Below are 57671 nucleotides of genomic sequence, written 5' to 3'. Positions count from 1 at the left end.
GAGTCGGCGCTCTCGGGCGAGGGCACCGCCCCGGCCGCCTCGAACTCGACACCCTTGTGCACGAGCAGGGTGGCGTCACCGCCGTCGTCGAGGATCATGTTCGGGCCCTCGCCGCCGGGCCACTGCAGGATCTGCTCGGTGCACCACCAGTACTCCTCGAGCGTCTCGCCCTTCCAGGCGAAGACGGGCACGCCCGCGGGAGCCTCGACGGTGCCCTCGCGGCCGACCGCGATCGCGGCGGCGGCGTGATCCTGCGTGGAGAAGATGTTGCAGCTGGCCCAGCGCACGTCGGCGCCCAGGTCGACCAGCGTCTCGATCAGCACCGCGGTCTGCACGGTCATGTGCAGCGAGCCGGCGATGCGTGCCCCCGCCAGCGGCTGGGCGGCGGCGTACTCACGGCGTACCGCCATCAGGCCGGGCATCTCGTGCTCGGCGAGCTGGATCTCCTTGCGGCCGAACGCCGCGAGAGAAAGATCGGCGACCTTGAAGTCGCCGGGGGCAAGGGTGCGGGCCATAGATGAACTCCCAATCGGTCGGCTGACCAGTGCGAGGTACAGCCTACTTCTCCCCGTCCCAGGGACCGAGAACCGGCCGGGACGGTGCGTCGGTCCGGGGCAATACGTGTGGCCCGGTCTCCGGACGGACCCTCCGCCTCAAAGACCGGGCCACACTCCCCCCGGTTTGGTTCCCCCGCGCGTGGCTCGGACTGAATGATCCCGATAACGCTGCGTGAGTAAAAGGCTACACTCCGCTTTTCTGGTGTCAAGCAGAACCCTCAAGTCGTACGCGTCGCCGTGTCGCGCCGGTCCCCGTGTACGCGAAAAGGCCTGCCCGGTTGAGAAATGGGGTTCATTTTCAACCGGTCAGGCCAACGTCTGTTGTGGAGCAGGGCGGCACTCAGAGCGAGGCCAGGTACGCCTCTCCGGTGCCCGAGAAGATCATCTTTCCGCCGCCCGCGGCGCCGAACGCGGCCTCGCCGCCGCTCAGCCGGGCCGAGCCCGCGCTGTCGCCGACCGTCACCGCCCCCGCCAGGCACAGCGTGGTACGCGGCCCCGCCGGGTCCAGCGCCGCCTCGCCGCCGTCCAGCCGGATGCGGTGCAGCCGGAAGTCGTCCACCGGCACGGACCAGGTGTCCACGCCCGGCGCCACCGGCTCGGGGTCGCGCACCGGGTCGGGCAGCGGCTCGAAGCGCAGCACCCGCAGCAGCTCCGGGACGTTCACGTGTTTGGGGGTCAGCCCGCCGCGCAGCACGTTGTCGCTGGCCGCCATGATCTCGACCCCGGCCCCGCGCAGGTAGCCGTGCAGGTTGCCCGCCGGCATCCAGATGCCCTGGCCCGGGGCCAGCACCACGTGGTTGAGCAGCAGCGCGACCAGCACCCCGACGTCACCCGGGTAGTCGTGCGCCAGCAGCCGCACCAGGCCGCGCGGGCCGCCGCCGGCCGGTCCGTCCGGCAGGTTCCCGGACGCCGTCACGGCCTGGTCGACGAGGTCAGCCCGGCCGGCCGCGGGCCAACTGAGCAGTGCGCGTACGGCCTCCCGCAGGTCGCCCACGGCCAGCGCGCCGACCACCGGCTTGAGCGCCATGACGCCGAGCGCGTCGAGCAGCTCCGCCGACTCGGCCGCCGGCCGGAACCCGCAGAGCGCCTCGAACTCGGTGTACGCCACCAGCAGCTCGGGCTTGTGGTTGCCGTCGACGTAGCTGCGGTGGGCGGCCCCGTGGGGCACCCCCGCAGCGTTCTCGGCCGCGTAGCCGTCGGCCGCCTGCCGCGCGTCGGGATGCGCCTGCAGGGACAGCGAGCGCTCCGCGGCCAGCAGCTTGAGCAGGTACGGCAGCCGTACGCCGAACCGGTCGAGCGCGTCGGCGCCGAGCAGGTCGCCCGGCGCCGACGCGATCACGTCGACCAGCGGGACGTCGCCCACCAGGGAGGAGCAGTCGGGATGTGCGCCGACCCACAGCTCGGCCTCGGGCCCGTCACTGGGCACGGGCCGCCCCTGCACACGCGCGATCACGTCGTGCGAGCCCCACGCATAGGGCCGGATGCGGTTGTGGAGGCGGCGCACTCGCTCAGCCCTTCTGGTGGTAGATGTCCGGCTCTAGGTAGATCAGCTTGGCGATCGGCACCGCCTCGCGGATCCGCCGCTCGGTGGCGTCGATGCCCCTGGCCACCTCGTCGGCCGACTCGTCGTGCCGTACCGCGATCTTGGCGGCGACGAGCAGCTCCTCCGGACCGAGGTGCATGGTGCGCATGTGGATCAAGCGCTCCACCTCGGGGCCGGCCTCGATCGCCACGGCGATCGCCTTGACGTGCTCGTCGGTGGCCGACTCGCCGAGCAGCAGGCTCTTCGTCTCGATCGCCAGCACCACGGCGATGACGACGAGCAGGAGACCGATCATCATAGTGCCGACGGCATCCCAGATGCCGTTACCGGTGATCAGCGTCATGCAGACGCCGAACAGGGCGAAGACCAGACCCACCAGCGCGCCGAGGTCCTCCAGCAGGATCACCGGGAGTTCCGGCGCCTTGGCCCGCCGGATGAAGTCCTTCCAGGAGGCGTTGCCGCGTACCAGGTTGGATTCGACGATCGCGGTGCGGAAGGAGAACGACTCCAGGACGATCGCGACGAGCAGCACCGTGACCGGCAGCCACTGCCAGCTGGTGATGGCGCCCTTGTCCGCGCTGTGCGTTGCCTCGTGGAACTTGTGGTACGCCTCATACAGGGCGAACAGGCCACCCACGCTGAACAGGACGATCGACACGATGAACGCGTAGATGTACCGCTCCCGGCCGAAACCGAACGGGTGCAGCGGCGTCGCCTGCCGCTGGGCCCGGCGGCCGCCGAACAGCAGCAGCACCTGGTTGCCCGAGTCGGCCACCGAGTGGATCGCCTCCGCCAGCATCGACGACGACCCGGACAGGGCCCACGCGATGAACTTGGTGATCGCGATACCCACGTTCGCCAGCAGCGCCGCGACGATCGCCTTGGTGCCGCCTCCGGCGCTCACGCCGCCACCCCGGCACGCCCACAGGCGGACGGCGCCATGCCGCGCCGCCCGCTCGTTCCGCCCATGTAGTTGTTGAGCCCGCTTCGCTCGCTCACTTGCGCAACTGCTCCTTCAGCTCCGTGACGGCCGGCACCGCCATCGGATCCAGGCCATGCCCGAGGCCGAGGTAGACCGAGGCGAAGTCCGTCGCCGCGACCAGTGAGGCGAACCGCTCCAGCGCCGATCCGCCTTCGGCGGTGAGCACGTCCACCTCGATCCCGCGCCTCGCCGCGATGTCCTGCACCACCTCGGCTCGCCGGTCCGTCGTCTGCGCCGCGCTGTTCTCGTCGGCGAGCCCACCGTCGCACAGCAGCACCACCCGCAGACGCGGGGGGTCCACCGTCGCGTCGTCAAGCTCGGGATCAGCGAAGATGTCCCGCTCCAGCGCGGCGAGCGCGCCGAACACGCCGTCGAGCAGGCCCACCCGGCCGCGGCCGGCCTCGCCGAGCGCGTCGGTGACGACCGGGTAGCGGGCGTTCGCCGACAGCATGTCGCCGTAGCGCACCGCGGCCACCGCCGCCAGCGGCGAATCGCCCCAGATGACCGGCACCGAGCCGGCCATGTTCAGGGCCAGCGTCTTGGCGCGGTTGACGAACGTCTCCGCGGTGGGCCGGCAGCGGTCGGCGTCCTGGTCCAGGCGGACCGCCGTCTCGGCGAGATCCGCTTCGTTGACCTTGACCAGGCCCAGCGCGCGGGCGGCCATCAGCACCGGCACCGTCAGACCCCACAGGTTGGCCCGCGCCGCACCGCGGCGCGGCACCGGGATGAACGGGGCGCGGTAGCGCTCGGCCACCGACTGCAGCGGCGAACCCGGCGCGCCGATGCCCACCAGCCGCGCGCCGCGGCGGCCCGCCGCCTCGGCCACGGCCAGCGCCTCGGGCGAGCGGCCCGACGCCGACACGGCGATCACCACGTCGGCCGCGCCGATCCAGCCCGGCACCTCCACGCTGCGGTGGGTCAGCACCGGCACGAGGCAGCGCGGCCCCGCGATGGTCGTCAGGATGTCACCGGTGCGCGCGGCCGTGCCCGCGCCGACCACCACGACCGCCCGCGGCCGGCCCTCGTCGGCGAGGTGGCTCAGGTCGGTCTCGGCGGTCAGCGTGGTGGCCTCGCGCACCTGCGCGCCAGCCGACGCGATCGCCCGGAGCATGCCGCCCGGGTCCCGCGCGGCCAGCGCCGGTGCGTTGTCCAGCAGCGCCTCGTCGAAGAAGCGGTTGCCGCGAACCCCCGCGGCGCCGTCGATCGGGCTGCCCATCACTCACCCGCCGGGGCGGTGAGCACCTCGTCGAGGAGCAGCACCGGCAGCCCGTCCCGCACCGGGTAGACCCGGCTGCAGGAGGTGCAGGTGAGCGTCTGCGCCTCGGGGTCGTGGGTCAGCGGCGCGTGGTCCTCCGCCGGGCAGGCGAGGACTTCTAGCAGTTGCGGGGCGAGCGACACGTCCGGCTCCTTCAGATCGCTACTGAGCTGTCAGCAGCCTACCCACGGACCAGCTTCAGCACCTCGTCGCGCAGCTCCGACATCCGCTCCGCGGTCGGGGCCTCGACGTTGAGCCGCAGCAGCGGCTCGGTGTTGGACGCGCGCAGGTTCACCCAGCTGCCGTCGGCGAAGGCAACGGTCAGACCGTCCAGCTCGTCCTGCTGCTCGCCGGAGAAGTGGGCTCGCACCTGCGACAGCTTCGCGCCCTGGTCCGCCACCACCGAGTTGATCTCACCGGAGGCGGTGTACCGCTCGAACTGCGCGCCCAGCACCGACAGCGGGCCGTCCTGCTCACCCAGGGCCGCCAGCACGTGCATCGCGGCCAGCATGCCGGTGTCGGCGCCCCAGAAGTCGCGGAAGTAGTAGTGCGCCGAGTGCTCGCCGCCGAACACCGCGCCGGTGGTCGCCATCTCCGCCTTGATGAAGGAGTGGCCCACCCGGGTGCGCACCGGGATGCCGCCGTGCTCGCGCACGATCTCCGGCACCGCCGCCGAGGTGATCAGGTTGTGGATGATCGTCGCCCCGGGGTGCTTGGCCAGCTCCCGGGTCGCGACCAGGGCGGTCACCGCGGACGGGGACACCGGCGCGCCGTCGGCGTCGACCACGAAGCAGCGGTCGGCGTCGCCGTCGAAGGCCAGGCCCAGGTCGGCCCCGTGCTCGCGTACCGCGGCCTGCAGGTCCACCAGGTTCGCCGGCTCCAGCGGGTTGGCCTCGTGGTTCGGGAACGAGCCGTCCAGCTCGAAGTACAGCGGCACGATGTCCAGGGGCAGCGCCGGCAGCACCGCGTCGCCGAGCACGGCCGGGACGGTGTACCCGCCCATGCCGTTGCCCGCGTCGACGACCACCTTCAGCGGCCGGATCCCGCTCAGGTCCACCAGCGTGCGCAGGTGCGCCGCGTAGTCGGCCAGCATCTCGCGGGTCTCGATGTCGCCCGACGGGGCGGGCATCTCGGCCCGGGTGTCCAGCAGCTCCTGCGCCCGCTCCCGGATCGCGGACAGCCCGCTGGCCTGGCCGACCGGCTTGGCCCCGGCGAAGCACAGCTTGATGCCGTTGTACTGGGCCGGGTTGTGGCTCGCGGTGAACATGGCACCGGGCAGGTCGAGGATGCCGGAGGCGTAGTACAGCAGGTCGGTCGAGCCGAGACCCGCGTTGATCACGTTGATGCCCTCGGCGCGTACGCCGTCGGTGAAGGCCTTGACCAGCGACGGCCCGGAGTCGCGCATGTCGTGGGCGACCACGATGGTGCCGCGGTCCTCCCCCAGCGCCCGCAGCGTCTGCGCGAACGCCCGGCCGAGCGCACCGGCCACCGGCTCGTTCAGCTGCTCGGGCACGGTGCCGCGAACGTCGTACGCCTTGACGATCTGGGACAGGTCAGACACAACATCTCCTTAAGCCTCAGCTATCTGCTTCACCCTAACCACCGCACGTTACGTACCCCGCTCGGGCGGACACCGACCCTTTGGATCTTGTGCACTTCGTGTCGTCCTGGCAACACGAACTGCACAAGATTCACTCAGTCCACCCGGCGGCACCCAGCGCGGCCCGTAATTGAGTAACGACGCGGGCGGGATCGGAGCGCAACAACCAGGCAGGAAACCGCAGCACCCGATCCCCCTGCAGCCAGACCTCGTTCTGTCGCAGCATGTCCGCGGCCCAGTGCCGCTCGTCCATGTGGTGCGCCCCGTCGACCTCGACGTGCAGTTGGAATCGACGCCAGTAAGCGTCCAGGTAACGGTTGCGACCGGCCGCGTCCTTCCGGCGTTCCTGCAGGTCCGGTGTCGGCAGCCCGTGCCGCGCGCACAACTTGACCAGGTCGATCTCGCTCAGCGCGGTCGCACCTCCCCCGGCCAGCCGAGCGGTCTCCAGCACCAGCGACCGCCGCCGGAACCGCGGCAGCCGCAGCGCCACCTCGGTGACCTCCTCCGGCAGCACCCGGCGCTGCTGGCAGGCGGCCGCAACCAGTGACCGCGCCTCGTCGTCCTCCAGCGCCCACGCCGCGGCGTCGACGACCGACCTCGCCATCGAGGTGCGCCGCGGACGGCCCGCCTGGACGTCCTGCTCCGGCAGCAGCGTGGTGCGGTGCACCCGCACCACGGGCAGGTCGATCGGCCCAGTCCGGGGCAGCTCCACCGCACGGCGCCCCGCTGGGATCAGCACGTCGGTCACCGCCCGCCGGAATCTGCCGCGCAGTCCGCCGCACCTGGCGGCGGCCAGTCCCGCGAGCACTGCGCCCGGCCCGGCGGCCAGCACCGCCATCCAGTTCGCCTGGTCCTCGGTCACCTCGGACCCGCTCGCCAGCAGTACGCCCCGGCTCAGCCGACGCCACCTGCCGGTGGCGAGCAGATGCCGGACTTTTGAAGGCGTGAGCAGCTCACGTGCCTGAGCGGTGGTGAGCACCCCACGCTGCTCGAAGAGGATCCACTCGATCTCGCCCGCATCGCGTCTCGGCACCACGTCCGGCGTGACGCGATCCTGGGCCCGCAGGCCACCGAAGCGCCCACCGGCGTCGGAACGTGAAGACGGCATCCGCCGACCCCATCACGGATCTTGTGCAGTTGGTGTCGCTGGAGCGACACCAACTGCACAAGATTCACGACTAGAGCTGCAATCCGGTGAGGACGAGGACGCGGGGGTCGGTGTAGTCGTCCATGGCGCTGCGCAGGCCCTCGCGGCCGGTGCCGGAGCCCTTGACCCCGCCGTACGGCATCTGATCGGCCCGGAACGACGGCACGTCGCCGACGATCACGCCCCCGACCTGCAACGTCGCGTGCGCGGTGAACGCCGTCTGCAGGTTGCTCGTGAACACCCCCGCCTGCAGGCCGAACGCCGAGTCGTTGACGGCGGCGAACGCGGCCTCGTCGGAGTCCACCGTGGAGACCACCAGCACCGGCCCGAACACCTCGTCGCAGGCGACCTTGGCGTCCGCGGGCACGTCGGCCAGCACGGTCGGGGCGTAGCTCGCGCCGTCGCGCGTACCTCCGACCAGCACCTTCGCACCCCCCGCCACGGCCTCGTCCACCCAGGCCTGCACCCGGTCCGCGGCCGCCTCATTGATCATCGGGCCGACCTGCGTGTCGGCCGAGGCCGGGTCACCGGTCTTGAGGGCCTGCACCGCCGCGACCAGTTGCGGCACGAACGCGGAGGCCCGGTCGCGGTGCACGATCACGCGCTGCACCGCGATGCAGCTCTGTCCGGCCTGGTAGTTGCTGAACAGGGCGATGCGCTGGGCCGCCCAGGCCAGGTCGGCGTAGTCGCCGCAGACCACCGCCGCGGCGTTGCCGCCCAGCTCCAGCGTCACGTGCTTGTGCGGCACCGCGGCCTGGATCGACGCGCCGACCGGGCCGGACCCGGTGAACGACACCACCGGCAGCCGCGGGTCGGCGACCAGCGCCGCGGCGCGCTCGTTGGGGATCGGCACCACGGAGAACATGCCCGCGGGAAGCTCCGTCTCGGCCAGCAGCTCGCCGAGCAGCAGCGCGGACAGCGGGGTGGCCGGGGCGGGCTTGACGACGATCGGGGCGCCGACCGCGATCGCCGGGGCGACCTTGTGCGCGACCAGGTTCAGCGGGAAGTTGAACGGGCTGATGCCCAGCACCGGGCCCTTGGGGAAGCGGCGTACGACGGCCATCCGCCCGGCCGCGGCGGGGTCGGTGTCCAGGCGCATCAGCTCGCCGGAGAAGCGGCGCGCCTCCTCGGCGGCCCAGCGGAACGTGGAGACCGCGCGGCCGAGTTCGGCCTTGGCCCACATCAGCGGTTTGCCGTTTTCGGCGCTGATGAGCGCGGCGACCTCGTCGCCCCGTTCGGCCAGCCGCCGGCTCACGTGGTCGAGGGCGGCGGCGCGGGCGGCAGCGGGCAGCCGGGCCGCGTCAGGCGCGACCTTCGCGGCGGCCGCTACCGCGTTTTCGACCTGCTCAGGCGTAGCGTTGGCGGTCTGACCGACCACGCGCCCGTCGTAGGGGTTGCGAACAATAACGAGATCATCACTGGTCTCCGGGGAACCGGCGATCCAGTACGGGGTCCGATCGGCCATATGCCCACCCTAACGCACGGAAACAGTTGCTCAAGACCCTTGCTCGACACGGATTTCGTCGCGAAGATAGCCGTATGCCACCGATGACAGAGAAATTGGCGAACTTTATCAACGGCAAGTACGTAGCTCCGGTCGACGGCGGCTACGCGGATCTGATCGACCCGTGTACCGGTGAGATTCTCGCCCAGACCCCGGTCTCCGGGAAGCAGGACGTCGAGGACGCCATGGCCGCCGCGGCCGCCGCGTTCGAGACCTGGCGCGACACCACGCCCAGCGAGCGCCAGAAGGCCCTGCTGAAGATCGCGGACGCGGTCGAGGCGCGGGCCGACGAGCTGGTCGCCCTGGAGAGCCGCAACACCGGCAAGCCGCTGCACCTGACCGCGAGCGAGGAGCTGCCGCCCGCGATCGACCAGATCCGCTTCTTCGCCGGCGCCGCCCGGCTGCTGGAGGGCCGCTCGGCCGGCGAGTACATGGCGAACATGACCAGCTACGTGCGCCGCGAGCCGATCGGCGTCTGCGCGCAGGTCACGCCGTGGAACTACCCGCTGCTGATGGCAGTGTGGAAGTTCGCGCCGGCGATCGCCGCGGGCAACACCGTCGTGCTCAAGCCGTCCGACACCACGCCGATGTCGACCCTGCTGCTGGCCGAGATCGCCGCGGAGTTCCTGCCGCCGGGCGTGCTCAACGTGGTCTGTGGCGACCGCGACACCGGCCGCGCCCTGGTCGCGCACCCGATCCCGGCGATGGTCTCCATCACCGGCTCCACCCGGGCCGGCTCCGAGGTCGCCGCGTCGGCCGCGCCCGCACTCAAGCGAACCCACCTGGAACTGGGCGGCAAGGCCCCGGTCATGGTGTTCGACGACGCCGACATCGACGCGGCCGCCGAGGGCATCGCGATCGCGGGGTTCTTCAACGCCGGGCAGGACTGCACCGCGGCCACCCGGGTGCTGGTCACCGAGGGGGCGTACGACGCGTTCGTGGCGGCGCTCACCGAGCAGGCCCGCAGCCTCAAGACCGGCGCGCCGGACGACGAGGACGTGCTCTACGGCCCGCTCAACAACGCCAACCAGCTCGCCAAGGTCACCGGCTTCATCGAGCGGCTGCCCGCGCACGCCCGCGTCACCGCGGGCGGCGAGCGCGTCGGCGACCGCGGCTACTTCTACGCGCCGACCGTCGTCGCCGACCTGGTCCAGGGCGACGAGATCGTCACCGACGAGGTGTTCGGCCCGGTCATCACCGTGCAGAAGGTCGCCGACGAGGCCGAGGCGCTGCGCTACGCCAACGACTGCCGCTACGGGCTGGCCTCCAGCGTGTGGACCGCCGACCACGGGCGGGCGATGCGGCTGAGCAGGCGGCTCGACTTCGGCTGCGTGTGGATCAACACCCACATCCCGCTGGTCGCGGAGATGCCGCACGGCGGCTTCAAGCAGTCCGGGTACGGCAAGGACCTGTCCGCGTACGGCCTGGAGGACTACACCCGGGTCAAGCACGTCATGCACAACATCGGAGAATGACCTTGAGCTCCTCCTCAGAGATCCACGCCCGCCGCGTGGGCGCGGTGGCCCGCGGCGTCGGCTCGGTGCTGCCCTCCTACGTGGACCACGCGAGCGGCGGCACGCTGACCGACGTCGACGGGCGGGGGTGGATCGACTTCGCGGCCGGCATCGCCGTCACCAACGTCGGCAACAGCGCCCCGGCTGTCGTCGCGGCGGTGCGCGAGCAGGTCGAACGCTTCACCCACACCTGCTTCATGGTCACCCCGTACGAGTCGTACGTGTCGGTGTGCGAGCAGCTCAACGAGCTGACACCGGGCGGCTTCGAGAAGCGCTCGGCGCTGTTCAACTCCGGCGCGGAGGCGGTGGAGAACGCGGTGAAGATCGCCCGGTACGCCACCGGGCGGTCCGCGGTGATCGTGTTCGAGCACGGCTACCACGGCCGGACGAACCTCACCATGGCGCTGACCGCGAAGAACATGCCGTACAAGCACGGGTTCGGGCCGTTCGCGCCGGAGGTCTACCGGGCGCCGATGTCGTACCCGCTGCGCGACGGCCTGACCGGCGAGCAGGCCGCGGCCCGCGCCATCGACGTCATCACGACGCAGGTCGGGGCGCAGAACGTGGCCGCGATCGTGATCGAGCCGATCCAGGGCGAGGGCGGCTTCGTGGTGCCCGCACCCGGCTTCCTGCCCGCCCTGGCCTCCTGGGCCTCGGCCAACGGCGCCCTGTTCGTCGCCGACGAGATCCAGACCGGCTTCTGCCGTACCGGCGACTGGTTCGCCTCGTCGCACGAGCAGGTGGTCCCGGACCTGATCACGACCGCCAAGGGCATCGCCGGCGGCCTGCCACTGGCCGCCGTCACGGGCCGCGCGGAGATCATGGACGCGGTGCACGCCGGCGGCCTCGGCGGCACGTACGGCGGCAACCCGCTCGCCTGCGCCGCCGCCCTGGCCTCCATCCAGACCATGCGCGACCTGGACCTCAACGCCGCAGCCCGGCGCATCGGCGCAACACTTACCGACCGCCTCACCACCCTGGCCGACAAGTACCCGCAGATCGCCGAGGTCCGCGGCCGAGGCGCGATGATCGCCATCGAGCTCAACAAACCCGGCACGCCGGACCCGGACCCGATCCTCACCGGAGCCGTGAACAAGGCCTGCCACGCCGCCGGCCTGCTCACCCTGACCTGCGGCACCTGGGGCAACGTCTTCCGCTTCCTGCCACCCCTGGTCATCTCCGACGGCGACCTCGACCGCGGCCTCGCCATCCTCGACCAGGCCTTCGCCACCACCGTCTAGAGGCCCAGCTCAGCCACTGCCAGCCGTTAGGAAGGGCACCTTCTACATCGCATAGCGATGTGAAGGTGCCCTTCCTTTCAGAACGGCCAGGTGGCGGACTCGCCGGACTCGATGAGGCCGATCATCGAGAAGGCGGCGTCGGTGAGGCCGCCGAAGGTGTGGCGCTTGGCGACGGACGGGGTGTGGCCGAGGCGGTAGCCGGCCAGGTTCCAGGTGTAGACCGGGACCCGGGCTGGCACCGCGGCTGCCACGTCGGTGCTGCCGTGCCAGTTCGCCTGCTCGTCGGTGAGGATGACGACCCGGTCGTGACCCGCGTAGTGCTTGCGGACCGCGTGCTCGGTCGCGGTGCCGGCGCCGAAGAACCAGCCCCCGTCCTTGAACCGCTGCACGGCCTTGAGCACCGACTCACCCGGACGCAGCCCGAAGACCTTCGTGTCGTTGGAGAACGACACGACCGTCGCGTCGGCCGCCCGAGCCGCCAGCGCCAGGCCGAACATGGTCGCGGCATCCCAGCAGCGCAGCGATCCGTCCCGGCTGAACGGGCTGTCCATCGACCCCGAGGTGTCGACGAGGACCAGCGTCCGGCCGTCGAGCCGGGGCACGTTGCCGAGCGCGAACTGCAGCGCCTTCTCCAGCGGGTACGCCCAGCGCAGGCTCGGCGCCGCGTTGTACGCCGACAGGAAGCGCATCGGCAGCACCCTCGACCGGTCCACCTCGTCCGGGTCGGACAGCTTCGCCGCCACCGCCGCCGCGACCTCGTCACTCACCCCGGCCTGGTCGAAGTTGCGCAGGTTGCGCAGCAGCGCCAGGTAGCCCATGGACGGGATCACCGCGGACCACGCCGCCGCGTCCAGCGGACCCTGCCGCCAGCCCGCGAGCGCCTCCCACGTCATCCCGGCCGCGGCCAGCGCCTGCGGGTCCAGTACGGCGGCCCGCTGCTCGACCGGCAGCGCCATCAGCTCCGCGCGGGCGCGAAGCACCCGCAGCGTCTCCGGGAGCGGATTGTCCCGCTGGTGGCGGCGGTCCAGCGCGTGCTGGAACAGCTCGCCCTGGGCCGCATCGCGCGGGCTCGGGTGGGTCAGCTCCAGCACGTCCGCGAAGCGCAGCGCATGACCGTCCGAGTCGTACTTGAGCAGGCTGCGCTCGTGGTAGAGCCGCACCGCCGCATCGGCGATCCCGCGCTTGACCGGCTTGGGCAGCGCCCGACCGTGCACCGACAGCCAGTATGCGAGAGCCTCGCCGGGCTCGTCGGCCCGCTGCAGCGCCGCGTCCACGACCGCGCGCGAGCCCGGGATACCTGCCGCTACCTGGGCCTTTGCGCCCTCCAGCGCGGCCACCACCGAGGCACTGCGCAGGTTGGCCCCCAGCCGCAGCCACGGCACGAACCGCGCGAACCACGCCGGATCCGCCACGGCGACCTTCGCCACCAGGTCACGGAACCGGGCATCGCGGTCGTCGGCACGCTCGTAGAAGGTCTGCTCGCCGACCATGTTGGACACGGCCAGCAGGAACAGCTCCAGCTTCGGCTCCCGGGCATACCCGGGCGCACCCTGGGCGGTCACCTCGTCCGGGCGCTTGACCAGCGTCGATACGTTGAACTTGGCCATGATGTCCCCTCCCCCGGGGGTTTTCGGGCGCGCGAAACCCATCCAGGAGTACGGGAGGGGAGACGCGCCTCCCGAGATCGGACCGGCGGCGGTCTTGCCGGTTTCGAACCGGCTTCACCCAGAGAAGTAACCGCTGCCAACGCACCGGGAGGTGCGGAGATCAATGTAGGTGCGGGACGCCGTGGCGGGCAAAGGGTTTGTCGGCGGCCGTGCTCGTGCCATCGTGGTCGTCATGTCGGGCATCCGGATCTGGCTGGCCACCGCTGTACACGCCGCCGACCTGGCCCGCCACGCCGCCGCCACGGCGCTCGGCGTCCCCCCGCAGGAGGTCGAGATCGGCCGTGAACCCTCCGGCCGGCCCTGGGTGGTCGGCGCGACCGGCCTGCACCTGGCCATCAGCCACCATCCGGGCTTGACGGCGGTGGCCGTCACCACGCTCGGCCCGCTGGGCGTAGACGTCGAACCGGTCCGCGACCTACCCGCGGACGGGCTGGCGAAGCGCTGGTTCTCCCCCGCCGAGGCGGACTGGGTCGTCGGCCACCCGGCCGACTTCCTGCTGCTGTGGACCCAGAAGGAGGCCGTCGGCAAGGCTCTCGGCGTCGGGCTGCGCGGCGGTGGACTGCGCCGCCCCATGCCGCTGCCACCGGCGTCGACGCTGACAGTGACGGTGCCCGGGTTGCCCTCGATGGCCGTCGCCGCCTGGACCCGCGACGGGTCGGTGCTCGGCCTGGCCTGTGACGCGGCGGCAGCACTCGGCGCCCCGGTCACGGTCTCGACCTTCGCCCATGTGCCCAGCGGCGAAGGAGAGAACGCGGCACGCCCGAGGTCAAGTCGGTGACGGCGTGGTGGTCCCGTCGCCGGGACCTGGCGCTCTGGCCGCTGAGCTACCGCCGTCCTCACGGACGGCGAGCGGGATTCGAACCCGCGACCTCCCCGTTATAAGCGGAGTAGCCGTAACCTGCGCACCGGGCGTGCCGGGTTCGTCTCCCGAGATCGATGTCGGCGGCGGCATGAGCCATTGCTCTGCCGTCTGAGCTACCGGCTCCGAAGATCCGGGCGGGGCTCGAACCCGCGACCTATGGATTAAGAAGTATCCGCTGCCTGCGCACCGGGAGACGTGCTGCCCAACCTAGATCGGCCGAGCGACCGCGGCAACGGGGTTTTCGGGAGACATCACCTCGTCCGGTCCACAACTTCTGGGTTGTGCGCACAACCAGAAGTTGTGGGCTGACAAAGCGATGTACACGGCGCGGCCCGAGATCGAAGGGGCGACGGAGTCCCGTCTCCGGGAGCACTTCACAGGCCGCAAGGGCCTCCATGGTGTATCCGTCACCGGCGCACCGGGCCGTGCCGCGTGGACGCCTCCCGAGGTCAGAAGTCGGCGGCGGCACAAACCTGCTGCTCTGCCAATTGAGCTACCGGACCCGAAGGTCCGCGCGGGACTCGAACCCGCAACCCGCAGGGCCAGAAGTATCCGCTGCCTGCGCACCGGGAGGCGCGATGATCACTCTAAGTCTGCGGCGGGGGCGGAGCAACGGACTTCCGGAGCAGCCGCGTGCTCCCTCGGGCACGTCCCGCCTGAGCGCGGACATGCCCGAGGGAGCACCGAACGGCGCTCAGGCGGCGATCTCCTCGCGGGCCGCCTGGGTCACCGCCCGAAAGGGCTGCTGGTCACGCATGCCCCAGGGCGAGCCGTACGCGGTCAGCAGGTCCAGGAACGGCACCGGGTCGAGCGCCTCCGGGCCGAGCACCCCGACGCCCTTCCACACGCCCTGCGCCAGCAGCTCCAGCGCGACGACGGGGTTCACCGCGGTCTGCCACACCACCGCCTGGTGGCCGTACTCGCGCATGGACCACTCGTTGTCGACGACGTGGTAGAGGTACATCTCCCTGGGCCGACCGTCGAGGCCCTTGCCCTTGACCCAGGTGCCGGCGCAGGTCTTGCCCTTCATCCGGGAGCCCAGCGTGGCGGGGTCGGGCAGCTGCGCGGCGAGCACGTCGCGCGGCGAGACCATGACCTGCGACTTGCCGCCGCCGATCGCGATCGGCCGGGTGGAGTCAAGGCCGAGCTTGTGCACGGTCTTCAGGATCTCGATGAACTCGGTGCCGAGGCCGTACTTGAAGGTCACCCGCTTGGCGTCGACCCAGCGCGGGATGAGGAGCACCTCCTCGTGCTCCACGTTGACGCACTCGACCGGGCCGATGCCCTCGGGGAAGTCGAACACCTCGGGCTCGCTGAACGGGGCCGTGGTGAACCAGCCGCGCTCGCGTTCCCAGATGATCGGCGGGTTGAGGCACTCCTCGATGGTGGTCCAGATGGAGAACGACGGGGCGAAGTCGAAGCCCTCGACGGTGATGTTGGACCCGTCCCGTACCCCGATCTCGTCGATCTCGGAGAACAGGTGGTCGGCGGCGTACCGGGCGAAGATGTCGGACAGGCCCGGCTCGACGCCGATGCCGACGAGCGCCAGCCGGTCGGCGGCCTCCCAGGCGACGGCCTTGCCGAACTGCTCCTCGCCGAGCATGACGCCGGTCTTGGCGTACGGGTCGGTCGGGTGCGGCAGGGACAGCGACATGGCCATGTCGAGGTAGTCCGCACCGGCTTCGTAGGCTCCGTCGAAGATCGGCATGACGAAGCGGGGATCGACGGCGTTGAGCACGTGGGTCACACCGTGCTCGCGGCACAGCTGTGCGACGTCACCGGCGCGGGAGGCGTCGAGCCTCGCTGCGACGAACCGGTCGTCCAGTCCGGAGACGGCCCGCTGGGCGCGCTCCAGAGAGTAGTCGGCGACCACCATGAGCTGGAAGAAGTCACGGCGAGCGGCGATGGCGGCTGCTGCACTGCCGACGCCACCAGCGCCGACCAGCAGGATGCGCATAAAAGTCCCTTCAACCTCGTGGCGACAAAGGCCACGAAACGAATTGGTTCAAGTGTGTTCCCGGGTCCCCACGGGTGGACTACCAACGGGGACGGCGGGACGGATGTGTCAGGAGTCGAAACCGAGACCGGCGTGGTCGAGCGTGCGCAGCCACAGGTTGCGGCGTCCCTGGTGCTCGTCGGCGCGGGCCAGCGACCAGCGGGTCAGCTGGATGCCGAGCGAGCGCAGCGGTTCCGGCGGCAGCGGCCAGGGCTTGGACCGTACGAAGTCCAGCCTGGTGCGCTCCGTGGACGCTCCTTCGAGGTGGTCGAGCATCACCTGCGCGCCGAAGCGGGTCGCGCCCACGCCCAGTCCGGTGTAGCCGGCCGCGTAGGCCAGCCGACCGCCGAAGGCGGTGCCGAAGAAGGCGCAGAAGCGGGTGCAGGTGTCTATCACCCCGCCCCAGCTGTGCGTGAACCGAAGTCCCTCCAGCTGCGGGAACGTGGTGAAGAAGTGCTCGGCCAGCCGGGCGAAGGTGTCCTCGCGCTGTTCGAGGGTCGGCGCGATCCGGTTGCCGAAGTGGTAGATCGCGTCGTAGCCGCCGAACAGGATCCGGTTGTCCGCGGTGAGCCGGTAGTAGTGGAACTGGTTCGCCGAATCACCCAGCCCCTGCCGGTTACGCCAGCCCAGGTCACCGAGCTGGGCTGCGGACAGCGGCTCGGTCATCAGGGCGTAGTCGTACACCGGGATCAGGTAGCGCTTGAGCTTGCGCACCAGCGGACCGAAGGCACTGGTCGCCAGCGCGACCCGGGCCGCCCGCACCTCGCCGTGCGGGGTACGCAGCAGCAGGCCGTCGCGGCCGCTGCTCACCCCGAGCACCGGAGTGCCCTCGTAGATGCGCACGCCCAGGATCAGGCACGCCTGCCGCAGGCCCCAGGCCAGCTTCGCCGGATCGACCATGGCCACCCGGTCGCGGTCCCACCAGCCACCCAGGTACGTGGGCGAGTCGACCTCGGCCCGCACCTGGTCGGCGTCGAACACCTCGGCGCGGTAACCCATCGACCGGGTCAGCTCCGCCGACTCGTGCAGCCAGTCCAGCTGGTACGCGGAGGTGGCCACCTCCAGCTCACCGGTGCGCTCGAAGTCGCAGTCGATGCCGTACCGGCCCAGCGTGTCCTCGATCTGGTCGAGGTTCTCCCGGCCGAGCCGTTCCAGCTCGGTGATCTCGTCCGGGAAGCGGTCCACCCCGTTGGCGAGCCCGTGCGTGAGGCTCGCGGAGCAGAATCCGCCGTTGCGTCCGGAGGCGGCGTGGCCGCACACCCCCGATTCGAGCAGGACCACGTCGGTCGACGGGTCGCGCTCCTTGGCCAGCAGCGCCGTCCACAGGCCGCTGTAGCCGCCCCCGATGACTGCCAGCTGCGCGGTGGTCGCGCTGGTCAGCGGGGGCACGGATGCCGGCCGCTCAGGCCGGTCCGTCCAGTACGGCGTCGGCGACGCATCTGACAGCGCCGACGCCCACAGTTTTGATCCTTTGGCCCGCATGAGCCGATCTCCTCCTTCTACAACCGGGAAGCCGTTTTGCGGCTCCTTTTCCCTATAAATACCCAGACAAACGAAATGTCTGGGAATACCAAACGGCCGCCGAGCCGGCTCCCCACGAATCAGGCGTGGGTCCGGTCGGCGGCCGTCAGGTTTGCTAGGACGTCGCGGCGCGGCGGGCGGAGCGGCGACGGGTGCGCAGCTGGCCCGCGATGACGAACGCGAACGAGATCAGGAACATCGCGGTGGCGATGGCGTTGACCTGCGGCGGGATGCCGCGCAGGTTCGAGCCCCAGATGAACATGGGGAACGTCGTGTAGTCGCTGGTGCCGGTGACGAAGTTGGTGATGATGAAGTCGTCGAAGCTCAGCGAGAACGCCAGCAGGGCGGCGGCCACGATGCCGGGCAGCACGAGCGGCAGGATGACCAGACGGAACGCCTGCCACGGCGTCGCGTACAGGTCCATCGCCGCCTCCTGCAGCCTCGGATCAAGCCCGGCCAGCCGCGCCTTCACGGTGACCACTACAAACGATATGCAGAACATGACATGCGCGATCAGGATCGTCAAGAAGCCCATCGGGATCTGCAGCCCTATGAACAGGGTCAACAGCGAGGTGCCCATGACGATTTCCGGGGTGGCCATCGGCAGGAAGATCAGCGTGTTGGTACTGCCCCGGCCGATGAACCGGTAGCGAACCAGGGCAAAAGAGATCAAAGTTCCCAGGATGGTGGCGATCAACGTGGCGGACAGGCCCACGTAGATGCTGCGCATCAGCGAGTCGCAGATGCCCGCCGCCCCGCACATGTCGGTCCAGTTGTTCCAGGTGAAGTCGAACGTGGCGAAGTCCAGCACGTACGTCGTGTTGCGGCTGGCCGGCTGGTTGAACGACAGCAGCATGACCACGGCGATCGGCACGAACAGGTAGGCCAGCAGCACGAACCCGAGCAGCAGCACCCACTTCTCGGCGATCCAGCGCCAGAACCCGTGCATCAGACCACCTCCTCCGTGCCCGCGGTGCTGACGTAGACCGTCACCAGCACCAGGATCGTCACCATCAGCATCACCGACAGCGCGGACGCGATCGGATAGTCGTTGACCACCAGGAAGCGCGACTGGATCACGCTGCCGATCATCTGCGTGTTCGGCCCGCCCAGCAGCTGCGCGTTGACGTAGTCGCCGGCCGCCGGGATGAAGGTGAGCAGCGTTCCCGCGATGACGCCCGGCATGGACAGCGGCAGCGTCACGCGGAAGAAGCTGCGCACCGGCCCGTGGTACAGGTCGCGCGCCGCCTCCAGCAGCCGGGTGTCCAGCTTGTCGAGGCTGGCGTACAGCGGCAGCACCATGAACGGCAGGAAGTTGTAGACCAGGCCCGCGATCACCGCGAACTCGGTCGCCAGCAGCCGCCCGTCCGGCCCCAGCAGGTGCGCCCACTTCAGGAAGTCGACCACCGGCCCGCTGTCGGACAGGATCGCCTTCCACGAGTAGGTGCGCACCAGGTAGCTGGTGAAGAACGGCGCGATCACGCCGACCAGCATCAGGTTCTTCCAGCGCCCGCCCTTGATCGCGATCGCGTACGCCAGCGGGTAGCCCAGCAGCACGCAGACCACCGTGGTGATCAGCGCGTACCACAGCGAGCGCAGGAACTGGACGTGGAACATCTCCCACGCGTCGGCGTAGTTCGAGAACTGCCAGGTGAACGTGTAGCCGGTCTCGACCGAGCCGCTCGGGTCCCACAGGCTCGCCATGACGAGCTGGAACACCGGGTACACGAAGAAGACCGCCAGCCACAGCAGGCCGGGGGCGAGCAGGGCGTACGGGATCCACCGCCGCCGCCGCATCCCGGCCGGGGGTTCGACCGGGATCTCGGTGGCGGCGGCGGGCGTGCCCGACGCCGTGGGCAGCAGGGCGGCCACGTCAGCTCCCCACGAGGAACGAGTGCGCGGGCGACCAGTGCACCGCCACCTCCGCCCCGGGCAGCGCCGGGTTCGCGATGCCGGAGTTGGGCACGAACACCGTCAGCTCACTGCCCCACGGGGCGCGCACCAGGTACTGCGTGGAGACGCCGGTGAAGGACGCGTCGGTGACGACGCCCTGCACCGCCGCGTGGCCCGAGGGCACCGCGGCCAGGCCGTCGGCCAGGTGCAGCTTCTCCGGGCGTACGCCCAGCAGGGCCGTGCCGGAGGTGACCCGGCACCGGGCCGACGGCACCGCCAGCCGGTTGCCGTGCGCGTCGACCGTGACGTGGCCGTCGGCCTGCCCAGTCACCTCGGCCTTGATCAGGTTGGACTGGCCGAGGAAGTTGGCCACGAACGCCGAGGCGGGGAACTCGTACATCTCAGCGGGCGCACCGAGCTGCTCGATCCGCCCCGCCTGCATCACCGCGACGGTGTCGGCCATGGTCATGGCCTCCTCCTGGTCGTGCGTGACATGCACGAAGGTGATGCCGACCTCGGTCTGGATGCGCTTGAGCTCGATCTGCATCTGGCGGCGCAGCTTCAGGTCGAGCGCGCCGAGCGGCTCGTCGAGCAGCAGCACCTCAGGCTGGTTGACCAGGGCACGGGCCAGCGCCACCCGCTGCTGCTGCCCGCCGGACAGCTGCGCCGGGCGGCGCGACCCGTACTGGCCGAGCTGGACCAGGTCGAGCATCTCGGCGACCTTGCGGCGGGTGTCCGCCCGGTTCTCGCCCTTGCGGCGCAGGCCGAACGCCACGTTGTCCTCGACGCTCATGTGCGGGAACAGCGCGTAGCTCTGGAACACCGTGTTGACCGGCCGCTTGTAGGGGCGCATCCGGGTGATGTCCAGCCCGCCGAGCGTGATCCGCCCGGCGTTCGGCTCCTCCAGGCCGGCGACCATGCGAAGGGTGGTTGTCTTGCCGCAGCCCGACGCCCCGAGCAGCGCGAAGAACGAGCCGTCCGGAATGGTCAGGGTGAGGTCGTCGACGGCGGTGAAGCCGCCGAACGTCTTGGTGACGTTCTCGATGCAGAGGTCCTGGTCGGTCAACCTGTCACGCCCCGATCGCTGCCTGGAACTTGCCCTGGTACTCCTTCTCCTCAGCCTCGGTCAGCGGCTTGAAGATCTTGATCTTCGACTGCATCGCGGCGTCGGGGAAGATGAGCGGGTTCTGCGCGAGGTCCGGGTCGATCTTGACCATCTCCTCCTGCGCGCCCGCCACCGGGCAGACGTAGTTCACGAACGCGGCCAGCTCGGCGGCCACCTTCGGATCGTAGTAGTAGTCGATCAACGCCATCGCGTTCGCCGCGTGCGGCGAGGTGATCGGGATCATCATGTTGTCCGACCAGAGCATCATGCCCTCGTCCGGCGTGACCAGCTTGATCTTGTCGTTCTCGAAGCCGAGCTGGATGACGTCGCCGGACCACGCGATACAGGCGGCGATGTCGCCCTTGGCCAGGTCCTGCACGTAGTCGTTGCCGGTGAAGCGGCGGATCTGCCCCGACGCCACGGCGGCCTTCAGCTTCTCCAGCGCCGTGTCGAAGTCGGCGGTGGTGAAGTTGCCCGGGTCCTTGCCGATGGACAGGAGCATGAAGCCCATCGTGTCGTGCATCTCGGTGAGGCAGGTGACCTTGCCCTTCAGGTCGGGCCGGGTCAGCAGCTCGTCGACCGTGCGCACCTCCTTGGTCACCGCGGTGTTGACGCCGATGCCGGTCAGGCCCGACTGCCACGGCGCCGCGTACTCCATGTTCGGGTCGAACTGTCGGCCGCGCAGGGACGGAGCCAGGTTCTTCGCGAACGTGGCGACCTTGTCGGCGCTGAACTTCGCGGCGAAGCCGTTGCGGATGAACGTCGCCGCCATCCAGTCGGTGAACACCACGAGGTCGCGGTCGATCGGCTGGCACGCCGCGAGCTGCGTACGGATCTTGCCGTAGAACTCGTTGTTGTCGTTGATGTCGGCGGTGTAGGTGACGTCGATGCCGGTCTTGGCCTTGAAGGCCACCAGCGTCGGGTGGACCTCGGGGTTCTTCTCGTCCTCGTCCATGTAGGCGGGCCAGTTGGAGAAGGCGATCTTGCGTTCGGCGGCCGACACGTCGGCGACGGTGCAGAGCGGGCCGGCCGACGGGCCGGGGGCGCCGCTGTTGGTGCCCTTGGTGCCGCAGGCGGCGAGCGCGCCGCCGGCAACCGCGAAAGCCCCACCGGCGAGAGCCCCGCGCAGCACCGTCCGGCGTGACGGCATGGCCGCCAGCACTGCCTGGGCCTGCGGGGAGAGTGGTATACGACGAGCCATCGAACGTTCCTTCACTGCCAGAGGGGTTTACAGGCGCAGATATCACTTACTGACTGAAGACGGTGCGGTGCCACGGCTTCGCGGCGACCGCGGTGATGTCGTACATGACGTGCTTGATCTGGGTGTACTCGTCGAACGAGTACGTGGACATGTCCTTTCCGAAGCCGGAGCGACGGTAACCCCCGTGTGGCATCTCGCTGATGATCGGGATGTGGTCGTTGACCCACACACATCCGGCGCGCAGCTCGCGGGTGCCCCGCAGCGACCGGTGGACGTCCCGGGTCCACACGCTCGCGGCCAGGCCGTACGGCGTGTCGTTGGCCAGCGCCACACCCTCATCATCGGCGTCGAACGGCAGCACGACCAGCACCGGGCCGAACACCTCGTGCTGGACGACCTCGCTGTCCTGGGCGGCGTCGACGATCAGCGTGGGCGCGTAGTAGGCGCCGTGCGCCAGCCCCTCCGGCACCCGGCCGCCCGCCACGATCTTGGCGCCCGCCGCGCGGGCCCGGTCGACGAAACCCGCCACCCGGTCGCGCTGGGCGAGGCTGATCAGCGGGCCGATGTCGGTCGCCGGGTCCAGCGGGTCGCCGGCGCGTACGCCCTCGAACAGCTCGGCGACCCGGGCCACGAACCGGTCATAGAGCGGCCGCTGCACGTACGCGCGGGTGGCCGCGGTGCAGTCCTGACCCGAGTTGATCAGCGACCCGGCCACCGCGCCCTGCGCCGCGGCCTCCACGTCCGCGTCGTCGAAGACCAGGAACGGGGCCTTGCCGCCCAGCTCCAGGTGCACCCGCTTGACCGCGCCCGCCGCCGTCGCACCGATCCCGCGGCCCACCGCCGTCGAACCGGTGAAGCTGACCATGTCCACGTCGGGGTGCGCGACCAGCGCCGCCCCGGCCGTCGGGCCGCGCCCGGTGACCACGTTGACGACCCCGGCCGGGATGCCCGCGTCCAGGCAGGCCTGCGCGAACATCACGCTGGTCAGCGGGGTCAGCTCGGCGGGCTTGAGCACGATGGTGTTGCCCGCCGCGATCGCGGGCAGGATCTTCCAGGCCGCCATCTGCAGCGGGTAGTTCCACGGCGAGATCGAGCCGACCACGCCGATCGCCTCGCGCCGCACGTAGCTGGTGTGGTCGGCGGAGTACTCCCCCGCCGCCTTGCCCTGCAGATCACGGGCCGCCCCCGCGAAGAAGGCGGTGTTGTCGATCGTCCCCGGCACGTCGAACTCGCTGGCCAGGCGCACCGGCTTGCCGGTCTGCGCCACCTCGGCGGCCACGAAGTCACCGGCCCGCTCGGACAGCAGCGCGGCCAGGCGGTGCAGGGCTCCGGAGCGCTCGCCCGGCGTCGCGCCGGACCAGCCCGCAAAGGCCGCCCACGCGGCCGCCACAGCCGCGTCCACATCTTCCTGACCAGCCAGTCCGTACTCCGCCACGGTGCTACCGTCGGCGGGGTTGACCACGGAGAACCGCTCACCTGACGTGCCGTCGGCGATCCGATCACCGATGACATTCGGCGAAAAGCCGGCCATATCGCCTCCCACTGTCAGATGTTCAACAACCCGTGGCGCGACGATCCTGACATGACGTGCGCCACATGACAAGGGATTCCGTGGCGAATCTGGGGTGCGACTACGGATTCCAGCATCCAATATCGCGACTTGATGACGTTTCCGTTACGAGGGTGGCCGCCAAGTGTCGGAATCGTCTGCCTCGTAGCGATACGATGCCCGGGTCGGATCATCACCCCCGCGATCCCCCTCTGCGTACGCCCCAGGAGGCCTCATTGCCGACGCCCGCCGACTCCGCAGCGCAACGCGGTGTCATCCGCCGCCACCCTCAACTCAACCACGCCAACCACGCGCTCCTCGACGACATCGCGAAGCAGATCATCGAGCAGTTGCAGGAGGACGGCCGTAGACCGTACGCGACCATCGGCCGCGCGGTCGGCTTGAGCGAGGCGGCGGTGCGACAGCGCGTGCAGCGGCTCATCGACGCGGGCGTCATGCAGATCGTGGCCGTCACCGACCCCCTCCAGCTGGGGCTGGGTCGGCAGGCGATGATCGGCGTGAAGACCACGGGCAACCTGGAGGGCATCGCCGACCGGATCTCCGAAATCGAGGAGGTCGACTACGTGGTGATCACCGCCGGGTCGTACGACCTGCTGCTGGAGGCCGTCTGCCGTAACGACGACCACCTGCTGGAGATCCTGCACGAAGTGCGGGCGGTGGAGGGTGTGATCGGGGCCGAGGTCTTCGTCTACCTCAAACTCCGCAAACAGACCTACTCCTGGGGCACCGGCACCGCCTGACGCCCCGGTTTTTCATAGACGTTGGCCTATCTGGATGAGTATGATCTCGTTTTTCTCATCCAGATAGGCCAACGTCTATCTGCGGCGCGGGGCGCGGGCGCGGGGCGGGCCGCGGCGCGGGCGGATCTGGTCAGACGCCCATGACGGCGGAGAACTTGGCCTGGTAGGCCTTCTCTTCGGCTTCGCCGAGCGGGGCGAAGGCCTTCACGTCGGCGAGCATCGCGTCGTCGGGGAAGATCAGCTTGTTCTCGGCCAGTTCGGGGTCGATCTTGACCATCTCGTCCTGCGCGCCGGCCACGGGGCAGACGTAGTTGACCCACGCGGCCAGCTCGGCGGCCACCTTCGGGTCGTAGTAGTGGTCGAGCAGCGTCATCGCGTTGCTCGCGTGGGTCGCGGTCACCGGGATGACCGCCGCGTCCGACCAGATCAGCAGGCCCTCTTCGGGCGATACAAACTTGATCTTGTCGTCGTTGAGGCCCAGCTGGAGCGCGTCGCCGGACCAGGCGATCGCGGCCGCGACGTCGCCCTTGGCCAGGTCCTGGACGTACTCGTTGCCGGTGAAGCGGCGGATCTGGCCGGACTCGACGGCCTTGCGCAGCTTCTCCAGCGCGGCGTCGAAGTCCTCGGGCGTGAAGGACGCCGGGTTCTTGCCGAGCGACGCGATGAGCAGGCCCATCGTGTCGGGCATCTCCATCGGCACGCTCACCTTGCCCTTGAGGTCGGGGCGGGTGAGCAGCTCGTCGACGGTGCGCACCTCCTTGGCGACGCGGGTGTTGACCGCGAAGCCGGTGAGGCCGGACTGCCACGGCACCGCGTAGCGCAGCTCCTGGTCGTACGGGCGGGCCTTCAGCGAGGGCAGCAGGTTGCGGCGGTAGTTGGGCGTCTTGGCCGGGTCCAGCTCCTGCGCGAAGCCGTTGCGGATGAACTTGTTGACCATCCAGTCGGAGAACACCACGATGTCGCGCTCGATCGGCTGGCAGGCCCCGAGCTGCGCGCGGATCTTGCCGTAGTACTCGTTGTTGTCGTTGATGTCCTCGGTGTAGGACACGTCGATGCCGGTCCGCGCCTTGAAGGCGGCCAGCGTCGGGTGGCGCTTCTCGTCGTTCTCGTCCACGTCGAGGTACTGCACCCAGTTGCCGAACGACACCTTGCGCTCACTGGCGGACAGGTCGGTGGCGGTGCAGGCGGGGCGGGTCGACGCACCGGCCTGGGGGGCCATGCCCTTGGGGCTGCACGCGGCCAGGACGCCGCCGGTGGCGGCGAGCGCGCCGCCGGCCAGGGCGCCGCGCAGCAGCCGCCGCCGCGAGGGGGTCGCCGTGGTGGCCGCGAGCAGGGCGCGGGCCGGAGCCGACAGGGGACGAGCGCGCAATCGAGGCACCTTCCGCTGGGCAGGCTGAGAGCCTGGAGGGGTACAGGGATGACCCGCAATTGTGCCCAAATCATCCCGCCGTACGCCCGCTGAGGTGCGGCAGCTCACAAACCACCCGTTACCGACCAACGATGTCGCCCAGGTTGCCGACGCACTACGAAATCCGTAGCCGTCGTGCGAAAATACCACTGAGAGGGTTGCTGTATCTCGACGACGTATGCGATAACCGTAGGCAACGCCGCAACGTACCGATGAGTGAGGCCTCACGATGGGCAAGGAAACCGACCACCTCTGGATGCACTTCACCCGCATGGGCGCCTACCGCGAGGGCAGCGTGCCGACGATCGTCCGCGGCGAGGGCACCTACGTCTGGGACAGCAACGGCAAGCGGTATCTCGACGGCCTCGCCGGCCTGTTCACCGTCAACGCGGGCCACGGCCGCGCCGAGCTGGCCGACGCCGCCGCCAAGCAGGCACACGAGCTGGCCTACTTCCCGCTGTGGTCGTACGCCCACCCGAAGGCGATCGAGCTCGCGGACCGGATCGCCGAGCTGACCCCCGGCGACCTCAACCGGATCTTCTTCACCACCGGCGGCTCCGAGGCCGTGGAGAGCGCGTGGAAGCTGGCCCGCTCCTACTTCAAGAAGGTCGGCCAGCCGCTGCGCCACAAGGTCGTCAGCCGCTACCTCGCCTACCACGGCACCTCGATGGGCGCCCTGTCCATCACCGGCGTCCCGGCGTTCCGCGCCGAGTTCGAGCCGCTGGTGCCCGGCGGCATCAAGGTGCCGAACACGAACTTCTACCGCGCCCCCGAGCACGGCGACGACTACGAGGCGTTCGGCGTGTGGGCGGCCGAGGAGATCGCCCGCGCCATCGAGCGCGAAGGCCCCGAGACCGTGGCCGCGGTGTTCCTGGAGCCGGTGCAGAACGCGGGCGGCTGCTTCCCCGCCCCGCCCGGCTACTTCCAGCGGGTGCGCGAGATCTGCGACCGCTACGGTGTGCTGCTCGTGTCCGACGAGGTCATCTGCTCCTGGGGCCGGCTCGGCGAGTACTTCGGCGCCCAGTACTACGGCTACCAGCCCGACATCATCACCACCGCCAAGGGCATGACCTCCGGGTACTCCCCGCTCGGCGCGATGATCGCCAGTGACCGGCTGATCGAGCCGTTCCTGGCCGACGGGCAGATGTTCGCCCACGGCATCACCTTCGGCGGGCACCCGGTCAGCTGCGCGGTCGGTCTGGCCAACCTGGACCTGTTCGAGCGCGAGGACCTGGTCGGCCACGTACGCGAGAACGCGCCCGCGTTCCGGGCCACCCTGGAGAAGCTGTACGACCTGCCGATCGTCGGCGACGTCCGCGGCGAGGGCTACTTCTACGGCATCGAGCTGGTCAAGGACCGGGCCACCCGGGAGACGTTCAACGCCGAGGAGTCCGAGCGGCTGATCCGCGGCTTCCTGTCCGGGGCGCTTTTCGAGGCAGGGCTGTACTGCCGCGCCGACGACCGGGGCGACCCGGTCATCCAGCTGTCCCCGGCGCTGACCGCGACCCAGCAGCAGTTCGACGAGATCGAGCAGATCCTGCGCGACGTGCTGACCCGGGCCTCGTCACTGCTGTGACCTCTTTGTGGTTCGACACCGCGGGCGGGGCGATCGCGCCCCGCCCGCGCCTTTCCGGCGACCTCGACGTCGACGTGGCGATCGTCGGCGCGGGATACACCGGCCTGTGGACGGCCTACTACCTGTGCCAGGCCGACCCCGGGCTGCGGATCGCGATCGTGGAGGCCGAGCAGGCCGGGTTCGGCGCGTCCGGGCGCAACGGCGGCTGGTGCTCCGGGCTGCTCCCCACCCCGCTGCCCAAGCTGGAGAAACTGCACGGGCGGGGCGCGGCGATCGCGTTCCAGCAGGCGATGATCGACACGGTGGACGAGGTCGGCCGGGCCGCCGCCGCCGAGGGCATCGACTGCCACTGGGACAAGGGCGGCACGCTGGGCCTGGCCCGCTCCGAGGCGCAGTGGCGCGGGGCGCGGGCGGAGGCCGAGCTGGCCGCGTCGTACGGGTTCGAACTGCGGCTGCTCGACCGGGCCGAGGCGCTGGACCGCTGCGGCGCGACCGAGGTGCACGGCGCCACCTGGTCCCCGCACTGCGCGGCACTGCACCCGCTAAGGCTGGTACGCGGACTGGCCTCGGTCGTCGAGCGGCTGGGCGTCATGATCCATGAGCAGACCCGGGTGCTGGAGATCATGCCGGGCGCAGTCCACACCGTTGTCGGTGCGCGCCGTGCCGCGGTTCGCACCGATCACGGCACGGTGCACGCGGACGTGGTCGTCCGGGCCACCGAGGGCTATACGGCGGGCCTACCCGGTCACCGGCGGGCCGTGGCGCCGATCTACTCGCTGATGGTCGCGACCGAGCCGCTGCCGCAGTCCTTCTGGGGCGAGGCGGGACTGGACCACCGGGAGACCTTCACCGACCACCGCCGGCTGGTCATCTACGGCCAGCGCACCGCCGACGACCGGCTCGCCTTCGGCGGGCGGGGCGCTCCCTACCACTACGGCTCCGCGGTGCGCCCGTCCTTCGACAGCGAGCCTGCGGTGCACCTGGCGCTACGCAACACCCTGGTCGAACTCTTCCCTGCCCTCGACGGCGCGAAGATCACCCATGCCTGGGGCGGCCCGCTCGGCATCACCCGGGACTGGCACCCCTCCGTCGGCCTCGACCGCTCCACCGGCCTGGCCTGGGCCGGCGGCTACGTGGGCGACGGCGTCGCCGCCACCAACCTCGCCGGCCGCACCCTCGCCGACCTGATCACCGGCGTCGAGTCGCCACTGACGGTCCTGCCCTGGGTCAACCACCGTTCCCCCCGCTGGGAACCCGAACCCCTCCGCTGGCTAGGCATCAACACCGCCCTCCACACCGTCGCCACTCTCGACCGCTGGGCCGCTCACGTCGGCGAGGCAAGGTAGTCCGGCTAGTCCGGCGGGCAAGATCGCTGTTTCGTGCCAAGATCTGCGGTCTGGCCTCACGTTTCGACCCGAAACAGCGATCTTCGACGCTCTGGCGTTAAAAGAAGGTGCCCTTCCTCTACGCGTAGCGATGGGAAGGTGCCCTTCCTTCGGGTCAGGACGGGGGGATGACGCGGAGGTGGCCGCGGCGGCCGGGGGTGGGCGGGCCGTGGGGTGGTTCGGGGGCGGGCTGGCGGGGGGCGGGGCGAGCTGCCTCGCGGACCGCTTCGGCCAGGGCGACCAGGTCGTCGGTGGTGGGGGGCGGGGGTTCGAACTCGCCGTCGTGGCGGACGAGGTCCCAGCCGCGCGGAGCGGTGAGGCTCAGGGCGTGCGGTTCGCACAGGTCGTAGGTGTGCGGCTCCTGGTACGCGGCGAGCGGGCCGACCACCGCCGTCGACTCTGCATAGACATAGGTCAGCGTTGCGACCGCCTGCCGGGGGCAGCCGTTACGAGAGCAACGCCGTGGAGACCTCACGGCGTGTGACGTTAGTGCCCCGCCGCGCACCGGTACGCCGGTTGCGCCGCGACACGCCGAGGGAAGGATCACGGCCCCGTACCGCGTCCCGGTGCTGGCGCTCGGGGATACATTTGCCGGGTGACCAGTCCCGCCCGACGCCGCCCGACCGCCGCCCGCCGCCGACGCGACCGCCACGGCCGGGGTATGCGTGGTCGCCTGGTGCCGGCCAGCGTGCCTCTGGCCAGGACGAAGGCAGAGGTCTTCGACGAGCTGGTGCTGGACACGGTGGAGTCGCTCGAGGCGCGTTTCGCGACCGAGCTGGCCGGGGTGGAGTTCGCGGTCGAGGACGTGCCGCCGGACCTCAACGTCTACGACTCGGACGTGCTGGAGGACGGGCGGGTGCCGCTGGCGCGGCTGCTGCCGGGACGGCCGGGCCGGCACGGAGTGCCGCCGCGGATCGTGGTCTACCGGCGTCCGCTGGAGTTCCGGGCCTCGGATCGGGACGACCTGGGCGAGCTGGTACGCGACGTGATCGTCGAGCAGGTCGCCAACCTGCTGGGCCTGAACCCCGACGATCTCGCGTAGGAGCAGGTCTCACTTAAGACAAGGTGCTGGTCGGTACGCTGCCGGACCCGCCCCCACGGGCCCGGCAGCGTCCGGAAGTCTCAGATCGCGCGGCGCTTGAGCTTGCGACGCTCCCGCTCGGACAGCCCGCCCCAGATGCCGAAGCGCTCGTCATGCGACAGCGCGTACTCCAGGCACTCGGACTTGACCTCACAGCGCGAGCAGATGCGCTTGGCCTCGCGGGTAGAACCACCCTTCTCAGGGAAGAACGCCTCCGGGTCAGTCTGGGAGCACAGCGCGTGCTCCTGCCACTCGGGCGCGTTGCCCAGCAGATCCGCCACGACGGGGCGACCGTCCATCTCCGCTGCCTCCTTATTGCGCGCCGGCTCACGACCGACGCTACCCCCCACCTGGAGAGCGTTTGTCCACATAGGCGGTTTTGTGGATGCCGCTACCTCCAGCCCCACGCAAAATTACACGCGTGTCCTACGTGCACCGTCAAGCTGACTCTGGTACACGCCCGGCAGGGCCGTTCGGTTCGGCTTTTCACCGTCCCGCCACTGCCCTATCGATTCAGACCCGAAACCGGTGACGGCATGTCGGGCGTGTCGTGGCGAAATTCTGCTGGCGTGTCGGGCTTGACGGCAGGGTGCTGACTACCTTCGGACAGGAGTGAGCTGCTAGCGCACGTAACTCGTCGTGCGCTGGCGGGCGGGCCGACCGGCGGCCTCGGCGATGGCGTGCAGCTGTTCCACCGTACGGGCCGAGCCGTGCGCCGATCCGGCCATTCGGGAAATCGTCTCCTCCATAAGAGTTCCCCCGAGGTCGTTGCAGCCGCCGTTCAGCATCGCCACGGTGCCCTCGTCGCCCAGTTTCACCCACGAGCACTGGATGTTGGGGATGCGCCCGTGCAGCAGCAGCCGGGCCATCGCGTGCACGACGCGGTTCTCCCGCCAGGTCGCCCCCGCGCGCGAGATGCCCGCCAGGTAGATGGGGGCGTTGGTGTGCACGAACGGCAGCGCCACGAACTCGGTGAAGCCGCCGGTGCGGTCCTGCAGCCCGGCCAGCACCCGGAAGTGGCCCAGCCAGTGCCGGGGGTGGTCGACGTGCCCGTACATCATCGTCGAGCTGGACCGGATGCCCAGCCGGTGCGCCGTCTCGACGGTCTCCACCCAGGCCGAGGTGGGCAGCTTGCCCTTGGTCAGCACCCAGCGCACCTCATCGTCGAGGATCTCCGCGGCGGTGCCCGGAATGGTGTCCAGGCCCGCGTCACGCAGCCGGGTCAGCCAGTCCTGGACGGACACGCCCGCCTTCGCGGCGGCGGTGACGATCTCCATCGGGGAGAAGGCGTGCACGTGCATGCCCGGCACCCGCGCCTTCACCGCGCGGACCAGGTCCGGATACACCGAGACGGGCAGCTGCGGGTCGATGCCGCCCTGCACGCAGATCTCGGTCGCGCCGTCGCGCCAGGCCTCCTCGGCCCGGTCGGCGACCTGCTCCACACTCAGCCGATACGCGTCGGCGTCGCGCTCCCGCTGCGCGAACGCGCAGAACCGGCAGCCCACGTAACACACGTTCGAGAAGTTGATGTTCCGGTTGACCACGTAGGTGACGTCGTCGCCGACGGTGTCGCGGCGTACGTCGTCAGCGATGCGGCACAGCTCGTCCAGCGCCGTCCCGTCGGCGTGCAGCAGCGCGAGGGCCGCCTCCTCGTGCACCGGCTCCAGCAGCGCCGCCGGGTTCTCCCGGGCGATCCGCAGCCCCGCCGCGAGCGCCCCCACGCTGACCGCAGGACCCGCACCGCCGACCGCGGCCCCGACCGCCGCCCAGTCGCCGTACACCGTGTCGAAGTCGCCGCGGCGGTCCTCGGCCCGGCCGTCGGTGTCGATCTCGCGGTGCAGGTCGACCCGCCCGGTGCCGCCCTCGACCTCGGGCTCCTGCCATGGACGGCCGACCACCGGCGCATCCGCGACGGCCATGCCGGTCTCGTCGGCCAGGGCGCGCACGTGCGGCTGCAGGCGCGGGTCGAGCCAGCGGTCGCCGCCGCGCACATAGTTCGGGTACACGGTGAGCCGTTCCCGCAGCTCGAACCCGGCCGCCTTGGTCAGCTCCGCCAGCTCGTCCAGGTGCGGCCAGGGCCGCTCGGGGTTCACGTGGTCCGGGGTGAGCGGCGAGACGCCGCCCCAGTCGTCGATACCGGCCTTGACCAGCAGCTCGAACGACGCGTCGATCAGGTTCGGCGGGGCCTGGATGCGCATGCCCGGCCCCATCAGCAGCCGCGTCACCGCGACCGTGGCGGCCAGGTCGCGCACCGAGGCGTCCGGGGTGGAGCGCATCGCGGTGTCCGGCTTGGCCCTGAAGTTCTGCACGATGATCTCCTGCAGGTGGCCGTATTCACGGGCGCTGCGGCGCATCTCGAAGATCGCGTCGACGCGCTCGGCGTGCGTCTCCCCGATGCCGATCAGGACCCCTGTGGTGAACGGCACACCCACCCGGCCCGCGTCGGCGAGCACCCGAAGCCGAACCGCGGGCTCCTTGTCCGGCGAGCCGTAGTGCGGGCCGCCCGGCTCCGACCACAACCGCGTCGCCGTCGTCTCCAGCATCATGCCCATGCTCGGCGCCACCGGCCGCAGCCGCTGCAGATCAGCCCAGCTCAGCACGCCCGGGTTCAGGTGCGGCAGCAGGCCCGTCTCCTCCAGCACCGCGATCGCCACCGACCGCAGGTAGTCGATCGTGGAGCCGTACCCCCGCTCGGTCAGCCACTGCTGCGCCGCCGGCCACCGCTCCTCCGGCCGGTCCCCCAGCGTGAACAGCGCCTCCTTGCAGCCCAGCGCCGCGCCCTGCCGGGCGATCGCCAGCACCTCGTCGCGGTCCAGGTACGCCGCGGGCAGCCGGTGCGGCACCGTCGCGAACGTGCAGTAGTGGCACCGGTCACGGCACAGCCGAGTCAGCGGGATGAACACCTTCTTCGAGAAGGTGATCACGCCGGGCCGCCCCGCGTCGCGCAGACCCGCGTCGCGTACCCCCGAAGCCAGCCCCAGCAGCTCGTCGAACGCCCCGCCCGAGGCGCTGAGCAGGGCAGTCGCCTCCGCCGCATCAAGCGTTCTCCCGGCCGCCGCGCGCTTGAGCGCACGGCCGATCTCCGCGGAACCGACCACCGGCTGGGCAACGACCTCGCTGGACATGCTCGCCAGCCTACGACCCTGGCCCCGGCGGGCGGCCGCGGTGCGGGAGGATGTCCAGATGCGGATCGTGGTGCTGGCAGGTGGCATCGGCGGCGCGCGTTTCCTGGCCGGAGTGCGGGCACACGCCCGCGCCACCGGCGACGAGGTGACCGCCGTCGTCAACGTGGGCGACGACGTGTGGATGCACGGGCTGCGCATCACCCCCGACCTCGACTCGGTCATGTACACCCTGGGCGGCGGCATCGACCCCGAACGCGGCTGGGGCCGCGCCGGCGAGACCTGGACCGTCAAGGAAGAGCTCGCCAAGTACGGCGCGGAGCCTTCATGGTTCGGCCTCGGCGACCGGGACATCGCCACCCACCTGGTGCGCACCCGCATGCTCAACGCCGGCTACCCGCTGTCGGCCGTCGTCGCCGCGCTCTGCGACCGCTGGCAGCCCGGCATCACGATGCTGCCCGCCACCGACGACCGCCTCGAAACCCACGTCGTGGTCGCGGCCGAGGACGGCAGCGGCGACCAGGCCATCCACTTCCAGGAATGGTGGGTACGCCACCGCGCAGCCCTGCCCGCCAAGCAGTTCCGCTTCGTCGGGGCCGACACCGCCAAACCCGCAGCAGGCGTGCTCGACGCGCTCCAGGCCGCCGACATCGTGCTGCTCGCCCCCAGCAACCCCGTCGTGTCCATCGCGCCCGTACTGGCCGTCAGCGCCCTGCGCGACGCGCTCGTCAGCGGCACCGCCCCCGTCGTCGGCGTCTCCCCCATCATCGGCGGCAGCCCCGTCCGCGGCATGGCCGACAAATGCCTGTCCGCCGTGGACGTCGAATGCTCCGCCCAGGGCGTCGGCCGCCTCTACGGTGCCAGGTCCGACGGCGGCGTGCTCGACGGCTGGCTCGTCGACGAGGCCGCCGACGCCGCGACCGACGTCCCCGGCGTACGCGTCGCTGCCGTACCCCTGTGGATGACCGACGACGACGCCACGGCCGCCATGGTCCGCGCCGCCCTGGAACTCGGAGGACGAGCATGATCGACGGGTTCAGCGTGCACGCGGTGCGTGGGATTCCGGACGTGCAGCCCGGCGACGACCTGGCCAAACTCATCGTCGGTGCCGCCCCGTGGCTGGCCGACGGCGACATCCTCGTGGTCACCAGCAAGATCGTGTCGAAGTCGGAGGGAGCGCTGGCCTCGGTTCCCGTCGGCGGTCCCGAGCGGGAAGCCGCGCGGGAGCAGGTGCTGCGCTCGCAGACGGCCCGGCCTGTCGCCACTCGTGGGCACACCCGGATCGTGCAGACGCATCACGGGTTCGTGATGGCCTCGGCCGGCATCGACAACTCCAACGTCGACCGGTCCCAGCTCGTGCTGCTGCCCGTCGACCCGGACGCGTCCGCTCGTGCGCTGCGTGAGGCGCTGCGCGAGGGGTACGGGCTCGACGTCGCGGTCATCGTCAGCGACACCATGGGGCGGCCGTGGCGCAACGGGCTCACCGACGTCGCCCTCGGGTGCGCGGGGATCGAGCCACTGCGCGACCACCGCGGAGAGACCGACCCGTACGGCAACGAGCTGCAGATCACGCAGATGGCGGTCGTGGACGAGCTGGCGGCTGCCGCGGAGTTGGTGAAGGGCAAGGTGGACCGGGTGCCGGTCGCGGTCGTACGCGGGCTGCTCACGTCCACGCGGGACAGCAGCGGGGTCGTGCCTACGCTGGTTCGGGATGCTGAGCATGACCTGTTCTCGCTTGGGACCGCGGAAGCTCGGGAGCAGGGGCGGGCGGAGGCCCTCGGCCAGGCCTGATCCACAGGGTGTCGGTGAGTTATCCACAGGCGGTCCGGTAAGGGCTGTGCTCAGCGTGGTCGATCCGTTACCCTGCCCGCAGGCGTGAATCCGGCAGGTGTGGGTCGAATGGTGCTGGGACGCTTCCACAGCGCGCTTCTTTGGGGAGGGAAGCATGCCTGAACAACGTGTACCGGTACAGATCACTGTCGACTTGGCCGGGCTACGAGAGGTCAGCGCCAGCCTGCGCCACCAGACCGAGGCGGACCTCCGGCCGGGCCTGGCTACGGCACAACGCAGGATGGGCTGGGGTGCCCGTTTCTGTCTCGCGCTGGATTGCGCCGAGGGACGGGCCGCCCGAATCTCAGCGAGTGACGTACTTGCCTTGCACCGGGACAACGCTAAGTTTCAGTTGCAAATCATCGAAGGCCTGAACATTGCGTTGGATCAGATCGCAGAGAACTATGCCGACGCCGACCTACGAGCAGCCGCCCGCATCTACGACGTAGACGCAGAGTTGAACAAGGCGATCGCACAACTGCGGGCGAGCGCAAAGGTCCACCAGACACCACTGCAGCGCGGAATGCTGCCATGACCGCCCGGCCAGCGGAAATACTTTCCTCTGAGGGCGGCTACATCGCCACACCGCAAGGTGCTCTGGAGGTGTGGCCGACAGTGGGAAAAACCAATTGGGTCGCAGCCGACCCGCCACGGGTGTGGGACATGCTGCAGCACGAGGACGATGCACTCGGCTGGGAACAGGTGTCGGGCATGCGCACCTATGCTTCCTTGATCATTGCACAAGCTGACAGGCTGTCCAGACACCGCACAGCGCTCGCACAGATCTGGCCTGCCGAACAGAGTCAAGCGGCTGGCCATGCCTTAAGGAAGCTCGATAAAATGATCGAGCTGCTCCGTACAGACAGCGAAGCCGCCATGCAGAACGCGCTCGCGCTTCAAGGAATCATGGAGGCCACGACAAAGGCCAAGCGACAGGTTCATCAGGTCGTGAAGGCCTGGGAACTGACCACTAACGATGGCGGTCCTGAGTGGTGGGATCGTGAGGCCACACGACTTAGTTACCTGACAGAGCAAACCATGGAGGCGACCGAACGGGCAATACGCGATCACCGTGCACAGATGGTCGTGCCTCCCGACTGGAACCAGATTGACAAGGGAGGCCAGATCCCGCCGCGCCTTCCATTGCGGGACAGACCGGCCGGCGGACCGTTGCCAACCGGCAGAGCGGATACCCGCGATCAAACTAACCAGCGGCCGATCCCGCCTAGCCTTCCTGGCCGTCCTCCGCTAGTCAGTTTGCCGTCGCCAGGACCGGATCCGGATCTACAAGGTGCCATTCCGGCAGTTCCCGGACAACCTGTGTCGATGTTGCCGATCGCACCCGGCAATCCCTATGCGCCCTACGGTGGTGCCTACGTATTACCAGGCCCGGGTGTAGGACCGAATGGTTATGTGGTCGCGCTACCCGCACCCGGAAGTGGCGGTACTCCGGTCGTGTCGCAAGCGCGAACCTCCAGCGGATCACCGGGAATGATGCCAATGCCCATGGGCGGCCCGTTCGGGCAACAAACCGGACGCGGCAGTGAGGCCTCAAATCGTCGGGGCGCAGACACCCGCTGGGAGGTCGCGCAAGGCGTCACACCGGTGATCCGACCAGAGGGACACAACCATGTCGCCCCTACCGAGCAGGAGACCGAGGAGCAATTCCGTCGCTGGTTCACCCAGACAGCCATGCCCTGGCGCAACGACGACACCGTGGACAGCCCCACCCCCATCGTCACCATCCGACGAGGAGCCAGCCCATCTTGATCCGCTCCAGTCCCACGATCCGCGCCTTCTCAGCCCTTGCGCTGACAGCGGTACTGGTCAGTGCGCCCGCGCCGGCCCAAGCCGATGAGGTTTCTGACGGGCAGTGGTTTCACTCGTTCCTGCGAACCACAGAAGCGCATCGAATCACCGAAGGCGCTGGCGTGACCGTCGCCGTCATAGACAGCGGCGTCGACGCCACGCATCCGGATCTACGCGGTTCGGTGCTGCCGGGTGTGGATCTCACAAAAGAAGGACCGGGCAATGGATGGACCGACAAAGAGGGACATGGCACCGGCATGGCTGGGCTTATCGCAGCACACGGGAAGGTCAAAGGTCTAGCTCCCGCGGCAAAGATCCTGCCCGTCCGGGAGTCGATCTTGGGTGTCGGCACCACTACGGAAATCGTGGATGCCATCAAATGGGCCACAGCTCAGCAGGTTGACGTAATCTCGATTTCCCTAGCCATGCACCTCGACGATGCCACGATGCGTACGGCGGTCACCGAGGCGCTCAATGCCGACATCGTCGTCGTGGCCGGGGCAGGCAATACGCCTGACACCGCAGTCGGATTCCCCGCTGCCATTCCAGGCGTCGTTGCCGTCGCTGGCGTAGGAAGGAACGGAGAGCACTCGGAGATTTCCGTGACCGGCGCAGGCATCGTGATCTCGGCACCGAGTGACGACATTACCAGCACAGGACTCGACCACGGCTGGCGGAAGGGCACAGGAACGTCCGACGCAACAGCGATCGTTGCGGGTGCCATAGCCCTTATACGCGCCCGCTATCCAGATCTTTCCGGACCAGATGTGGTACACCGTCTCGTTGCCACCGCTGTCGACAAAGGCCCAGCCGGACGTGATGCGAAGTACGGCTTCGGCGTTCTCGATCTGGTCAGTGCGTTAACGGAAGACGTGCCGCCGCTTGCATCTGCTTCAGCTGCGGCAAGCGCGCCCGCGAACCCCGCACCCGACGGTCCCCGCCATTGGATCTGGGTATTCGGTGCCTTCGTCGCCATCGGGGTACTGATATTGATCCTCAGGTCACGACGGCGTAGGTGAGCGGCCGGCGAGCATCGCGAGGCCAAGGGGGGTGAGGGTGTGCAGGACCGTGTTGCGGTCGCGGAGGCTGTGCACGAGGCCGGCTTCCCGCAGCACCGCCACGTGCTGGCTGGCAGCCGCCGGGGACACCTCAAGCCGCCGCGCAAGCTCAGTCGTTGTGCTCCCGTCGGCGAGCAGCTCGACCACCGCCGCCCGGGTACGCCCGAGCAGCGCCGCGAGCGCCTCCTGACTGCGTACGACCGCGGCCCGCGCCTCGTGGTGGACCGAGTACACCAGCACCGGCGGCAGTTCCGGGTCGAACAGGCAGACCGGCTTGCTGGGCGTCTTGAAGTACGACGGGACGAGCTGCAGCCCACGCCCTTCGAGGTGCACGTCGCGATCGGACGGATATTCGGAGATCTCCAGCACGCTCCCGTCGAAGCGCACCGTCGGATGCAGGGTGTTGAGCAGCCCTTCGGTACCGGAGTCGAGCATGGTGCGGGCGCGCAGGCCGCGGTCGGCGTCGACCGCGGTGCGGACCCGGTCCCACATGGGTGCGATCGCCGTCTCGTGATACCGGCTGATGGCGGTGCCGAGTTCACCCAGGGCTCGGGTGGCTCCCCCGCCGACGTCGTCGACGGTGCCGGAGAGCGAGCCCTGCGCGTCGCCCAGGGCGTTGATCTCCTTGCGGAGCCTGTCCTTGGGGGTGGACAGCACGGCTTCGAGTCCGGGCGCGATTCCGGCGGCGGCTTCGGGCGGGGTGAGGAAGTCGGGGAAGTAACCGACTGGCGGGTTCAGCGCCAGCAGCAGGCCGACCTGGTCGCGCAGGGCGCCGCCCGGCTTCAGGTCGGTGATCATGCGGTTCTTCCAGCCGCCCAGCAGCGGGTCGGTGCCTCGGTATCGCAGCAGGTGGATGCTGAGAGCGAGTTCCCACATCGGGTCCGGCGTCGACGAGATCCGGGTACGAACGAGGTCGGCGCTGGTGAAGTGGATACGCAGCATGAGCTCTCCGGACTAGGGGTCGGCGCTGACTCTACCGGCCGAGGTGACCTGGGTCTTTAAGTCACAACCGAAAGACGTAGACCCTTCACCGTTCGGTGGATGATCCTTGGCGCAGCCTGGGGAACCGAGGCGGCACCTCCATGGAGGTGCGAACTCGGCCGTACGGGGGCGTACGGGGCGATGCGGTAGCGGCTGATCGGTTCTGCCGGGGGGCAGGCCGATCGGCCGCTCCGTACGTGGGGCGAGGCTGCGGAACCCCAGTTCAAAGCCATAGTGCGATGCGGTGATCCTCGTCGGCGACATAGAGCGGGGCACCGTCACGTTCGGAGATGCCTTCGACGTGGTGCAGTGGTGCCAGGTCGGCGACCGGTTCCGGGGCGACCAGCGCCGGGCCGGTGCCGTCCGGCAGCCGGAAGCGCAGGTGCCGGCAGGTGGCGTCACGGGCGTCGGGGTGCTGTTCCAGCAGGATGGAGCCCTTGTCGAGGGCGTCGATCGAGCCGACGACGACGTCGTAGGCCCCGTCTTCGCGGGCGGAGAGGGCCCGTACGCCGAGTGGCCCCTGGCCGATGCCGGTGAGCGCGTACACCCCGGTCACGCCTAGGGTTTCCGCGCCGCTGAACAGGCCGGGCACGCCGGACAGCTCGACCAGGATCGGCTCGCCTGCGGCGGTGACGGGCCAGCGGAGCCCGGCGAGGAGCGTGCCGCGGGCGGTGAACGCGGCGCCTTCGATATTGACCGGGTGGTCGCCGGGCGCGAGTTGGCTGGTCCAGCGCTTGCCCTTGGCGGTGCCGCGGCGTACGGCCTCGGTGACGAAGCCCGCGTGCACGACGTCGCGGACGGGTTCGGGGGCGGCCGGGTGCCCGGTGGCGGCGAGTGCGGCCAGGGCGTCGTTGACGGCCCGGTGCAGGGCGAACCGGTGCCTGATGATCTGCAGTTGCGGTGCGGACGACTCCCGGAACCGGGCCACGAAGGCACGCTTGGGCTGAAGCGGCCCGGCTTTGGAGCCGAAGTGCGAGCCGAGCACGTAGACCCAGCCGTCGAGCCGGGCCAGCGCCTCCGCGTCCTCGGTGCGGCCCTCGTGGTCGCCCGCCGTCGCCTTGACGTGTTCGGCTCGCCAGCCGCCGTCGTGCTGCTCGACGAGCAGCGCCAGGCATTGCTCGACCGGCCCCTCGTCGAGGACGGTCCAGTAGGCCCGGCGTGCGCCGAGTTCCGCGAGAAGACCTTCGTCGTGTACGGGCAGCAGGTCGCTCGCCTCGTTGCCCGCCGCGGACAGTTCCACCAGTCGCATGGAGATCAGCCTAGGCAGTGCAGGCGAGCCGCCACCCGGTCAGATCCGGCTGTCGCCGCGCTCCTTGAGTTCGTCGACCAGCTTCTTGACGTCCTGGGCCCGGTCGCGCGGGCAGACCAGCACCGCGTCCGGGGTGTCCACGATGATCACGTCGCGCATGCCGAGGGCGGCGACGAGGCGGCCGGACTGCGGCACGACGACGGTGCCGGCGGAGTCGTGCAGCAGCACCTCGGGCTTGCCGCCGTCGAGGGTGGCGCTGTCGCCGACGATCACGTTACCGGCGTCGTCGGCGGGCAGCACGTCACCGAGGGTGTGGAAGTCGCCGACGTCGTTCCAGCCGAAGTCGCCGGGCACGGTCGCGACGAGCCCGGCCGCGGCAGCCCCCTCCATGACCGCGTAGTCGACGGAGATCTTGGGCAGGGTCGGCCAGATCTCGCCGAGCACCCGGTCGCGGTCGTCGGTGTCCCAGGCCGCGGCGATGCGGATCAGCCCGTCGTGCAGTTCGGGCTGCTGGCGGTGCAGTTCCTTGAGGAAGACGTCGACGCGCCACACGAACATGCTGGCGTTCCACAGGTAGCGGCCGGAGCGCACGTACTCGGTCGCGACGTCCAGGGTGGGCTTCTCCTTGAACTCGTCGACGGTGCGGACCGGCCCGTCGATCGTCGCGCCGCACTGCAGGTAGCCGTACCCGGTCTCGGGGTGGGTGGGCGTGATGCCGACGGTCATCAGCAGGCCGCGGCGCGCGCCGGCCTCGGCGTCGCGCAGCACCTCGACGAAGCGGGCGCCGTCGCGGACCAGGTGGTCGGCGGCGAACGAGCCCATCACGGCCTCGGGGTCGCGCTGGGCGATGACCGCGGCGGCCAGGCCGATGGCGGCGCAGGAGTCGCGCGGGCTGGGCTCGATCAGGATGTTGGAATCGGGCAGATCGGGCAGCTGCCGCGCGATCCCGGGCGCGTGGGCCACGCCGGTCACCACGTACGTGTCGCCGAGCGCCGCCACCGGGGCGAGCCGGGCCACGGTCGCCTGGATGAGGGTCTCGGCGGTGCCGGTCAGGGGGTGCAGGAACTTCGGGTTCGTGGCGCGCGACAGCGGCCAGAGACGGGTTCCACTTCCACCTGCGGGAATAACGGCGTGCAGCATCCGCCCATTCTGCCTGACGGGTGTGAACAGCAGGCGCACCCCGCCCGTGACACAAGCCGCATTCGCCTGCTAGTGATTGGGGTGCGGGCTGCTCAGCGCTGGTGCCGCAGCGACCGCTGCCAGGCGGTCACGTGCGCGTCGGCGCTGGAACTCCAGCTGAACTCCTTCGCCCGCGCCAGGCCCGCCGCGCCCAGCGCCGACCGGCGCGGCTCGTCGTCGAGCAGGATGGCGAGGTCCTTGGCGATGTGGTCGGCGTCCTGGCCGGTGTAGGCGACCGCGTCGCCGCCGACCTCGGGCAGCGACAGCCGGGGCGTGGTCAGCACCGGTGCGCCGCAGGCCATCGCCTCCAGGATCGGCAGGCCGAAGCCCTCCCCGTGGCTCGGGTACGCGCACAGCACCGCCCCGCCGAGGAAGCCGGGCAGGTCGGCGTACCGCAGATAGCCGGGGCGCAGCAGCCGCAGGTGGGCCGGCACCTCCGCGGCCACCCGGTCGATCTCGTCGTCGTGGCCCTGGCCGCCGGCCAGCACCAGCGCGGGCGGGTCGATCCGGTCGCGCACCGCCGCGATCCAGCCCCGGATCAGGTTCGGGACGTTCTTGCGGGGCTCCTTCGCGCCCAGGAAGGCGATGTAGCCCTGCTCCCCGAGTCCGAGCCGGGAGCGCACCCGGGCCTTCTCCTCCTCGCCGGGCACGTGGAAGGCGGTGTGGTCGACACCGTGGTAGGCCACGTCGATGCGGGTCGGGTCGGCGTCCAGCAGCCGGATCAGCTCGTCACGGGTGGCCTTGCTGGGCACGATGACCCGCTCGGCCCGGCGCAGCGAGGTCTTGATCGCGGACCGGAAGAAGGTGCCGCGGGACTTCTCGTAGTGCTCCGGCTCGGTGAAGAACGTCGCGTCGTGCACGGTCACCGTCACCGGGCAGCTGGCCCGCAGCGGGCAGGTGTAGAACGGCGAGTGCAGCACCTGCGCCCCGACCTGCTGGGCGAGCAGCGGCAGGCCGGTCTGCTCCCAGGCCAGCCGGGCCGGGCGGTGGGCCACCGCGGCGGGCGCGGCGAGGACCTGGGCGTGCGGCAGGGTGCGGGCGTAGCGCTCCTGGTCGGTCCGCTGGGAGACCACGACCAGGTCGATGTCGGAATGGTCGGCGAGTGCGCCGAGCAGGCCGTCGAGATACCTACCCACGCCGCCGCGGTCAGCGGGGACGCTGGTGGCGTCGACAAGCACCCGGGGAGAGCGAGCGATCGTCACGGTGAACACTCCTTGTGGGGGTGTGCAGCGCAGCCCAGCCGACCGCCGCTCTGCGGTTGTGAGACTGTGCGCTGTTTCACAGCAGTCACGCTTCAGACTACGCCCGACATGCCCCATGGCAAGGTCCACGACGCGGCAGTGTCGGTAGCCTGACCACGTGTCCACTATCGGTCAGCTCTTCGCCGCGACGGTCGCCACCGATCCGGCAAAACCCCTTCTCACCTGGTACGACGACGCGACGGGCGAGCGCACGGAGCTCTCCGGCGCGACCTTGGCCAACTGGGTGTCCAAGACGGCGAATCTGCTCGTCGACGGGTGCGGCCTCGGCCCGGGCAGCGTCGCCTCGATCTCGCTGCCCCCGCACTGGCAGACCGCCTCGATCATGCTGGCCAGTTGGACGGCAGGTCTGGCCGTGTCGCACAGCGCGGACGTGCCCGCCGACGTCGCCTTCGTCGAACCCGAGGCCGCCGCGGCCGCGCCGGACACGTACGCCGTCAGCCTGCACCCGTTCGCATTGCCCCTGCGCAACCTGCCGGCGGGCGTGTCGGACTGGGTCAGCTCGGCCCGCGCCCACGGTGACTTCTACGGCGGCCCGGCCGCCGACCCCGGCGCGCCCTCGCTGGTCGGCCTGCCCGGTGGCGGCGGTTCGATCACGCACGCCGAGCTGGCGGAGCGCTCGCTGGCCCGCGCGAAGGAGCTGGAGATCGGCAAGGGCGACCGGGTGCTGATCGACATCGCGGCGCACCCGCGCCCGATGGACTGGCTGACCGCGCCGATCGCCGCCGGCGCGTCGCTGGTCCTGTCGTACCGCACCGCCCCCGGCATCCTCGACACCCGCGCCGCCACGGAGCGGGCCCGCCTCATCCCCTGACCCGCGCCGCGACCCCGACCCCGGCCCCGCACCCAATAGACGCTGGCCTATCTGATCGAGAAAACGTAGATCATTCTCGATCAGATAGGCCGGCGTCTATGAAAGTGCCGGTGTCGGTCGGGTCAGCGCTCCTTGGCGAGTCGCTCGAAGGCCAGCAGCGATTCCGGGTTGGCCAGGGCGCCCTTGGCAGCGGCGGACTCCACCGGGGTGCCGGTGAGGATGCGCTTGACGGGGACTTCGAGCTTCTTGCCGGACAGGGTGCGCGGGACGGCCGCGACCTGGTAGATCACGTCGGGGATGTGCCGCGGGGACAGCGCGGTACGCAGCTCGCGGGCGATCTTCGACTTGAGGGCGTCGTCGAGGTCCAGGCCGGGCTGGAGGACCACGAACAGGAGGAGTTCGCCCGCCCCGCCCTCGTCGTCCTCCAGGTGCACGACGACCGAGTCGGCGACCTCGGCCATGCCCTCGACGACGGAGTAGAACTCGGCGGTGCCGAGGCGTACGCCGCCACGGTTGAGGGTGGCGTCGGAGCGGCCGGTGATGACGCAGGTGCCGCGGTCGGTGACGGTGATCCAGTCGCCGTGCCGCCACACGCCCGGGAAGACGTCGAAGTAGGCCTCGCGGTAGCGGGAGCCGTCGGTGTCGCCCCAGAAGGCGACCGGCATGCTCGGCATCGGGGCGCTGATGACCAGCTCGCCTAGCGCGTTGTCGACGGAGTGGCCGGTCGGGTCGTACGCCTCGACCTTCGCGCCGAGGGCGCGGGCCGCGATCTCGCCGGGGTAGACCGGGTTGAGCGGGGTGCCGCCGACGAAGCCGGTGCACACGTCGGTGCCGCCGGACAGCGAGATCAGCAGCAGGTCGGGCTTGACGTTCTCGTACACCCAGACGTAGCCCTCAGGCGGCAGCGGCGCGCCCGTCGAGCCCAGGCCGCGCAGCTTGGACAGGTCCGCGATCTCCCGCGGCACGATGCCCTCCTTGCGGCAGGCCAGCAGGTACGGCGCGGAGGTGCCGAAGTAGGTCATGCCCGCCTCCTCGGCCAGCCGCCACAGGGCGCCCAGGTCGGGGGCGGCCGGGTTGCCGTCGAACAGCACGATCGCCGCGCCCACGGCCGGGCCGGAGACCAGGTAGTTCCACATCATCCAGCCGGTGGTGGAGAACCAGAAGTAGCGGTCGCCGGGGCCCAGGTCGTGGTGCAGGGCGAGCATCTTCAGGTGCTCCAGCAGGATGCCGCCGTGGCCGTGCACGATCGGCTTGGGCAGGCCGGTGGTGCCGGAGGAGTAGAGGACGTACAGCGGCTGCGCGAACGGGACGGGCGTGAACTCCAGCGGCTCGGCGGTGTCGGCGGCCAGCTCGCCGAGGCCGATCCGGCCCTGGGTGTACGGCAGCAGCACGGTGTGCGCCAGTGACGGCAGCGCCGCCTGGATCGCCGCGACCTCGCCCTGCCGGTCGATGAGCTTCTCGCCGTAGCGGTAGCCGTCGACGGCGACCAGGACCTTCGGGGAGATCTGCTGCCAGCGGTCGGTGACGCTGCGGGTGCCGAACTCGGGCGCGCAGGACGAGAAGATCGCGCCGAGGCTCGCCGTGGCCAGCATCAGCACCACGGTCTCCGGGATGTTCGGCAGGTACGCCGCCACCCGGTCGCCCTCGCCGACGCCGAGCCGGCGCAGCCCGGCCCGTGCCCGGCGGACCTGTTCGCGCAGCTGGGCCGCGGTGAGGATGACCGGTTCGCGGGTCTGCGAGTAGCCCAGCACCATCGGCTCGTCGTCGCCGACGCCCGGCATGCGCAGCACGTGCTCGGCGTAGTTCAGCGTCGCGCCGGGGAACCACTGCGCGCCCGGCATGGTGGCGTCGGCCAACACATCGGTGGGCTGGTCATGGGCGACGACCTCGAAGTAGTCCCAGATCGAGGACCAGAACCCGGCCAGGTCGGTGGTGCTCCAGCGCCACAGCTCGTCGTAGGAGCCGAAGGTCAGCCCGCGTTCGCGCGCCAGCCAGCCCAGGTAGTCGCCGATGCGGGAGTGCTGCCTGATGTCGGCCGGTGGGGTCCACAGCGCTTCGGTCATCATGATCCTCTCCCGCGATACCTCGTCGTACCCGCTGCTGGCATCCTGCCGCATGGCACGACGGATCATTCTCCGACCTGGCCCGCCGTTCCCGCGCTGGGTCCGGGCACACCGCCGGGTGGCGGTCCATGGTCGGGGCCGCCACCCGCGGCAGCGTCAGGCGCCGTCGGCGCGGTGCTTGTCGATGGCCTGCCGGCGGGCGAGACGGTGCTCGCGGCGGATCTCGGCCTCGTGGGCGCGACGCACGTCTTCGGGGCTCTCCGGGATCACCTGCGGCACCTGGCGCGGGTTGCCGTCGGCGTCGACCCCGACGAACACCAGGTACGCCGTGGCGACGTTGACGGGCTCGCGGCCGGCCTCGTTCCAGCGTTCGGCGAACACCGTCACGCCGATCTCCAGCGAGGTCTTGCCGGTCCAGTTGACCTGCGCCTTGGCGTGCACCAGGTCACCGACCCGGACCGGCACCATGAGCGTGATCTCGTCGATGGCGACGGTCACCGCGTTGAAGCCGCAGTGCCGGGCCGCGGCGGCGCCCGCCGCGTCGTCCACGAACTTCATGATCACGCCACCGTGCACGGTGCCGTAGAGGTTGACGTCCTGGTTCGTCATGATGCGGCTCAGCGTGACCCGCGAGAACGCGGTCGGCCGGCCGGGCGGCGGAGTGTCGATCACGCCGTTCACCGTACGCTCCTCGTCCGAACGGTTGACGCACGGCGGGATTTCCGTAAGGTAGCCCCACATGCGTCATGTATGGAGCCTTCTCGCCGGAATTGTGATCACGCCGCTGGCCTGGTTCGCCGTCGCCTACGGACAGGCCGTCATGTTCGACGCCGCGCAGGTCGGCGGTCACCGTCCGCTGTGGCTGGGGCTGGCGCTGTTCGCCGTCGTCGGCCTGCTGCTCGGCCTGGTCGGCAGCCTGCGGGTGTCACCTGCCGGTCCGCTGTTCGTGGCGTTGAGCTACGTCGGCGCGACCGCCTTCCTCATCGCCCGGCCCGAGGCCGCCAAGCAGGCGCTACCTGACCTGTTGGAGATCTCCGGCACCCTCGTCGTCCCGCTGAGCCCGGTGTCGACCGGCGTGCTGGGGCTGATCGGGACGATGCTGCTGATCGCGGTGCTGAGCCTGCAGCGCTGGCGCAGCTGGCACCGCCCGGAGGCGAACGGGCCGAGCTGGCCGGAGATGCTCGCCCCGTCCCCGGCCGACCCCTACGAGAACACGCTGGCAGACCGCGACTCGTTCAACGGCTTCGCGGACTTGCGGACCCCGGCCGAGGCGAGCGGCATCGATACGCCATCCTGGAGCGCGCCAACCAAGGTCTGACCCCGGAGGCATGGATGCGCCATATTGGATCGTTTCTGCTCGCGCTTGTGTTCGCCCCGGCGATCTTTCTGCTGACCGGCACCGGACTCAGCGCCTTCCAGACCATGTGGGTGTCCGGCGGGGCGCCGGCCGCGGTCCTCGACGCCGTCGTGGCCGCGGGTGCGCTGCTGCTGGCGAGCATCCTCTACGCGATCCTCACCATGGTGCGGCTGTCCCCGATCGGCCCGTTCCTGGCCGGCCTGGGCATGCTCGGCATGACCGTGTGGGCCGCGGGCTGGTCGGAGTCCTATGCCGACACGTTCGGCCTGCTCGACGTGCACATGGGCGGGGCGGTCGGCCAGTCCGGCCTCGGCCTGGTGCTGGCGGTGCCGCTGCTGGCCACCGTGGTGAGCCCGCGCCGCTGGCGCAAGCACGAGCGGCTGGCCGACGAGACCGTCGCGCTGGCTGCGTACCCGCTGCAGCAGGGACGCCCGCCCGTGCCCGCGGACCAGACCCGGGCGTTCACCAGCGTGCCCGGCGAGGCGGGCTACACCGGCCTGCCGGACGTGCCGCCGCCGTCGCTGCACTACCCGCGGGCCACGCCGCAGGGCGTGCCGACGGTGCACGTGCCCCCGGCTCCGGTCGCGCCCCCGCAGGCCGCTCCGCCGAAACCCCCGAAGGCGGCCCGGTCGAAGGCCGCGCCCGTCGCGGCTGCTCCGCCGGGCGAAGCCCCGCCGCTGCCGCGCCGCACTCCGGCGGCCGAGTCGGCGGTCGCCGCCGCGGCGACCCAGCCCGCGGTATCCGCGCAGGCCCCGACCCAGCCGACTCCTCCGGCGCAGCCCGCTTTCCCGGCGCCGCCCGCTCCGCCCGCTCCGCCCGCTCCGCCCGCGCAGGCTGCTCCGCCCGCGCAGGCTGCTCCGCCGGTGGCGCAGCCGCCCGTGCCGCCGCAGCGTTCGGCCCCGCCGCAGGCAGCCACGCCGCCCGCTCCCAGCACGCCGCCGGCCCCGCAGAGCCCGGCGCCGCCGCCGCTGCCCGAGGAGTCGACGGTCATGCTCACCCCGCCCGCCGACCAGCAGACCATCAAGCTGGAGAAGGACTGACCACGCGGGCCCACAACTTCTGGGTTGTATCTACAACCCAGAAGTTGTGGGCCCGCCAAGTCATGTGTCCGCCTGGCGCGGTCCGTGGGCGTCAGCCGGGCAGTGTCGCCAGGGCCCGGTAGATGCGCTTGTCGGACACCGGATACGGGGTGCCCAGGGACTGGGCGAAATAGCTGACCCGCAGCTCCTCGATCATCCAGCGGACCTCGGCCAGGGTGTCCCAGCCGGGTGCGCCGGGGCGGACCGAGGCGCGGGCGTCGGTGTACTCCTGCTGGACGTCCTCGATGAGCAGCAGCTTCTCCCGGTCGCGCTGCGGCGCACCAGGCAGTTTGGCCAGCCGCTGCTCGATCGCGCGCAGGTAGCGGACCAGGTCGGGCAACTTGCGCAGCCCGGTGGCGGCCACGAATCCGGGGTAGACCAGCCCGGTGAGCTGGGCTCTGATGTCGGCCACCGACCGCACCAGCAGCACGTTCGTGATCGACTTGAGCTGCCGGTCGATGTCGTACGCGGTCGACAGGATCGGGTCCAGCTGCTGGAGGATCTCGTACATCGTGTCGGGCATGTCGCCCCGCGCCTTGGTGACCAGGGCCGCGAACGCGTCGGCGTCCCAGGCCGGGCCGCCCGCCTCGATGATCACCTTGTCGACGGCGGTGGTGACCACGTCCTCCAGGAGCTTGCCGACACTGCCGTGCGGGTTGCGGCTCAACGCCAGTTTCGCCTGGTTGGACAGGCGTCCCTGGAGCGACTTGAGCGGCGGCGGCGCGCCGAGCAGCACCAGCCGCCGGGTGCCGCGCCACATCGCGGTCCACTGCTCGCCGGGGCTGTCGAAGACGCCGACGCCCACGGTCTCGCCCTCGTCGACCAGGGCCGGGTAGCCCTTGACGGCGTAGCCGCCACGCTGCCGCTCCACGACCTTCGCGAGCGGGCCGATGGTCCAGGCGCGCAGGCCGTGCTGCTCCATGTCGTCGGCTGCCGCGGCGACCGCGGCCTGTGCCTTGTCCCGCAGCCGGCGCTTGAGTTCGGCGAGGTCCTTGCCCTCGGCGAGCATCTTGCCCTGCTCGTCCTCGACGCGGAAGGTCATCCGCAGGTGGTCGGGCACCTTGTCCGGCTCCCAGGCCTCCCGGGCCACCACCACGCCGGTCATCGCGCGCAGCTGCCGTTCCAGGAGCGCGAGCAGCGGCTGCCCGTCGGGCTTCTGCCCGGCGAGCGCCTCCTTGACGTAGTCGGGCACGGGCACGAAGTTGCGCCGGATCGCCTTGGGCAGCGAGCGCACCAGCGCGACGGCCAGCTCCTCGCGTACGCCGGGGATCTGCCAGTCGAACCCGGCCGGGGTGATCTGGTTGAGCAGCGGCAGCGGGATGTGCACGGTGACGCCGTCGGCGTTCGTGCCCGGCTCGAACTGGTAGGTCAGCGGCAGCTCGAACTCGCCCTGCTGCCACACGTCCGGGTAGTCGTCCTCGTCGACGCCGCCCGCGGCCTCGTTGACCAGCATCGACTTCTCGAAGCTGAGCAGGTCCGGGGTTTCGTGGCGGGCTTTCTTCCACCAGCTGTCGAAATGGCGGCCGGACACGATGTCGGCGGGCAGCCGCTCGTCGTAGAAGTCGAACAGGGTGCCGTCGTCGACCAGGATGTCGCGCCGGCGTACCCGGTGCTCCAGCTCTTCCACCTCGGCCAGCAGGTCGCGGTTGGCGTGGAAGAACTCGTGGTGGGTCTCCCAGTCGCCGTCGACCAGGGCGTGGCGGATGAACAGCTCCCGCGACAGTGTCGGGTCGATTCGGCCGAAGTTGACCTTGCGCTTGGCGACGATGGGGATGCCGTAGAGCGTCACCTTCTCGTAGGCCAGCACCGCGGCCTGCTTCTTCTCCCAGTGCGGCTCGCTGTACTGCCGCTTGACCAGGTGCTCGGCCAGGCTTTCGGCCCACTCGGGCTCGATCTTCGCGGCGATGCGGCCCCACAGCCGGGACGTCTCGACCAGCTCGGCGGCCATGACCCACTTGGGTGCCTTCTTGAACAGCGACGAGCCGGGGAACAGCGAGAACCGCGCGTTGCGGGCGCCGATGAAGTCGCGCTTCTCCGGGTCGTGCATGCCGATGTGCGAGAGCAGTCCGGCCAGCAGCGACTGGTGCATCCGCTGCGGGTCGGCGGGCACCGTGTTGAGCGTGAAGCCCATGCCCTTGACGACCTGGCGCAGTTGCGACTCCAGGTCCTGCCACTCGCGGATGCGCAGATAGTGCAGGAAGTCGGTCTTGCAGGTGCGGCGGAACTGGTTCGAGGACAGCTCCTGCTGCTGCTCCTTGATCCAGTTCCACAGGTTGAGGAACGCGACGAAGTCGCTGTCCTTGTCCGCGAAGCGGGCGTGCTTCTCCCCCGCGGCCTGCTGCTTGTCGGCCGGGCGCTCGCGCGGGTCCTGGATGGACAGCGCCGCCGTGATGATCAGGACCTCGCGCAGGCAGCCGTTGCGGTCGGCTTCGAGGACCATGCGGCCCAGGCGCGGGTCGACCGGCAGCTGGGCCAGCTTGCGGCCGAGCGGGGTGAGCTTGCCGGGCTCGCCGCGCACCGGTGCCTCCAGCGCGCCCAGCTCGTGCAGCAGGTCGAGGCCGTCGGCGATGTTGCGCCGGTCCGGCGGGTCGATGAACGGGAACGCGGCGATGTCACCCAGGCCCAGCGAGATCATCTGCAGGATGACCGAGGCCAGGTTGGTACGCAGGATCTCCGGCTCGGTGAACTCCGGCCGGCCGAGGAAGTCCGCCTCCTCGTAGAGCCGGATCGCGATGCCGTCGGAGAGGCGTCCGCAGCGGCCCTTGCGCTGGTTGGCCGAGGCCTGCGAGACCGCCTCGATGGGCAGCCGCTGCACCTTGAGCCGGTGGCTGTAGCGGGAGATGCGGGCCGTGCCCGGGTCCACCACGTACTTGATGCCCGGCACGGTCAGCGACGTCTCGGCGACGTTGGTGGCCAGCACGATGCGCCGGCCGGTGTGCTGCTGGAAGACCTTGTGCTGCTCGGCGGTGGACAGCCGGGCGTACAGCGGCAGGATCTCGGTGTGGCGCAGGTTGCGCTTGCGCAGCGCCTCGGCGGTGTCGCGGATCTCCCGCTCGCCGCTGAGGAACACCAGCACGTCGCCCGGGGCCTCGCCGGCCAGCTCGTCCACGGCGTCGGAGATGGCCTGGATCTGGTCGCGCTCCTCGTCGCCGTCCTCCTCGTCACCCTCGACGACGAGCGGCCGGTAGCGCACCTCGACCGGGTACGTCCGGCCGGAGACCTCGACGATCGGGGCCGGCACGGGCTCGCCGCCGACGACGGCCGTCGAGAAGTGCGCCGCGAAGCGCTCCGGGTCGATGGTCGCCGAGGTGATGATCACCTTGAGGTCGGGGCGCTTCGGCAGGAGCTGCTTGAGGTAGCCGAGGATAAAGTCGATGTTGAGGCTGCGCTCGTGCGCCTCGTCGATGATCAGCGTGTCGTACATCGAGAGCGAGCGGTCGTGCTGGATCTCTGCCAGCAGGATGCCGTCGGTCATCAACTTGATCATGGTCTGGTCGCCGACGTGGTCGGTGAACCGCACCTTCCAGCCGACGACGCCGCCCAGCGGGGTGTCCAGCTCCTCGGCGATGCGCTCGGCGACCGTGCGGGCGGCCAGCCGGCGCGGCTGGGTATGGCCGATCAGCCCGCGCACACCTCGGCCCAGCTCAAGGCAGATCTTGGGGATCTGGGTGGTCTTGCCGGAGCCGGTCTCGCCCGCGACGATCACGACCTGGTGGTCGCGGATCGCGTCGGCGATGTCGTCGCGCTTCTGGCTGACCGGCAGCTCCGCCGGGTAGGTGACCGCGGGCACCCCGGCGGCCCGCAGCGCGAGCTTCTCCTCCGCGGTGACGACAGCCGAGGTGATCTGCGCCATAGCGGCGTCCAGCGCCGGTCCGGGTTTGGTCCGGCGTACGCCGTCGAGGCGCCTGGCGAGCCTGCGGCGATCCTGCGCCATCAGCTCGTCGACGCGTTTACGCAGCTCGGGGAGCTGGCTGGGGTTACGGGGCGGCCTGTTGCGGAGCGGCGCGGACTCGGACTGCGATGTCATGACGGGCCCCAGGATATGCCGCCGACCTCCCCTGCCGACCAGCGGTTTTCCCGCACACCGTCGGCCGCCCGCCCGATGATCATCCGACTTGCCCGGCACCTGGGCGTATCTTGAGCCCGCTTTCCACCGGTTGCCTGGCAAGTCCGGTGATCTTCGGCGGGACGCGGCGTGGCCGGTGTCCCCACCACTACGGGGACACCGGCCACATCCGGCACTAGTTCAGGACCGGGCCCAGCGCGCCGATCAGCGCGTTGTCGTCGGAGTCCTGGCTCAGCTCCCACGCCATCGCGCCGCGCAGGCCGAGCAGCTTGATCAGCGCGGTGCGCTCGGCGAGCGACTTCGGATCGGTGTAGACGATCGTGGTCGGCGCGGTGACGGTGCCGGTCGCCAGCACGTGCTCGGCGGCCGGGTTCCACAGGTAGGGCTCACCCGCGAGCAGGTTCCACTTGCGGGTCCACCCGTTGGCGCCGACCCCGCCGGGGGTCAGCGCGCCCGACACGGCGACCAGGTCGTGGTACGACGGCTGCGGCTTGGAGTCCCAGACCAGCGAGTCCGGGTTCATGCCGGTGTTGTCGAACGCCTTGTAGAGGCCGTCGGGGTTGCGGATGTACTGCACGCCGTAGAAGGGCACGCCGACGACGATCTTGCTGGCGGGCACCCCCTGGGCGAGGTAGTAGCCCACGGTGCCGACGGTGTTCCAGGTCCAGTCGTCGGCCTCGGGGTCGCGCGGGTCGCGGGTGAACAGCGTGCTCGGGCCCGCCACGGAGCCGCCGGGCACGTTGAAGTCGTAGGTCATGATGTTGACCCAGTCCATCGACTTCGAGAACTCGCGCAGCTCGTAGTACTTGGTGGAGCTTTTCGCCGCGGGCAGCGCCGCGGTCAGCAGGTAGTGCTTGCCGTCGGCGCGGCCCTGCACGTCGAGCTGGCGGCGGAACTCCTGGGCCAGCAGGGTCGCGTTGTGCCGGTCCTCCGGGCCGTAGTCGACGTTGCTGTCGGCCTTGGCGGTCGGGTACTCCCAGTCCAGGTCGATGCCGTCGAAGATGCCCTTCGCGACGCCGATGCCGCCCGCGTCCTCCGGCCACCCGCCGGTCGGCAGGTTGCCCTTGATGAAGGTGTCGATGCAGGCCGCCACGAACGCCTGGCGGCGCTCGGGGGTCTTCGCGACGCTGGAGAACCAGGTCGACTTCGTCCAGCCGCCGAGCGAGATCTCGATCTTCAGGTGCGGGTTGGCCGCCTTGAGCTTGCGCAGCTGGTTGAAGTTGCCGTAGACGTTCTGGCCGGGGTAGGTGTCGGCGACACCGTCCACGGTGTTCTCCGGGCCCCAGTAGACCTGCTGGTAGTCGGCCCACGGGTCGAGCACGTCGCAGCCGACGGCCCCGGTGGCCTGGTTGAACGTCGGCACGCCGAAGGCGTACTGGATGACGTTCAGCTTGTCGGCCGGGATGTCCTTGACGAAGTAACCCCGCCCGTAGACGGACCAGTTGGTGAAGTAGGCGGAGATCACCTTCTTCGGTGCGTCCGGCTTGGGGGCGCCACCGGCGGAGGCCGGCGCAGCCAGGAAGCCGGCGCCCAGGGCCAGGGCGACCGCCCCGGCGATGCCCGGGCGGAGCAGTGTTCTGAGCATATGCACTCCCATCGTTCGTCCATGCGAACTTTCACGCGGGAGCGCTCTTCAGTCAAGAGACCTAACAGTTAGATTTCCTAAGTGTGCCAAGGGAATCCGGCGCACGGCCGGCGTCCGCGATGGATCGGGGCCGGATCAACCCCTGGAGCGCGTCGCGGCCCCGTCTGCCGGCACCGCCGGGCGGCGCGGGCGCACCGGCTCGTCACTCAGGTCCGGCTCCTCCGCCGAAAGCTCGTCCCGGAGCGCGCCACCGGCTCGGCTGCCGCCCTCGGCGAGCGAGTCCTCGCCCACGAAGTACCCGGGCCGGGCCTGGATGCCCTGGTAGATCCGGCCGACGTACTCGCCCAGCAGGCCCAGGCAGATGAGCTGGCAGGCGCCCAGGAACAGCACCACCAGCGAGAGCGAGGTCCAGCCCGGCACGACGGTGCCCTGGAAGTACGCCACGAGCACCTTCACCGCGGCGATGACGCAGGCCAGCGCGCCGAGCGCACCCAGCCAGATGCCCAGCCGCAGCGGGGCCGCGGTGAAGCTGATGATGCTGTCGACCGTCAGGTTGATCATTTTGCGGAGCGGATACTTGCTGGTCCCCGCGGCCCGTTTCGCCCGGGTGTAGACGACCTGCCCGCTGGGGAAGCCCAGCCACGGCACCAGCAGGCGATAGACCGGGGCCTGCTCGGGCAGCTCGCACAGCGCGTCCACCATGGCCCGGCTGAGCAGCCGGAAGTCACCCGCGCCCAGGGGCATCCGGTTGCCGACGATGCGGCGCATCAGCCGGTAGTAGAGGTTCGCCGTGCCGCGCTTGAACAGGGTGTCGCTGGCCCGGTCGCCGCGTACGCCGTAGACGATGTCCAGGCTCTGCGCCTCGGCGAGGGCCAGCATCTCGGCGATGGCCTCGGGCGGATCCTGCAGGTCGGCGTCGATGGTGACGACGTAGTCGCCGCGCGAGCGGTGCAGCCCGGCGGTGAGCGCGGCCTGGTGCCCGCTGTTGCGGCGCAACCGGACCAGCCGCAGCTCGGGCCACTTCGCCCGCATCAGGGTCACCATGGCGGCGGTGGCGTCACGGCTGCCGTCATCGACGGCGACCACCTCGTAGGTCCGGCCCAGCCCGTCGAGCACCGGCCGCAGCCTGCTCACGAGCAGGGGCAGGACCGCCTCCTCGTGGTACATCGGGATGACGACGGACAGCTTCGGCACGGCCATGCCGGACACGATAACCATCGAAGTGCCGCATGCCCGGGGTTGTCTCAGAGGGAGAAGTCGGGATTGTTTTTGATCACCGAGAAGGTCGCGCCCTGTGGGTCCTTCAGGATGGCGAATCGTCCCGCGGGCGAGTCCTCGGGCCGCATCACCTTGGTCGCGCCGAGTTCCAGGGCTTTGGCGTACGCCGCGTCGCAGTCGTCCACCGCGAAGTAGACCGACCAGTGCGACGGCATCGGCCCCCACGCGGCGTCGATCGGCATAGCGCCCGCCACCGCCCGGCCCTCGGCCTCCAGCAGGGTGTACGTCAGTCCCGCTCCCATCGACACGTCACGCATGCTCACCCCGAAGACCTCCTGGTAGAACACCTTGGCGGCGTCGATGTCGGAGGTCATCAGCTCGTTCCAGGTGACACTGCCCGGCTCGTCGGCCAGCTCGAACCCGGCGAACGCCAGCGGCTGCCACGCGGAGAAGAACGCGCCCTCGGGGTCGGCGAACACCGCCATCCGGCCCTGGCCCATCACGTCCATCGGCGGCACGAGCACGGTCCCGCCGTGCTCGGCGACCTTCGCCATGATGTCGTCGGCGTCGTTCGCGGCGAAGTAGGTGCTCCACGAGCTGCCCCGGCCGACGTCGGTGGCGGGGCCGAGCCCGGCGACCTGCCTGCCGTCCTTGCGGAACATCCGGTAGCCGCCGGCGTCAGGGCCGAGGTCCTCGTCGGTCCAGCCGAACAGCCGCCCGTAGAAGGCCACCGAGCCGTCGAGGTCGGTGCTGCCGAGGTCGACCCAGCTCGGGGTGCCCTGCTCAAACACTGCGGCCATGCCGACATCCTTACGCCGTGCGCGCGGCAAGACTGCGGCATCACCGAAATTCCCCTCAAAGAGCAAATCAGCCGCGAAAGTGCTGAAAGACTGGCCACGGCGTGCCGTGTACCCATCGGGGCCGGCATTTCTGCTGGTCGTCAGCCTGCGCCCGGAACTGCCGGCGCGCGGAGAACGAGAGGAACATCGATGCCCACCAAGTCGCCCACCAAATCGGCCGCGACCCGCGACAGCCAGCCCATGCTGCACCAGCAGGGGGTGCAGATCCAGGAGTTCGGCACCGTCCGCCAGCTCCCGGTGGGTCTGTCCCACGACACCCGGATGTACTCGTGCGAGCGGCTCAACCAGTGCCTGGCCGACTCCCAGATCCTCTACAACCTCTACAAGAAGCACCACTGGCTGATGCGCGGGCCGACGTTCTACCAGCTGCACCTGCTGCTGGACAAGCACGCGGGCGAGCAGCTGGCCCTCATCGACACCATCGCCGAGCGGGTGCAGACCCTCGGCGGCGTGGCCGTCGGCGACCCGCGCCACGTCGCGGAGATCACCACCATCAAGCGCCCGCCGGACGGCGTCGAGGAGGTGCCCGCGATGATCTCCCGCCTGCTGGAGGCGCACGAGATCATCCTGGTCAGTGCGCATGAGGCCGCCAAACGTGCCGACGAGATGGGGGACGACGGCACCAACGACCTGCTCGTCTCCGACGTGATCCGCACCGGCGAGCTGCAGGCCTGGTTCCTGGCCGAGCATCTGGTGGACACCCCGCTCGTCGAGGCCTGAACGGCACTCGCATGCCGGGCCGGCCTCGGGCGGCGGCTTCCGCCTCGTCCGAGACCGGCCCTCCGGTGCGCCGCCCGGGTCCCGCGGGCCGGCGCACCGGCAGTCCCGCCTAGTCCGCGACGTAGACCGCCGCAGGCCCCAGGTCGGGCTGCTCACGTACCTCGACGACCGGCTGCGCGGGGTCGGCGTCGAGTTCCAGGACGATGATCTCGTTGTCGCCCTCGCGCAGCAGCGGCCACGGCACGTAGAGGGTGACCTGCGGACCCTTCTCCCAGTAGCGGCCGAGGTTGAAGCCGTTGACCCAGACGTAGCCCTTGTGCCACCCGGGCAGCGCGAGGAACGCGTCGCGCACCTCGTCGACGCGCAGCACGCCGCGGTGGAACACCGGCCCGGCCGCGCCGGTCGCCCGCCCCCACGGCAGCGCCGACAGGTCGTCCAGCGGCACCGGGTCGATCTCGTACCCGTGCACGAACTGCTGGCCGTGGCAGACCCCGCCCACGATGCCCTTGCGCTCGCCGACCAGCGGGCCGTAGTTGACCCGCCCCATCGCCTCGACGACCAGCGTCACGTCCGCCGCGGCGCCGCCGACCTCGACCGGCAGCGCGACGGGGCCGTTGCGGTCGAGCACACCGGCGGGCACCCCGTCGACCAGCACCAGCGCGCGGTCGCGCAATCCCTTGACGCGCAGCTGGTGGCCGGTCCGCGGCCCGGGGACGCGGGTGCGGTAGACGGCCAGCCCGTACGCCTGGCCGAGCTCCTCCAGGGACTTCGGGACGGCGCTGTGCACGGTGCCGGTGGACAGCACGTCCAGGCAGTCCAGCAGCGACAGGCGCTGGGTCAGCTCGACGCGTCCGGCGGGCAGGACCTTCGGCTGCTCCGACGGCGGATCGGGCAGTTCCACGCCGCGCCCGAGCACCTCCCGGAACGCCCAGTACTTCGGTGTCAGCGCCCCGTGCTCGCTGAGCGGGGCGTCGTAGTCGTAGGACGTCACGTCGGGCAGGTACACGTCGTCGAGGAACTCGCCGACCGCGTTGGCGCCGGCCAGGAAGCCGAAGTTGGTGCCGCCGTGCGCCATGTACAGGTTGACCGACGCCCCCGCGTCCACCATCTCGGCCAGCGTGGCCGCCGCCTCCTCGGCGGGCCGCACGTGGTGCTCCTTGCCGTGGTGGTCGAACCAGCCGTTCCAGTACTCCATGCAGAACGACGGCCAGCGGCGCAGCGCGGCCATCTCGGCGAACCGCTCCGCCGGGCGGCTGCCGAAGTTGGCCGTGGCGTAGACGTCGTCGAGGGTGCCCCCGGTGACCATCAGGTCCGTCGGGCCGTCGGAGGTGAACAGCGGCACCTCGATGCCCCGGGCGCGCAGGCCGTCGGCGAGGTGGCGCAGGTAGCGCCGGTCCGAGCCGTACGAGCCGTACTCGTTCTCGACCTGCACCATCAGCACGTTGCCGCCCCGGGTCACCTGGTGCTCCACCAGGTGCGGCACCAGCCGGTCGAAGAAGCGGTCTACCGGTTCGAGGAACCGGGGGTCGTGGCAGCGCAGCGGGATCTCCTCGGCGGCCCGCAGCCAGGCGGGCAGCCCCCCGTTGTCCCATTCCGCGCAGATGTACGGCCCCGGCCGCACGATGGCGTACAGCCCGGCGTCCGCCGCCTCGGCCAGGAAACGCCCCAGGTCGATCCGGCCGCTGAAGTCGAACTCGCCCGGCCGTGGCTCGTGCAGGTTCCACGGCACGTAGGTCTCGATCGTGTTCAGGCCCATCGCGCGCAGCTTGCGCAGCCGGTCGCCCCACTGCTCGGGCAGCACCCGGAAGTAGTGGATCGCCCCGGAGAGCACCTGGAACGGCTTGCCGTCGAGCTCGACGGCGTCCGGCGTGACACTGAAGACTGGCATGGTCGCGGAGTCTAAACCAACGGAAAGCGCTTTCACCAGTCCTGGTTTGGACTTCTTCTTCCCCCAGGGAGCACGTCCTGTAACCGATTACTCCAGTACGAAGCAGAGAGCGGCCCGCGGGTGCCGCCCGGCCGGGGAACCCCGGCCGCCCCCCCCCCGGTCGCCCGCGCGGGCGGGCCGGGCGGG

At 70.4% G+C, this 57671-nt stretch carries 46 protein-coding genes and 1 pseudogene (1 of these 47 running past the window's edge); 16 read left to right on the top strand and 31 right to left on the bottom strand.

Annotated features, from left to right (window positions below; genetic code table 11):
- The 8 genes from ahcY to F6W97_RS08425 all read right to left on the bottom strand — a co-directional run.
- Positions 1-515, bottom strand: the 5' portion of a protein-coding gene (gene ahcY / locus F6W97_RS08460; protein ID WP_155369656.1) for an adenosylhomocysteinase. 937 nt of this gene lie to the left of the window's left edge; only the first 515 of its 1452 coding nucleotides appear in the window; the start codon lies at positions 513-515; its stop codon lies off the left edge, out of view.
- Between the two features lie 382 nt (positions 516-897).
- Positions 898-2061 (bottom strand): mannose-6-phosphate isomerase, class I, encoded by a 1164-nt coding sequence (manA, locus tag F6W97_RS08455; RefSeq protein ID WP_155369655.1) that lies wholly within the window; start codon positions 2059-2061, stop codon positions 898-900.
- 4 nt (positions 2062-2065) lie between these two features.
- Positions 2066-3004 carry a cation diffusion facilitator family transporter gene (locus tag F6W97_RS08450; RefSeq protein WP_155369654.1) on the bottom strand — a complete coding sequence of 313 codons (939 nt, stop codon included), beginning with the start codon at positions 3002-3004 and terminating at the stop codon, positions 2066-2068.
- A gap of 91 nt (positions 3005-3095) precedes the next feature.
- Positions 3096-4298, bottom strand: a complete 1203-nt coding sequence (locus F6W97_RS08445; RefSeq protein ID WP_155369653.1) for an SIS domain-containing protein — start codon at positions 4296-4298, stop codon at positions 3096-3098.
- Positions 4298-4480, bottom strand: coding sequence for a Trm112 family protein (locus F6W97_RS08440; protein ID WP_120316875.1), 183 nt, complete (start codon positions 4478-4480; stop codon positions 4298-4300). The genes F6W97_RS08445 and F6W97_RS08440 overlap by 1 nt, the downstream gene beginning before the upstream one ends.
- 38 nt (positions 4481-4518) lie before the next feature.
- Complete coding sequence (locus tag F6W97_RS08435; RefSeq protein ID WP_155369652.1) at positions 4519-5898, bottom strand: phosphomannomutase/phosphoglucomutase; 1380 nt, start codon at positions 5896-5898, stop codon at positions 4519-4521.
- A 130-nt stretch (positions 5899-6028) separates the two neighbouring features.
- Positions 6029-7045 carry an endonuclease domain-containing protein gene (locus tag F6W97_RS08430; RefSeq protein ID WP_230686512.1) on the bottom strand — a complete coding sequence of 339 codons (1017 nt, stop codon included), beginning with the start codon at positions 7043-7045 and terminating at the stop codon, positions 6029-6031.
- A 70-nt stretch (positions 7046-7115) separates the two neighbouring features.
- Positions 7116-8549: an aldehyde dehydrogenase family protein gene (locus tag F6W97_RS08425; protein WP_155369651.1), complete on the bottom strand. Its 1434-nt coding sequence runs from the start codon at positions 8547-8549 to the stop codon at positions 7116-7118.
- A gap of 83 nt (positions 8550-8632) precedes the next feature.
- Here F6W97_RS08425 and F6W97_RS08420 point away from each other — a divergent pair, with 83 nt between their 5' ends.
- Positions 8633-10063: a gamma-aminobutyraldehyde dehydrogenase gene (locus F6W97_RS08420; protein ID WP_155369650.1), complete on the top strand. Its 1431-nt coding sequence runs from the start codon at positions 8633-8635 to the stop codon at positions 10061-10063.
- 2 nt (positions 10064-10065) lie between these two features.
- Positions 10066-11343 (top strand): 4-aminobutyrate--2-oxoglutarate transaminase, encoded by a 1278-nt coding sequence (gabT, locus tag F6W97_RS08415; RefSeq protein ID WP_155369649.1) that lies wholly within the window; start codon positions 10066-10068, stop codon positions 11341-11343.
- A gap of 77 nt (positions 11344-11420) precedes the next feature.
- On the opposite strand, the gene F6W97_RS08410 is transcribed toward gabT, so the two are convergent.
- Positions 11421-12950 (bottom strand): TROVE domain-containing protein, encoded by a 1530-nt coding sequence (locus F6W97_RS08410; RefSeq protein WP_155369648.1) that lies wholly within the window; start codon positions 12948-12950, stop codon positions 11421-11423.
- Between the two features lie 232 nt (positions 12951-13182).
- Between F6W97_RS08410 and F6W97_RS08405 the strand changes: the two genes are divergently transcribed.
- Positions 13183-13788, top strand: a complete 606-nt coding sequence (locus tag F6W97_RS08405; RefSeq protein ID WP_155369647.1) for a 4'-phosphopantetheinyl transferase family protein — start codon at positions 13183-13185, stop codon at positions 13786-13788.
- Positions 13789-14566: 778 nt separating this feature from the next.
- On the opposite strand, the gene F6W97_RS08400 is transcribed toward F6W97_RS08405, so the two are convergent.
- From F6W97_RS08400 to F6W97_RS08370, 7 genes are all read right to left on the bottom strand, one after another.
- Positions 14567-15829 (bottom strand): saccharopine dehydrogenase family protein, encoded by a 1263-nt coding sequence (locus F6W97_RS08400; RefSeq protein WP_155369646.1) that lies wholly within the window; start codon positions 15827-15829, stop codon positions 14567-14569.
- 108 nt (positions 15830-15937) lie between these two features.
- On the bottom strand, positions 15938-17350 hold the full coding sequence (locus F6W97_RS08395; RefSeq protein WP_155369645.1) for an NAD(P)/FAD-dependent oxidoreductase: 1413 nt from the start codon (positions 17348-17350) through the stop codon (positions 15938-15940).
- 154 nt (positions 17351-17504) lie between these two features.
- The gene (locus F6W97_RS08390) at positions 17505-18338 is read right to left on the bottom strand and encodes an ABC transporter permease (protein WP_155369644.1); all 834 of its coding nucleotides are present in this window, start codon (positions 18336-18338) and stop codon (positions 17505-17507) included.
- Entirely contained in the window at positions 18338-19261 is a 924-nt protein-coding gene (locus F6W97_RS08385; protein ID WP_330164956.1) for an ABC transporter permease, read from the bottom strand. The genes F6W97_RS08390 and F6W97_RS08385 overlap by 1 nt, the downstream gene beginning before the upstream one ends.
- Before the next feature lies 1 nt (position 19262).
- Positions 19263-20348: an ABC transporter ATP-binding protein gene (locus F6W97_RS08380; RefSeq protein ID WP_155369643.1), complete on the bottom strand. Its 1086-nt coding sequence runs from the start codon at positions 20346-20348 to the stop codon at positions 19263-19265.
- A 4-nt stretch (positions 20349-20352) separates the two neighbouring features.
- Positions 20353-21588, bottom strand: a complete 1236-nt coding sequence (locus F6W97_RS08375) for a polyamine ABC transporter substrate-binding protein (RefSeq protein WP_155369642.1) — start codon at positions 21586-21588, stop codon at positions 20353-20355.
- A 46-nt stretch (positions 21589-21634) separates the two neighbouring features.
- Entirely contained in the window at positions 21635-23119 is a 1485-nt protein-coding gene (locus F6W97_RS08370; protein WP_155369641.1) for a gamma-aminobutyraldehyde dehydrogenase, read from the bottom strand.
- A 293-nt stretch (positions 23120-23412) separates the two neighbouring features.
- Here F6W97_RS08370 and F6W97_RS08365 point away from each other — a divergent pair, with 293 nt between their 5' ends.
- A complete protein-coding gene (locus tag F6W97_RS08365; protein ID WP_230686545.1) occupies positions 23413-23898 on the top strand; it encodes an Lrp/AsnC family transcriptional regulator in 486 nt (161 codons plus the stop codon).
- A 130-nt stretch (positions 23899-24028) separates the two neighbouring features.
- On the opposite strand, the gene F6W97_RS08360 is transcribed toward F6W97_RS08365, so the two are convergent.
- On the bottom strand, positions 24029-25267 hold the full coding sequence (locus F6W97_RS08360; RefSeq protein WP_230686511.1) for an ABC transporter substrate-binding protein: 1239 nt from the start codon (positions 25265-25267) through the stop codon (positions 24029-24031).
- A gap of 268 nt (positions 25268-25535) precedes the next feature.
- Here F6W97_RS08360 and F6W97_RS08355 point away from each other — a divergent pair, with 268 nt between their 5' ends.
- Both F6W97_RS08355 and F6W97_RS08350 read left to right on the top strand, forming a co-directional pair.
- On the top strand, positions 25536-26882 hold the full coding sequence (locus tag F6W97_RS08355) for an aspartate aminotransferase family protein (RefSeq protein ID WP_155369638.1): 1347 nt from the start codon (positions 25536-25538) through the stop codon (positions 26880-26882).
- On the top strand, positions 26879-28228 hold the full coding sequence (locus tag F6W97_RS08350) for an NAD(P)/FAD-dependent oxidoreductase (protein WP_155369637.1): 1350 nt from the start codon (positions 26879-26881) through the stop codon (positions 28226-28228). Before F6W97_RS08355 ends, F6W97_RS08350 begins: the two co-directional genes overlap by 4 nt.
- Positions 28229-28382: 154 nt before the next feature.
- Here F6W97_RS08350 and F6W97_RS08345 read toward each other — a convergent pair whose 3' ends face one another.
- Positions 28383-28742, bottom strand: a complete 360-nt coding sequence (locus F6W97_RS08345; RefSeq protein ID WP_120321490.1) for a DUF3499 domain-containing protein — start codon at positions 28740-28742, stop codon at positions 28383-28385.
- A 120-nt stretch (positions 28743-28862) separates the two neighbouring features.
- On the opposite strand from F6W97_RS08345, the gene F6W97_RS08340 reads away from it, so the two are divergent.
- The gene (locus tag F6W97_RS08340) at positions 28863-29309 is read left to right on the top strand and encodes a metallopeptidase family protein (RefSeq protein ID WP_120316910.1); all 447 of its coding nucleotides are present in this window, start codon (positions 28863-28865) and stop codon (positions 29307-29309) included.
- Positions 29310-29389: 80 nt separating this feature from the next.
- On the opposite strand, the gene F6W97_RS08335 is transcribed toward F6W97_RS08340, so the two are convergent.
- Together F6W97_RS08335 and F6W97_RS08330 are read right to left on the bottom strand one after the other, a co-directional pair.
- On the bottom strand, positions 29390-29647 hold the full coding sequence (locus tag F6W97_RS08335; RefSeq protein ID WP_120316911.1) for a WhiB family transcriptional regulator: 258 nt from the start codon (positions 29645-29647) through the stop codon (positions 29390-29392).
- A gap of 321 nt (positions 29648-29968) precedes the next feature.
- Positions 29969-32473: a bifunctional FO biosynthesis protein CofGH gene (locus F6W97_RS08330; RefSeq protein WP_155369636.1), complete on the bottom strand. Its 2505-nt coding sequence runs from the start codon at positions 32471-32473 to the stop codon at positions 29969-29971.
- Between the two features lie 58 nt (positions 32474-32531).
- On the opposite strand from F6W97_RS08330, the gene cofD reads away from it, so the two are divergent.
- From cofD to F6W97_RS08310, 5 genes and pseudogenes are all read left to right on the top strand, one after another.
- Positions 32532-33497 carry a 2-phospho-L-lactate transferase gene (gene cofD, locus F6W97_RS08325; protein ID WP_155369635.1) on the top strand — a complete coding sequence of 322 codons (966 nt, stop codon included), beginning with the start codon at positions 32532-32534 and terminating at the stop codon, positions 33495-33497.
- Positions 33494-34246: pseudogene (locus F6W97_RS08320) on the top strand (coenzyme F420-0:L-glutamate ligase); the annotation flags it as partial. The gene cofD and the pseudogene F6W97_RS08320, both read left to right, overlap by 4 nt.
- A 169-nt stretch (positions 34247-34415) precedes the next feature.
- Complete coding sequence (locus tag F6W97_RS08315; RefSeq protein WP_155369633.1) at positions 34416-34835, top strand: hypothetical protein; 420 nt, start codon at positions 34416-34418, stop codon at positions 34833-34835.
- A gap of 128 nt (positions 34836-34963) precedes the next feature.
- Complete coding sequence (locus tag F6W97_RS40005) at positions 34964-36070, top strand: hypothetical protein (RefSeq protein WP_196279030.1); 1107 nt, start codon at positions 34964-34966, stop codon at positions 36068-36070.
- The gene (locus F6W97_RS08310) at positions 36067-37128 is read left to right on the top strand and encodes a S8 family serine peptidase (RefSeq protein ID WP_196279029.1); all 1062 of its coding nucleotides are present in this window, start codon (positions 36067-36069) and stop codon (positions 37126-37128) included. The genes F6W97_RS40005 and F6W97_RS08310 overlap by 4 nt, the downstream gene beginning before the upstream one ends.
- On the opposite strand, the gene F6W97_RS08305 is transcribed toward F6W97_RS08310, so the two are convergent.
- The 4 genes from F6W97_RS08305 to F6W97_RS08290 all read right to left on the bottom strand — a co-directional run bounded on the left by F6W97_RS08305 (position 37111) and on the right by F6W97_RS08290 (position 41778).
- Complete coding sequence (locus F6W97_RS08305) at positions 37111-38109, bottom strand: ArsR/SmtB family transcription factor (RefSeq protein WP_155369631.1); 999 nt, start codon at positions 38107-38109, stop codon at positions 37111-37113. The two genes, F6W97_RS08310 and F6W97_RS08305, sit on opposite strands and share 18 nt — an antisense overlap.
- A gap of 262 nt (positions 38110-38371) precedes the next feature.
- Positions 38372-39403 (bottom strand): hypothetical protein, encoded by a 1032-nt coding sequence (locus F6W97_RS08300; RefSeq protein ID WP_155369630.1) that lies wholly within the window; start codon positions 39401-39403, stop codon positions 38372-38374.
- Positions 39404-39436: 33 nt separating this feature from the next.
- Positions 39437-40537: a mannose-1-phosphate guanylyltransferase gene (locus F6W97_RS08295; RefSeq protein WP_155369629.1), complete on the bottom strand. Its 1101-nt coding sequence runs from the start codon at positions 40535-40537 to the stop codon at positions 39437-39439.
- Positions 40538-40629: 92 nt separating this feature from the next.
- The gene (locus F6W97_RS08290; protein WP_155369628.1) at positions 40630-41778 is read right to left on the bottom strand and encodes a glycosyltransferase family 4 protein; all 1149 of its coding nucleotides are present in this window, start codon (positions 41776-41778) and stop codon (positions 40630-40632) included.
- Between the two features lie 157 nt (positions 41779-41935).
- On the opposite strand from F6W97_RS08290, the gene F6W97_RS08285 reads away from it, so the two are divergent.
- On the top strand, positions 41936-42649 hold the full coding sequence (locus F6W97_RS08285; RefSeq protein WP_155369627.1) for a TIGR03089 family protein: 714 nt from the start codon (positions 41936-41938) through the stop codon (positions 42647-42649).
- Between the two features lie 122 nt (positions 42650-42771).
- Here the strand turns inward: F6W97_RS08285 and F6W97_RS08280 are convergent, their stop codons facing one another.
- Positions 42772-44712 carry an acetoacetate--CoA ligase gene (locus tag F6W97_RS08280; protein WP_155369943.1) on the bottom strand — a complete coding sequence of 647 codons (1941 nt, stop codon included), beginning with the start codon at positions 44710-44712 and terminating at the stop codon, positions 42772-42774.
- A 156-nt stretch (positions 44713-44868) separates the two neighbouring features.
- Complete coding sequence (locus F6W97_RS08275; RefSeq protein WP_230686543.1) at positions 44869-45321, bottom strand: acyl-CoA thioesterase; 453 nt, start codon at positions 45319-45321, stop codon at positions 44869-44871.
- 130 nt (positions 45322-45451) lie between these two features.
- Here F6W97_RS08275 and F6W97_RS08270 point away from each other — a divergent pair, with 130 nt between their 5' ends.
- Together F6W97_RS08270 and F6W97_RS08265 are read left to right on the top strand one after the other, a co-directional pair.
- Complete coding sequence (locus F6W97_RS08270; protein WP_155369625.1) at positions 45452-46030, top strand: hypothetical protein; 579 nt, start codon at positions 45452-45454, stop codon at positions 46028-46030.
- A gap of 47 nt (positions 46031-46077) precedes the next feature.
- The gene (locus F6W97_RS08265; protein WP_196279028.1) at positions 46078-47109 is read left to right on the top strand and encodes a hypothetical protein; all 1032 of its coding nucleotides are present in this window, start codon (positions 46078-46080) and stop codon (positions 47107-47109) included.
- A gap of 91 nt (positions 47110-47200) precedes the next feature.
- Here F6W97_RS08265 and hrpA read toward each other — a convergent pair whose 3' ends face one another.
- The 4 genes from hrpA to F6W97_RS08245 form a co-directional block, all read right to left on the bottom strand.
- The gene (hrpA, locus tag F6W97_RS08260) at positions 47201-51175 is read right to left on the bottom strand and encodes an ATP-dependent RNA helicase HrpA (RefSeq protein WP_155369623.1); all 3975 of its coding nucleotides are present in this window, start codon (positions 51173-51175) and stop codon (positions 47201-47203) included.
- 214 nt (positions 51176-51389) lie between these two features.
- Positions 51390-52799: a glycoside hydrolase family 18 protein gene (locus F6W97_RS08255; protein ID WP_196279027.1), complete on the bottom strand. Its 1410-nt coding sequence runs from the start codon at positions 52797-52799 to the stop codon at positions 51390-51392.
- Positions 52800-52934: 135 nt separating this feature from the next.
- On the bottom strand, positions 52935-53999 hold the full coding sequence (locus F6W97_RS08250) for a glycosyltransferase family 2 protein (RefSeq protein WP_155369621.1): 1065 nt from the start codon (positions 53997-53999) through the stop codon (positions 52935-52937).
- A gap of 44 nt (positions 54000-54043) precedes the next feature.
- Entirely contained in the window at positions 54044-54817 is a 774-nt protein-coding gene (locus tag F6W97_RS08245; RefSeq protein WP_155369620.1) for a VOC family protein, read from the bottom strand.
- A gap of 189 nt (positions 54818-55006) precedes the next feature.
- Here F6W97_RS08245 and F6W97_RS08240 point away from each other — a divergent pair, with 189 nt between their 5' ends.
- Complete coding sequence (locus F6W97_RS08240; protein WP_155369619.1) at positions 55007-55597, top strand: Dps family protein; 591 nt, start codon at positions 55007-55009, stop codon at positions 55595-55597.
- A gap of 109 nt (positions 55598-55706) precedes the next feature.
- On the opposite strand, the gene F6W97_RS08235 is transcribed toward F6W97_RS08240, so the two are convergent.
- Positions 55707-57485 (bottom strand): glycoside hydrolase family 35 protein, encoded by a 1779-nt coding sequence (locus tag F6W97_RS08235; protein WP_155369618.1) that lies wholly within the window; start codon positions 57483-57485, stop codon positions 55707-55709.
- Positions 57486-57671 lie beyond the last annotated feature (186 nt).

Origin of the sequence: Catellatospora vulcania (genome assembly GCF_009720385.1) — a bacterium.
Lineage (GTDB): Bacteria > Actinomycetota > Actinomycetes > Mycobacteriales > Micromonosporaceae > Catellatospora > Catellatospora vulcania.
Note: the sequence above shows the minus strand (reverse complement) of the source record. Positions and strands in the feature narration are given on the sequence as shown.

What these genes read in the sequence shown, in the direction of transcription:
- F6W97_RS08445 (WP_155369653.1), bottom strand. Translation starts at nt 4,298, where the DNA reads ATGGGCAGCCCGATCGACGGCGCCGCGGGGGTTCGCGGCAACCGCTTC.
- F6W97_RS08430 (WP_230686512.1), bottom strand. Translation starts at nt 7,045, where the DNA reads ATGCCGTCTTCACGTTCCGACGCCGGTGGGCGCTTCGGTGGCCTGCGG.
- F6W97_RS08425 (WP_155369651.1), bottom strand. Translation starts at nt 8,549, where the DNA reads ATGGCCGATCGGACCCCGTACTGGATCGCCGGTTCCCCGGAGACCAGT.
- F6W97_RS08420 (WP_155369650.1), top strand. Translation starts at nt 8,633, where the DNA reads ATGACAGAGAAATTGGCGAACTTTATCAACGGCAAGTACGTAGCTCCG.
- F6W97_RS08410 (WP_155369648.1), bottom strand. Translation starts at nt 12,950, where the DNA reads ATGGCCAAGTTCAACGTATCGACGCTGGTCAAGCGCCCGGACGAGGTG.
- F6W97_RS08405 (WP_155369647.1), top strand. Translation starts at nt 13,183, where the DNA reads ATGTCGGGCATCCGGATCTGGCTGGCCACCGCTGTACACGCCGCCGAC.
- F6W97_RS08400 (WP_155369646.1), bottom strand. Translation starts at nt 15,829, where the DNA reads ATGCGCATCCTGCTGGTCGGCGCTGGTGGCGTCGGCAGTGCAGCAGCC.
- F6W97_RS08395 (WP_155369645.1), bottom strand. Translation starts at nt 17,350, where the DNA reads ATGCGGGCCAAAGGATCAAAACTGTGGGCGTCGGCGCTGTCAGATGCG.
- F6W97_RS08390 (WP_155369644.1), bottom strand. Translation starts at nt 18,338, where the DNA reads ATGCACGGGTTCTGGCGCTGGATCGCCGAGAAGTGGGTGCTGCTGCTC.
- F6W97_RS08375 (WP_155369642.1), bottom strand. Translation starts at nt 21,588, where the DNA reads ATGGCTCGTCGTATACCACTCTCCCCGCAGGCCCAGGCAGTGCTGGCG.
- F6W97_RS08370 (WP_155369641.1), bottom strand. Translation starts at nt 23,119, where the DNA reads ATGGCCGGCTTTTCGCCGAATGTCATCGGTGATCGGATCGCCGACGGC.
- F6W97_RS08355 (WP_155369638.1), top strand. Translation starts at nt 25,536, where the DNA reads ATGGGCAAGGAAACCGACCACCTCTGGATGCACTTCACCCGCATGGGC.
- F6W97_RS08335 (WP_120316911.1), bottom strand. Translation starts at nt 29,647, where the DNA reads ATGGACGGTCGCCCCGTCGTGGCGGATCTGCTGGGCAACGCGCCCGAG.
- F6W97_RS08330 (WP_155369636.1), bottom strand. Translation starts at nt 32,473, where the DNA reads ATGTCCAGCGAGGTCGTTGCCCAGCCGGTGGTCGGTTCCGCGGAGATC.
- cofD (WP_155369635.1), top strand. Translation starts at nt 32,532, where the DNA reads ATGCGGATCGTGGTGCTGGCAGGTGGCATCGGCGGCGCGCGTTTCCTG.
- F6W97_RS08315 (WP_155369633.1), top strand. Translation starts at nt 34,416, where the DNA reads ATGCCTGAACAACGTGTACCGGTACAGATCACTGTCGACTTGGCCGGG.
- F6W97_RS40005 (WP_196279030.1), top strand. Translation starts at nt 34,964, where the DNA reads ATGCTGCAGCACGAGGACGATGCACTCGGCTGGGAACAGGTGTCGGGC.
- F6W97_RS08305 (WP_155369631.1), bottom strand. Translation starts at nt 38,109, where the DNA reads ATGCTGCGTATCCACTTCACCAGCGCCGACCTCGTTCGTACCCGGATC.
- F6W97_RS08295 (WP_155369629.1), bottom strand. Translation starts at nt 40,537, where the DNA reads ATGCTGCACGCCGTTATTCCCGCAGGTGGAAGTGGAACCCGTCTCTGG.
- F6W97_RS08280 (WP_155369943.1), bottom strand. Translation starts at nt 44,712, where the DNA reads ATGACCGAAGCGCTGTGGACCCCACCGGCCGACATCAGGCAGCACTCC.
- F6W97_RS08275 (WP_230686543.1), bottom strand. Translation starts at nt 45,321, where the DNA reads ATGACGAACCAGGACGTCAACCTCTACGGCACCGTGCACGGTGGCGTG.
- F6W97_RS08270 (WP_155369625.1), top strand. Translation starts at nt 45,452, where the DNA reads ATGCGTCATGTATGGAGCCTTCTCGCCGGAATTGTGATCACGCCGCTG.
- hrpA (WP_155369623.1), bottom strand. Translation starts at nt 51,175, where the DNA reads ATGACATCGCAGTCCGAGTCCGCGCCGCTCCGCAACAGGCCGCCCCGT.
- F6W97_RS08255 (WP_196279027.1), bottom strand. Translation starts at nt 52,799, where the DNA reads ATGCTCAGAACACTGCTCCGCCCGGGCATCGCCGGGGCGGTCGCCCTG.
- F6W97_RS08250 (WP_155369621.1), bottom strand. Translation starts at nt 53,999, where the DNA reads ATGGCCGTGCCGAAGCTGTCCGTCGTCATCCCGATGTACCACGAGGAG.
- F6W97_RS08245 (WP_155369620.1), bottom strand. Translation starts at nt 54,817, where the DNA reads ATGGCCGCAGTGTTTGAGCAGGGCACCCCGAGCTGGGTCGACCTCGGC.
- F6W97_RS08240 (WP_155369619.1), top strand. Translation starts at nt 55,007, where the DNA reads ATGCCCACCAAGTCGCCCACCAAATCGGCCGCGACCCGCGACAGCCAG.
- F6W97_RS08235 (WP_155369618.1), bottom strand. Translation starts at nt 57,485, where the DNA reads ATGCCAGTCTTCAGTGTCACGCCGGACGCCGTCGAGCTCGACGGCAAG.